At 45.6% G+C, this 57,671-nt stretch carries 52 protein-coding genes (2 of these 52 only partly in view); 49 read left to right on the forward strand and 3 right to left on the reverse strand.

Features of this window, described 5'->3' with window-relative positions; all coding sequences use genetic code 11:
- The 9 genes from NST47_RS14625 to NST47_RS14665 form a co-directional block, all read left to right on the forward strand.
- Window positions 1-506, forward strand: the end of a protein-coding gene (locus NST47_RS14625) for a hypothetical protein (RefSeq protein WP_341155795.1). 619 nt of this gene lie to the left of the window's left edge; 506 of the gene's 1,125 nt are visible here — the last part of the coding sequence; the start codon falls outside the window, past its left edge; it ends in the stop codon at window positions 504-506.
- Window positions 507-557: 51 nt separating this feature from the next.
- Complete coding sequence (locus NST47_RS14630) at window positions 558-1,073, forward strand: gamma carbonic anhydrase family protein (protein WP_341155796.1); 516 nt, start codon at window positions 558-560, stop codon at window positions 1,071-1,073.
- Window positions 1,074-1,119: 46 nt separating this feature from the next.
- Window positions 1,120-1,308, forward strand: a complete 189-nt coding sequence (locus tag NST47_RS14635; protein WP_076227555.1) for an IDEAL domain-containing protein — start codon at window positions 1,120-1,122, stop codon at window positions 1,306-1,308.
- A gap of 185 nt (window positions 1,309-1,493) precedes the next feature.
- Window positions 1,494-1,931, forward strand: a complete 438-nt coding sequence (locus tag NST47_RS14640) for a DUF2487 family protein (protein WP_341155797.1) — start codon at window positions 1,494-1,496, stop codon at window positions 1,929-1,931.
- Between the two features lie 243 nt (window positions 1,932-2,174).
- The gene (locus NST47_RS14645; protein ID WP_076227551.1) at window positions 2,175-2,723 is read left to right on the forward strand and encodes a QcrA and Rieske domain-containing protein; all 549 of its coding nucleotides are present in this window, start codon (window positions 2,175-2,177) and stop codon (window positions 2,721-2,723) included.
- Window positions 2,724-2,739: 16 nt separating this feature from the next.
- A complete protein-coding gene (gene qcrB, locus NST47_RS14650; RefSeq protein ID WP_076227549.1) occupies window positions 2,740-3,411 on the forward strand; it encodes a menaquinol-cytochrome c reductase cytochrome b subunit in 672 nt (223 codons plus the stop codon).
- 15 nt (window positions 3,412-3,426) lie between these two features.
- A complete protein-coding gene (locus tag NST47_RS14655; protein ID WP_240413854.1) occupies window positions 3,427-4,308 on the forward strand; it encodes a c-type cytochrome in 882 nt (293 codons plus the stop codon).
- A 93-nt stretch (window positions 4,309-4,401) separates the two neighbouring features.
- Window positions 4,402-5,058: a DUF1405 domain-containing protein gene (locus NST47_RS14660; RefSeq protein ID WP_341159673.1), complete on the forward strand. Its 657-nt coding sequence runs from the start codon at window positions 4,402-4,404 to the stop codon at window positions 5,056-5,058.
- A gap of 125 nt (window positions 5,059-5,183) precedes the next feature.
- Window positions 5,184-6,053 carry a sporulation protein YpjB gene (locus NST47_RS14665; RefSeq protein WP_341155798.1) on the forward strand — a complete coding sequence of 290 codons (870 nt, stop codon included), beginning with the start codon at window positions 5,184-5,186 and terminating at the stop codon, window positions 6,051-6,053.
- A gap of 1 nt (window position 6,054) precedes the next feature.
- Here NST47_RS14665 and NST47_RS14670 read toward each other — a convergent pair whose 3' ends face one another.
- A complete protein-coding gene (locus NST47_RS14670) occupies window positions 6,055-6,924 on the reverse strand; it encodes a YitT family protein (RefSeq protein WP_341155799.1) in 870 nt (289 codons plus the stop codon).
- A gap of 223 nt (window positions 6,925-7,147) precedes the next feature.
- Between NST47_RS14670 and NST47_RS14675 the strand changes: the two genes are divergently transcribed.
- The 14 genes from NST47_RS14675 to NST47_RS14740 all read left to right on the forward strand — a co-directional run bounded on the left by NST47_RS14675 (window position 7,148) and on the right by NST47_RS14740 (window position 20,213).
- Window positions 7,148-7,486, forward strand: a complete 339-nt coding sequence (locus tag NST47_RS14675; RefSeq protein ID WP_076227541.1) for a nucleotide pyrophosphohydrolase — start codon at window positions 7,148-7,150, stop codon at window positions 7,484-7,486.
- Window positions 7,487-7,531: 45 nt separating this feature from the next.
- Window positions 7,532-8,074, forward strand: a complete 543-nt coding sequence (locus tag NST47_RS14680) for a tetratricopeptide repeat protein (protein WP_341155800.1) — start codon at window positions 7,532-7,534, stop codon at window positions 8,072-8,074.
- Window positions 8,075-8,878 (forward strand): 4-hydroxy-tetrahydrodipicolinate reductase, encoded by an 804-nt coding sequence (gene dapB, locus NST47_RS14685; protein WP_341155801.1) that lies wholly within the window; start codon window positions 8,075-8,077, stop codon window positions 8,876-8,878. It abuts the gene before it with no gap.
- 22 nt (window positions 8,879-8,900) lie between these two features.
- Entirely contained in the window at window positions 8,901-9,317 is a 417-nt protein-coding gene (locus NST47_RS14690) for a methylglyoxal synthase (protein WP_076227535.1), read from the forward strand.
- On the forward strand, window positions 9,317-10,015 hold the full coding sequence (bshB1, locus tag NST47_RS14695) for a bacillithiol biosynthesis deacetylase BshB1 (RefSeq protein WP_341155802.1): 699 nt from the start codon (window positions 9,317-9,319) through the stop codon (window positions 10,013-10,015). Before NST47_RS14690 ends, bshB1 begins: the two co-directional genes overlap by 1 nt.
- A gap of 43 nt (window positions 10,016-10,058) precedes the next feature.
- Window positions 10,059-11,228 carry an N-acetyl-alpha-D-glucosaminyl L-malate synthase BshA gene (bshA, locus tag NST47_RS14700; protein WP_341155803.1) on the forward strand — a complete coding sequence of 390 codons (1,170 nt, stop codon included), beginning with the start codon at window positions 10,059-10,061 and terminating at the stop codon, window positions 11,226-11,228.
- 8 nt (window positions 11,229-11,236) lie between these two features.
- Window positions 11,237-12,535: a CCA tRNA nucleotidyltransferase gene (locus NST47_RS14705; RefSeq protein ID WP_341155804.1), complete on the forward strand. Its 1,299-nt coding sequence runs from the start codon at window positions 11,237-11,239 to the stop codon at window positions 12,533-12,535.
- 17 nt (window positions 12,536-12,552) lie between these two features.
- The gene (locus NST47_RS14710) at window positions 12,553-13,539 is read left to right on the forward strand and encodes a biotin--[acetyl-CoA-carboxylase] ligase (RefSeq protein ID WP_341155805.1); all 987 of its coding nucleotides are present in this window, start codon (window positions 12,553-12,555) and stop codon (window positions 13,537-13,539) included.
- A gap of 277 nt (window positions 13,540-13,816) precedes the next feature.
- The gene (gene panB / locus NST47_RS14715; RefSeq protein ID WP_341155806.1) at window positions 13,817-14,671 is read left to right on the forward strand and encodes a 3-methyl-2-oxobutanoate hydroxymethyltransferase; all 855 of its coding nucleotides are present in this window, start codon (window positions 13,817-13,819) and stop codon (window positions 14,669-14,671) included.
- 13 nt (window positions 14,672-14,684) lie between these two features.
- Window positions 14,685-15,554 (forward strand): pantoate--beta-alanine ligase, encoded by an 870-nt coding sequence (gene panC / locus NST47_RS14720; protein WP_341155807.1) that lies wholly within the window; start codon window positions 14,685-14,687, stop codon window positions 15,552-15,554.
- Between the two features lie 40 nt (window positions 15,555-15,594).
- Window positions 15,595-15,978, forward strand: coding sequence for an aspartate 1-decarboxylase (panD, locus tag NST47_RS14725; RefSeq protein ID WP_341155808.1), 384 nt, complete (start codon window positions 15,595-15,597; stop codon window positions 15,976-15,978).
- Window positions 15,979-16,043: 65 nt separating this feature from the next.
- Window positions 16,044-16,664, forward strand: a complete 621-nt coding sequence (locus NST47_RS14730) for a tetratricopeptide repeat protein (protein ID WP_076227520.1) — start codon at window positions 16,044-16,046, stop codon at window positions 16,662-16,664.
- A 73-nt stretch (window positions 16,665-16,737) separates the two neighbouring features.
- On the forward strand, window positions 16,738-19,590 hold the full coding sequence (gene dinG / locus NST47_RS14735; protein WP_341155809.1) for an ATP-dependent DNA helicase DinG: 2,853 nt from the start codon (window positions 16,738-16,740) through the stop codon (window positions 19,588-19,590).
- A complete protein-coding gene (locus NST47_RS14740) occupies window positions 19,587-20,213 on the forward strand; it encodes a redox-sensing transcriptional repressor Rex (RefSeq protein WP_076227515.1) in 627 nt (208 codons plus the stop codon). The genes dinG and NST47_RS14740 overlap by 4 nt, the downstream gene beginning before the upstream one ends.
- Before the next feature lie 117 nt (window positions 20,214-20,330).
- Here the strand turns inward: NST47_RS14740 and NST47_RS14745 are convergent, their stop codons facing one another.
- Window positions 20,331-21,329, reverse strand: a complete 999-nt coding sequence (locus NST47_RS14745; RefSeq protein WP_341155810.1) for an inorganic phosphate transporter — start codon at window positions 21,327-21,329, stop codon at window positions 20,331-20,333.
- 27 nt (window positions 21,330-21,356) lie between these two features.
- Window positions 21,357-21,977, reverse strand: a complete 621-nt coding sequence (locus NST47_RS14750) for a DUF47 domain-containing protein (RefSeq protein WP_341155811.1) — start codon at window positions 21,975-21,977, stop codon at window positions 21,357-21,359.
- Between the two features lie 380 nt (window positions 21,978-22,357).
- Here NST47_RS14750 and NST47_RS14755 point away from each other — a divergent pair, with 380 nt between their 5' ends.
- The 26 genes from NST47_RS14755 to murB all read left to right on the forward strand — a co-directional run.
- Window positions 22,358-23,665 carry an amidohydrolase gene (locus tag NST47_RS14755; RefSeq protein ID WP_341155812.1) on the forward strand — a complete coding sequence of 436 codons (1,308 nt, stop codon included), beginning with the start codon at window positions 22,358-22,360 and terminating at the stop codon, window positions 23,663-23,665.
- Window positions 23,662-24,153: a cell wall elongation regulator TseB-like domain-containing protein gene (locus NST47_RS14760; protein ID WP_341155813.1), complete on the forward strand. Its 492-nt coding sequence runs from the start codon at window positions 23,662-23,664 to the stop codon at window positions 24,151-24,153. Before NST47_RS14755 ends, NST47_RS14760 begins: the two co-directional genes overlap by 4 nt.
- Before the next feature lie 185 nt (window positions 24,154-24,338).
- Window positions 24,339-24,872 carry a hypothetical protein gene (locus tag NST47_RS14765; protein WP_076227502.1) on the forward strand — a complete coding sequence of 178 codons (534 nt, stop codon included), beginning with the start codon at window positions 24,339-24,341 and terminating at the stop codon, window positions 24,870-24,872.
- Window positions 24,865-26,370, forward strand: a complete 1,506-nt coding sequence (locus NST47_RS14770) for an AAA family ATPase (RefSeq protein WP_341155814.1) — start codon at window positions 24,865-24,867, stop codon at window positions 26,368-26,370. The genes NST47_RS14765 and NST47_RS14770 overlap by 8 nt, the downstream gene beginning before the upstream one ends.
- Before the next feature lie 186 nt (window positions 26,371-26,556).
- Window positions 26,557-28,248, forward strand: a complete 1,692-nt coding sequence (locus NST47_RS14775) for an N-acetylmuramoyl-L-alanine amidase family protein (protein ID WP_341155815.1) — start codon at window positions 26,557-26,559, stop codon at window positions 28,246-28,248.
- Between the two features lie 16 nt (window positions 28,249-28,264).
- Window positions 28,265-28,849, forward strand: coding sequence for a GerMN domain-containing protein (locus NST47_RS14780; RefSeq protein ID WP_341155816.1), 585 nt, complete (start codon window positions 28,265-28,267; stop codon window positions 28,847-28,849).
- 54 nt (window positions 28,850-28,903) lie between these two features.
- Window positions 28,904-31,669: an S-layer homology domain-containing protein gene (locus tag NST47_RS14785; protein ID WP_341155817.1), complete on the forward strand. Its 2,766-nt coding sequence runs from the start codon at window positions 28,904-28,906 to the stop codon at window positions 31,667-31,669.
- A gap of 297 nt (window positions 31,670-31,966) precedes the next feature.
- Window positions 31,967-32,629, forward strand: coding sequence for an endonuclease III (gene nth, locus NST47_RS14790; RefSeq protein WP_341155818.1), 663 nt, complete (start codon window positions 31,967-31,969; stop codon window positions 32,627-32,629).
- 42 nt (window positions 32,630-32,671) lie between these two features.
- Window positions 32,672-32,944, forward strand: a complete 273-nt coding sequence (locus NST47_RS14795) for an NAD/NADP transhydrogenase alpha subunit (protein WP_076228343.1) — start codon at window positions 32,672-32,674, stop codon at window positions 32,942-32,944.
- 63 nt (window positions 32,945-33,007) lie between these two features.
- Complete coding sequence (locus NST47_RS14800) at window positions 33,008-34,849, forward strand: dynamin family protein (protein ID WP_341155819.1); 1,842 nt, start codon at window positions 33,008-33,010, stop codon at window positions 34,847-34,849.
- Window positions 34,850-34,875: 26 nt separating this feature from the next.
- A complete protein-coding gene (locus NST47_RS14805; RefSeq protein WP_341155820.1) occupies window positions 34,876-36,699 on the forward strand; it encodes a dynamin family protein in 1,824 nt (607 codons plus the stop codon).
- Between the two features lie 346 nt (window positions 36,700-37,045).
- Window positions 37,046-38,896, forward strand: coding sequence for an ABC transporter ATP-binding protein (locus tag NST47_RS14810; protein WP_341159674.1), 1,851 nt, complete (start codon window positions 37,046-37,048; stop codon window positions 38,894-38,896).
- A gap of 32 nt (window positions 38,897-38,928) precedes the next feature.
- Window positions 38,929-40,737 (forward strand): ABC transporter ATP-binding protein, encoded by a 1,809-nt coding sequence (locus NST47_RS14815; RefSeq protein ID WP_341159675.1) that lies wholly within the window; start codon window positions 38,929-38,931, stop codon window positions 40,735-40,737.
- Window positions 40,738-40,970: 233 nt separating this feature from the next.
- Window positions 40,971-42,041: a DUF4349 domain-containing protein gene (locus NST47_RS14820; RefSeq protein WP_341155821.1), complete on the forward strand. Its 1,071-nt coding sequence runs from the start codon at window positions 40,971-40,973 to the stop codon at window positions 42,039-42,041.
- Between the two features lie 115 nt (window positions 42,042-42,156).
- Window positions 42,157-42,594, forward strand: a complete 438-nt coding sequence (gene mraZ / locus NST47_RS14825; RefSeq protein ID WP_240413825.1) for a division/cell wall cluster transcriptional repressor MraZ — start codon at window positions 42,157-42,159, stop codon at window positions 42,592-42,594.
- A 136-nt stretch (window positions 42,595-42,730) separates the two neighbouring features.
- On the forward strand, window positions 42,731-43,687 hold the full coding sequence (gene rsmH, locus NST47_RS14830; RefSeq protein WP_341155822.1) for a 16S rRNA (cytosine(1402)-N(4))-methyltransferase RsmH: 957 nt from the start codon (window positions 42,731-42,733) through the stop codon (window positions 43,685-43,687).
- A gap of 110 nt (window positions 43,688-43,797) precedes the next feature.
- Complete coding sequence (ftsL, locus tag NST47_RS14835; RefSeq protein ID WP_341155823.1) at window positions 43,798-44,235, forward strand: cell division protein FtsL; 438 nt, start codon at window positions 43,798-43,800, stop codon at window positions 44,233-44,235.
- Between the two features lie 34 nt (window positions 44,236-44,269).
- Window positions 44,270-46,633 (forward strand): penicillin-binding transpeptidase domain-containing protein, encoded by a 2,364-nt coding sequence (locus tag NST47_RS14840; protein ID WP_341155824.1) that lies wholly within the window; start codon window positions 44,270-44,272, stop codon window positions 46,631-46,633.
- A gap of 81 nt (window positions 46,634-46,714) precedes the next feature.
- Entirely contained in the window at window positions 46,715-48,655 is a 1,941-nt protein-coding gene (locus NST47_RS14845; protein ID WP_341155825.1) for a stage V sporulation protein D, read from the forward strand.
- Window positions 48,656-48,740: 85 nt separating this feature from the next.
- Window positions 48,741-50,234 (forward strand): UDP-N-acetylmuramoyl-L-alanyl-D-glutamate--2,6-diaminopimelate ligase, encoded by a 1,494-nt coding sequence (locus NST47_RS14850; RefSeq protein WP_341155826.1) that lies wholly within the window; start codon window positions 48,741-48,743, stop codon window positions 50,232-50,234.
- Window positions 50,227-51,639, forward strand: coding sequence for a UDP-N-acetylmuramoyl-tripeptide--D-alanyl-D-alanine ligase (locus tag NST47_RS14855; RefSeq protein ID WP_341155827.1), 1,413 nt, complete (start codon window positions 50,227-50,229; stop codon window positions 51,637-51,639). Before NST47_RS14850 ends, NST47_RS14855 begins: the two co-directional genes overlap by 8 nt.
- A 753-nt stretch (window positions 51,640-52,392) precedes the next feature.
- Complete coding sequence (gene mraY / locus NST47_RS14860; RefSeq protein ID WP_076228337.1) at window positions 52,393-53,355, forward strand: phospho-N-acetylmuramoyl-pentapeptide-transferase; 963 nt, start codon at window positions 52,393-52,395, stop codon at window positions 53,353-53,355.
- A gap of 3 nt (window positions 53,356-53,358) precedes the next feature.
- A complete protein-coding gene (gene murD, locus NST47_RS14865; RefSeq protein WP_341155828.1) occupies window positions 53,359-54,807 on the forward strand; it encodes a UDP-N-acetylmuramoyl-L-alanine--D-glutamate ligase in 1,449 nt (482 codons plus the stop codon).
- Between the two features lie 55 nt (window positions 54,808-54,862).
- A complete protein-coding gene (gene spoVE / locus NST47_RS14870) occupies window positions 54,863-55,960 on the forward strand; it encodes a stage V sporulation protein E (protein WP_341155829.1) in 1,098 nt (365 codons plus the stop codon).
- A 9-nt stretch (window positions 55,961-55,969) separates the two neighbouring features.
- On the forward strand, window positions 55,970-57,043 hold the full coding sequence (locus NST47_RS14875; protein ID WP_341155830.1) for an undecaprenyldiphospho-muramoylpentapeptide beta-N-acetylglucosaminyltransferase: 1,074 nt from the start codon (window positions 55,970-55,972) through the stop codon (window positions 57,041-57,043).
- Between the two features lie 201 nt (window positions 57,044-57,244).
- Window positions 57,245-57,671: the 5' end (the start) of a UDP-N-acetylmuramate dehydrogenase gene (gene murB / locus NST47_RS14880; protein WP_341155831.1), read on the forward strand. Its footprint extends 479 nt past the window's final position; the window shows 427 of its 906 coding nt (coding positions 1-427); the start codon lies at window positions 57,245-57,247; the stop codon falls past the right edge of the window.

Consider the following 57,671-nt stretch of genomic DNA (forward strand, 5'->3'; position numbering starts at 1 on the left):
CTGCCTGGCGATTTGGATATGGCCGCATGTTTAAAGAGTATCCAAACCGGTTTTCGTTTATTTACGACTATTGCTATTACAAGGAATGGATAACGGAGCACAATCAGATGCTGGCTTTGACTGCCAAAGGTCTCGATGAGGTCCAGAGTGATCACCATGAGGACTTACTGCAGGTGTATCGATTTTGGCTGAGGCTGTATAAAGGAGCTATTCCAAATGTACAGTCAATCATGCATTGGCTGGAGACGCTGGTCTCGACCTGGGTGACCGTAGATTCCTTGAAAATTGCGCTGCTCCCGTTGATCCGCCCTTTTTATTACGACTCGGCGGAATCTATTTTTGAACAGCGGATCTTGCAAATGCAGATGCATCTGGGCTTGATTCGGATTGGAGAGCATCATGAGCATGGCGCTGTCATTCAATTAACCAAGCTTGGGAGAAGTGTCATCCAAGGAATTTACAAAGCCAACGAGGATTTGCTTGCACTGCCATTTGACAAGCCATAGTGTGCTTGCTAAAATCACTCCCATATCGATAGATCAGAGGAGTGAACGCAAATGTTGCATAGTTATAACGGAATTTCCCCTCAGGTGCATCCAACTGCATTTCTGGCAGAAGGTGTTCAAATCATTGGAGATGTCATCATTGAGGCAGAAGCCACGATTTGGTTCAACACGGTTCTTCGCGGCGATTTGGCCCCGATCCGGATCGGACGCAAAAGCAACATTCAGGATGGCTGTATCGGACATGTGAATGTTGACCAGCCATTGCTGATCGGGGAAGAAGTCTCGGTCGGACATGCAGCAATCATCCATGGCTGCAGCATAGGTAAAGGCACATTAATTGGTATGGGGGCTATTGTACTTAACGGCGCGGTGATTGATGAATATGCTTTAGTAGGGGCGGGATCGTTGGTCACCGAGAATAAGCACATTCCATCCCGTACGCTATCGCTTGGCTCGCCCGCCAAGGTAGTACGCGAGCTTGCAGAGGCTGACCTGCTTCGTATGCAGCGTACGATGGAAAGCTACGTGATCAGAGGCAATGAATACCGTTTGCAGGTGAAACCTTAGTATTCTCGATACAAATCTGAAGCGACCCAGTTTGGAGGTAGGTTCTATGGGTAAAATGAATATTTCCAACGATAAGATGCTGGGCTTGTTTGCCGAGATGGTGCTGGACGAATCCATCCGCAAATATAAGGAGCAACATTTGTACAAAGAGATTGATTTAGCTTTGGCTAAAGGGGATGAAGAAACCTTCCTGACTCTCACCACAGAACTAAAATCGCTCTATGCGCTTGGATAATAACACTGCCCCTTAGGGCCTAATCGATGGCAACCGGTTAAAGACATGTGAATTTTATTCATATGTCTCTTTTTCTATGTTAAACTGGAACAATGTGCGTGATTACGAAGTCAGTATTCTGACAGAAAACCCAGCAAATGCTTACGATGATAGTTTTCCTGCGGAAAACTTTTAGGAGGAACCAAATGAAATTCAGTGATGTCAACGAGAAAACATGGGAAGATTTGCGTCCATACGTGGATACGTGCCTGCTGCCAGTTACGGGAATTAAAGGAGTAGAGCAGCCATGGGAGGCAACCTGCGCATTAGAGGATTTGAGGGATGCCCTGGATTTGTTCGAAATTCCCTACAAGGGCAGGGTCCTGACGTACCCGGCACTGCATTATATTAATGAAGATAGTGGGCTGGAGCAGGTGAACGCGGTCTGCGCACAGCTCAAAACAAATGGATTTGCTTTTGTCATTGTAGTGAGTGCCAAAGCAGAGCTTGCTGACGTATTGACAAAGTCCAATGCGGATCTCGTGTTCACGCTGACGCCCGATTTATTAACGGAATCACTCCCCGCGGAGAAGAAACGAATAGCGGAACAACTGATGCTTTTGTGGGCTGGCAAGAATCAATAATAATTTGTGTATGATCAGTGGCAATTTTGTTAATTCTATGTATGCAGTGTTCGATTTCAATTGTGTGACGAGATGTGACAAATTCGTTAAAAGTTATTGTAAGGACAAGCTTTAGGGGTCTGAAAATGCAGGCAAAATTCTTGACGCACCTTGACTCGTAAGCTATTATTAATAATGTCCTAGTATGTGTTGTAAAGTAATGTCGAACGACATGATATAGTTGCAAAAGGAGGTAGAACACGAGTGAGTGAGCACAATAATCAGGATGGGCATCACCAAGGTGGTTCGGCGGTCAAGCGTCGCGAGATGTCTCGCAGACAATTTCTTTCTTATACCCTTGGTGGAGCCGGAGCATTCATGGGCGCTGGAATGATCGTTCCTATGCTTCGTTTTGCTGTCGATCCTGTCCTTCAACCAAAGACGGAAGCCGCTTGGGTAAAGGTAGTAGAGGCTGCAAAGATTACAGAAACACCAGCATCTTTCAAATTCAAAGTCCATCAGGTCGACGGTTGGTGGGAAAGTGATCCGGAACTTGAAGCCTGGATTTCCAAAGACAAGGCTGGTAACATTTTCGCATTAAATCCAACCTGTAAGCACTTGGGTTGTACGGTTGACTGGAATTCCAATCCGGCCTATAAGGATCAGTACTACTGTCCTTGCCATGGCGCGCACTACACGGCAGACGGTAAGAACCTTGCTGTTGCCCCATTGCCGCTTGACCAGTATGCGCTAAAAACGGAAAACGGCTTTGTTTACGTAGGCCAGCTTGGTCCGAACAAAAGGGTACAATAAGGAGGCGTAGCATCAGATGTTTAAAAATATGTATAACTGGATTGATGAGCGTCTGGATATCACGCCGATGTGGAGAGATGTGGCCGACCATGAGGTACCGGAGCACGTAAATCCGGCGCATCACTTTTCTGCATTCGTCTATTGCTTCGGTGGATTGACGTTTTTTATCACAGTTATTCAAATCCTGTCCGGTATGTTCTTAACCATGTATTATGTTCCAGATATTATCAATGCGTATGCCAGCGTTGACTACCTCCAACACAAAGTCGCTTTTGGCGTTATTGTACGGGGTATGCATCACTGGGGGGCAAGTCTTGTTATCGTCATGATGTTTTTACATACTCTTCGCGTATTTTTTACAGGTTCCTATAAGGCACCTCGCGAAATGAACTGGGTAGTGGGCATGATGATATTCCTGGTTATGCTGGGCCTTGGTTTCACAGGTTACCTGCTGCCTTGGGATAACAAAGCTTACTTTGCTACACAGGTAGGTATCAAAATCGCCGCTTCCGCACCATATATCGGTGATTACGTCAAAACATTCCTGCAAGGTGGAGAAATTGTTGGTGCGCAAACATTAACCCGTTTCTTTGCACTTCACGTGTTCTTCTTGCCAGGTGCATTGCTTGCCCTATTGGCAGGACATTTCTTTATGATTCGTAAGCAAGGAATTTCCGGTCCGTTATAGAAGGAGGTGTGAAAAGTGGCACATGGTCACAATTCTGACGAGAAAATTGTTTATGTAGGTGATTCACGAGTACGCGCTAAGACTTCACGTTTGCCGCAACCCGACTTTTCCGCTTATCCGGGAAAATCGGAAGTGTTTATTCCAAACTTTCTTCTGAAGGAATGGATGGTTGCGGTCGTTGTTTTGGTAGGAATATTGGTATTGGTTATGACGGAGGCAGCACCACTTGGCTATCCGGCAGATCCAACCAATACCCAGTTTATTCCAATGCCCGACTGGTATTTCTTATTCATGTACCAATTGTTGAAGTACCCGTATACATCTGATCAATTCGTTGTGTTCGGTACAGTTATCGTTCCGGGCATACTGTTCGGCGGATTGATTGTTGCTCCTTTTCTGGACACTGGTAAAGAAAGACGCTTTTACAGACGTCCGATTGCTTCAACTTTAATGGTACTAACTTTGGTAGCATGTACGTATCTAACAGTCGTATCATGGACTCATTATGAGCACGAATTGAAGGAAAAAAATATTATTCCTGAGCACATCAAACGTGAAGAAGAAATGCACGCAGCCAAAAGTGCAGGTCTTCCTGCTCCAAGCACGAAGAAAACGGCAACAGCTGTTGCTATTGTAGCAGCAGATGATCCAGGAGCAGAGATCTACAAGAAGGCGACGTGTGTAACTTGTCACGGTGCTGAGCTCAAAGGAATTCCTGCTTCCGGTATCCCCGCACTTCGTGGTGTAGGAGACAAGCACAATCAGGAAGCAATTTTGGGAATTATTAAAAAAGGTGTTGGCAACATGGGTGCACAATATGATGATAATATCAAAAAAGGCCTCACGGAAGCAGACATCACTAAATTAGCGGAATGGCTAAGTAAACAAAAATCCTAATATTTCCAAGACCTGACCGTCAGCAGCATGGTCAGGTCTTTTTTCAAAATTTCTGATAGTATAATTCATGCAGGAGGGGCCCCATTGTTAAGTATGTCGATTCGAACCTATGTATCAAAAGCTTTTCTGTCCAGTAGATTTATGCTCTGGAGCTTATTTTGGGTAAACTTCCTGGGTACGATTTATGGTTACCAATGGTACTGGAATCAGCTCGTCTATACCGCACAAACGATGTCTTCTGTATACTTGCCATTTGTTCCGGATAGTCCAACGGCAAGTCTTTTTTTTACTGGTGTGATCACGTACCTGCTGATTGATTCTTATAAGAATCGCAGTGAGAGTCCGAAAAGAAGCTGGTTTCGCAGTCTGATTGAAGCACTTGCTCTTATTACTTCATTTAAATATGGGGTATGGGCGGTAAGTATGATCTGGGCAGGGGTGTATCAGGGAGATTCCGTGAATTGGCAGGATTGGATGCTAACCTTGTCCCATTTGGGAATGGCTGCAGAAGCTATTTTATATATGCGTTTATACACATATCGGGTTAATGCCATCATTGTCGCAGCACTCTGGACACTTTGGAACGATTATATGGATTATACGGTAGGCGTGTTTCCATGGCTGCCAGCTTCCTTGGACGATGATATTCCTATCGTAGCTGCATTTACAGTCCAGCTTAGCTTTGTGAGTATCATACTTGCCTGGGTTCTAATGAAAATTCGCAGATTGATGGAAAAAAGACAGGTCTAAATATGGACATCCCCCCATACCTTGAGGATATATGAAGCTTACGAGGTAAGCTTTGCTGAAGCAAAACTCAGTAGCGCTTACGAGGCAAGTTTTGCAGTAGCAAAACTCTAAGGGAGGGATGTTCAATGTGGTTTATGAAAAAAGGGAGAGCAGGCTCCCTGGCAATGATCCTATTGCTGGGTGTTCAATTGTTGACGGCCTGTTCCCAGACACAGCTGCCCACGGATCAGGCACTCACACCCAAACCTGCGAAGGATCAATTGCAAAAGCTAGAGGTGCTTAATCAAACTGCTGATGACATGTACAAGAGGGTCATGCAAGGAGATTTGGCTGGTGGACGAGCTGCTCTTCAGCTTCTGAGCGAACAGATTCCGCTAATCCGCTACGAGGGAATTACAACGTTAGAAGGATTAAATGCGCTGACAGAAACGATTACACAGGCAAAGCGGACCTTTAATGCGGTCAATTTGTCCCCCGCTGAAGGACAAGTATCTGTTGCGACGATTCGCCTGGCTACCGATGCTTTGACGCACGCTAATGAACCGATGTGGCTTCAATACTACAATCCGCTGATGAGCGATCTCAAGCAGATGGAGCAGGCTTCACAAGATCAGAAAAAGCCTGAGCTGGTTCAAGCGGCTAATGCTTTTCGTCAGCACATTGCCATCATTCATCCCAGTCTGCTCATTAGTCGAGACCCGACAGAGATAGAGAAGCTGGATTCCATGGTCTTGTTCGTAACCGATCAGGTTCGTTCTGAGCAGGAGCCCTACAAACAAGTACTGAACGTATTGCCTACCCTGCGTAATACGATTGATGTATTGTTTCTGAAAAAAGACGCAACGGCCTACTTGCCTATTATAGATGACCAAAATCCAATTATTTGGAAGCTGGTGCTGGGAGCCGTGATATTGGCTGTTTTGGCGTTTGCAGCCTGGAGACTGTCCAAGAAAGACAATGGACTTGTGGTTGTGAACAAAGCTGCTGATGATTGAGTTATTCGGGCTTAAAGCCTTCTCCAAGTACGTCATGTACCTCGTTGATAATAATAAAAGCACGAGGGTCGACGGTACGGATCAAGTCTTTGAGCCTTTTCATTTCTTGTCGATAGACGACACAGTAAACCATGTTTTTCGGTGTCTTGGAATAGCCACCATATGCAGGGATTAAAGTGGCTCCCCGATCTGTTTGCGATGTGATGATGCTGACCAGTTGGTCGGCATGGTCGGAAATAATCGTAAATGCATGAGCAGCATATGCACCTTCTATAACGATATCAATCACCTTGCTGGTAATAAATACAGCTACAAAAGTATACAAGATTTGTTCCTTGGGAATAAAAAAGAAGGCAGAACCAATCACAATGGCATCAAAAAGCAGAATGATCTGCCCGATACTCCAGCCTTTCCATTTTTGAACGATTCTCGCTATAATATCGGTTCCCCCGGTTGTTCCTCCATAACGAAAGACAATGCCCAAACCAACCCCAAGCGTGAGTCCGGCGTAGGCCGTGACGAGAAAGTAATCCTGCTCCGTTCGAAAAGGCACGATCCAACCACTAACAATTAGCCGCTCCATCACCCATAAAAAAAAAGTAAGCGATAATGTTCCGGTAATCGTATAAATCATGGATTCTCTTCCAAAAATTTTCCATGCCGCTATAAACAAAGGAATATTGATGACTAAAGTCGTTATGGATAATGGGACATGGAAAATATAGTTGATAAGCAAGGCAACTCCGGTTATTCCACCTTCCATTAAGCGATTGGGTATAATAAAATAGTGCAGGCCGAAGGCGTATACCGCTGTTCCGATCAGTATAGGCAGGATAGACTGCAGCCAGTTGATTCCGGCTTTTATTTGCATGGATGAACAGGACCTCCTCAATCACAATTGTCCAGCGACAGGATAATATACAGCGAATTCAGCGGTTGTTATTCTTTAGTATGTCTATTAATGACTCAAAAAAAATTTGTCATCCTATCCTGTTTGCGATAACATGGTAAGAAGGGCTTATAACGAGGTTCACTCACTCCTTTTTGTCCTGAACATAGTGTATATTTGGAATAAGGCTGGTGACGATTTCGCAATGACAGAACGGACGCTCGCAGAGCTGCAGCAGGAAGTAGATGCTTACATATCACAGTTTAAAGAGGGGTATTTTAGTCCGTTGTCCATGCTGGCGCGGATGTCTGAAGAGGTTGGCGAGCTCGCTCGCGAGGTCAATCACCAATTTGGCGAAAAGCCAAAAAAATCCTCAGAAGCTGACAATTCGATTGAGCTTGAGCTCGGTGATATTTTGTTTATTACCATATGTTTTGCGAATTCATTGGGGCTTGATCTTACCGAAGCGCATGATAAAATTATGCACAAGTTTCGGACCCGAGATGCAGACCGCTGGACAAAAATAAACACCGATACGGAATAATTATCATATGCTAAACCATCACCTTTGTAGAAGGGAATGGGCAGCATGGATGGAGAAGAGCAGATCAAGAAGGCCTATGAGTCAATTTTAATGCATGATTTTGAGCAGGCAGTGGAATGGTTTGGGCGGGCGATTGCGATGAATCCTCACAACGCTGCCTTTCATTATAAGTTATCGATTACCTATGCCCGGAGCAACAAGCTTAACAAAGCAATTGAACACGCGAGGCAGGCTGTCAAAATGGAAAGCCATGAAAATACTTATCAACTGCACCTTCAAAATCTTCAGGCCAAGGCATTTATGGTAAAAGCAGAACGCCATCTTACTGATAACGAAGGGCAGCTCTGGCTGGCTGTTTCACTGCTGAAGCGCGCTATAGAGCTGGATTCATTATGTTTGGAGGCTTATTTGCTGCTGGGACACGGGTACGCTATGCTTAAGGAATATGAACAAGCCATCAGTACCATTCACACCTTACTTGAGCTGGACCCTCAGCATGAAATGGGAAAGCGATTGTTACTGGAGTATCAGCAGCGATTAAAAGAAAAAAATAATGATTCGAATGAACGACGAAAGGATTGGATATAGATGACTCAAATTCGTGTAGCTGTAGCCGGAGCGAGCGGCCGTATGGGCCGTGAGGTTGTAAAAATGGTTTTGGAGGATCCGAGTTTGGAACTGGTAGCTGCAATCAGCCACTCCGCAGACTCGTCGATAGATGCAGGCCGAGCCGTTGGTCTTGAGCCGTGCGGTGTTAAGATCACGAACGACCTGGAGCTGGCACTTGTTGAAGGCAAGCCTGATGTATTAGTTGATTTCACAACACCTCATTCCGTGGTCGCTAATACGGCCTTGGCGATTAAATATAGAGTGCGTCCTGTTATTGGAACGACTGGCTTCACACCTGAGGATATTGAAGAGTTTGACAAGCAATGTAAAGCACAAGGAATTGGTGGTATTATAGCTCCTAATTTTTCAATCGGGGCTATACTGATGATGAAGTTTGCTGCACAGGCGGCTAAATATATGCCGAATCTGGAAATTATCGAGTATCATGGGGATCAGAAGCTGGATGCGCCTTCAGGCACTGCGGTTAAAACAGCCGAGATGATTTCACAAAGCCGCGAAGAATTGCGTCAAGGAAATCCCAATGAAAAAGAAACGATCGAAGGCTCACGCGGCGGATTATATGACGGTTTTCGCATACATAGTGTACGTCTTCCTGGAGTTTTTGCCCAACAGGAGGTTATTTTTGGAGCCTTTGGCCAAACCTTGAAAATCAGACACGATTCTTATGATCGTGCAGGTTATATGCCGGGAGTCAAGGTAGCAGTTAACAAAGTGATGGAATTCACGGGTATTGTATACGGTTTTGAGCATTTTATAGATTAAGTCGCAGAGGAGATTTATTGAAATGAACATCGCATTGATTGCACATGACCGTAAAAAGGACGAGATGGTGAACTTTATCATCGCTTATGAGACGGTTTTTGAGAATCATATTTTATACGCAACAGGAACAACGGGCACTCGAATTATGGATGTTACGAAGCTCTCCATTCACCGTTTTATGTCTGGACCACTTGGCGGTGATCAGCAAATCGGTGCTATGGTGGCAACGAATGAAATGGATCTGATTATTTTTTTGCGCGATCCGTTAATGGCTCAGCCGCATGAGCCTGATATTACTGCGCTGCTTCGTTTGTGCGACGTGCAAGGAATTCCATGCGCAACGAACATTGCGACCGCGGAAATTTTGGTCAAAGCGCTTGAGCGCGGGGATTTTGCATGGCGTGAATTAGTACACAAATATAAGCCAGGTGAACTCTAATGAGTTCATCCTTGGACATGCTCATCTTTGGTGCACACCCGGACGATGCGGAAATCGGAATGGGAGGAACCATTTGCAAGCATACAGCAGCAGGTTACCGCGTAGGTATCTGTGATTTGACATACGCGGAAATGTCCTCCAACGGTACTGTAGAAATTCGGCAGCAAGAGGCGAATCTGGCATCGGGTGCACTAGGACTGGCTGAGCGTAGTAATCTTGGACTTCCGGACCGAGGTTTATGGATCAATGCATCGAATGTTGCAGCAGTAACACAGGAAATACGCAAGCATAAGCCGCGTGTCGTATTTGCTCCTTATTGGGAAGATCGTCATCCCGATCATATTGCCTGCAGTAAGCTGGTTCAAGAGGCGGTATTTAATGCAAAGCTTCGACGTTATGAGCCGGAAACAGAGGCACATACAGTAGAAGCCTTATATTTTTACTTTATTAATGATGTCTACGAAGCTGATTTGCTTGTTGACATTTCCGGAATACATGAGCAGAAAATGAAGGCTTTGCAAGCATATCGCTCCCAGTTTGAAACAGTTGGGAGTCACAATGATTACGTCCACACGCCGCTCAATCAGGGCTATCTGGAAAGAATCGTCGCGAAGGATCATATGTTAGGCCAGAAGCGCATGGTCGCTTTTGCGGAAGGTTTCGTCACGAAGGTACCTTATCTTATTCAACAATTTTAATTCATACAGAAGCTTTCAATTTACACGTAAGGGAGGGAGTCCCATGAAGGAACGTCTAAAAATTGGTATTACCTGTTATCCGACGTTGGGCGGCTCGGGAGTTGTAGCAACAGAGCTCGGAAAACTGTTGGCTGAGAAAGGCCATGAGGTCCACTTTATCACACATAGCATGCCTTTTCGTCTAGGTAAATTTGATCGGAATATTTTTTATCATGAGGTAGAAGTTAACGATTATTATGTGTTTAAATATCCTCCATATGATTTATCACTAGCAAGTAAGCTGGCGCAGGTAGCCCAACTCGAAGGTCTCGATTTGCTGCATGTACATTATGCCATCCCCCATGCGGTATGTGCGTTATTGGCCAAACAGATGGTCGGCGATCATTTGAAGGTTGTGACTACCCTACACGGCACAGACATTACTGTACTGGCGCAGGATGAGTCGTTAAGTGATTTAATTCGGTATGCTATTAATCAGAGTGACGCTGTAACCGCAGTGTCGCAGGATTTGATTGAAGAAACGCGCAGACTGCTTTCCATAGATAAGCCGATTGATTTGGCCTACAATTTTGTTGATAAACGAGTGTACTACCCACGAGAAGTAACGGCGCTGCGTAAAGAATTTGCCCAGCCTGATGAAAAAATATTAATACATATTTCAAACTTTCGACCTGTGAAGCGGGTAACCGATGTTGTAGAAATATTCAACCAAGTATCCAAGGATGTGCCCAGTCGTCTGTTATTTGTCGGAGAAGGTCCCGAGTTATCAAAAGTATTGTGCAGGGTAAAAGAGCTGGGCTTGCTGGATCGGGTTACATTTTGCGGCAAGCAGGATGATGTGGCTCAATTGCTATCATTATCTGATGTGATGCTGCTCCCTTCGGAAAAGGAAAGCTTTGGTTTGGTAGCACTGGAGGCCATGGCTTGTGGGGTTCCTACTGTTGCGTCCAATACAGGGGGAATTCCAGAGCTGATCGTTCATGGAGAATCCGGATTTTTGGCGGACATCGGAGATATTGATCAAATGGCACATTACACAAAACAGCTGCTTACCGACGCAGCATTATATGAAAAGGTGACAGAAGCCTGCTTATATCGGGCGCGTTATACGTTCTGTAATGATCTTATAACCAGACAATATGAAGAAATGTATTATCGTGTACTTGGACTTCCAATTCCGGATGAGATTAAGCTGAGGCCGATAAACTGTTAGGTGAAGGAATGAAGGAAATGATGGAGCAAGGGGCTTATAGCGTGCTTACGAAGCTGCAGGAGCAGGGTTACGAGGCTTATTTGGTTGGCGGCTGTGTTCGCGATAAGCAGCTGCTTCGGCCCGTCAAGGATTATGATATTGCCACCTCTGCCAAGCCCGAGCAGGTGCTGGAGCTATTTGAACGCACGATCCCAACAGGGCTGCAGCATGGTACGGTAACGGTTGTCCTTGGAGCTCATCATTATGAGGTAACTACCTTTCGTAAAGAGGCGGCTTATGAGCAATTCCGTCGTCCTGCCGAAGTGCAGTTTATTGACAGTTTGCATGAGGATTTGCAGCGGCGTGATTTTACGATGAATGCGATGGCGCTGGATCAGCATGGGAATTTAATTGATCCGTTTGGTGGTTTAGCTGATATGGAGCACGGGCTGCTCCGGTGTGTGGGTAACGCTTCGGAACGGTTTACAGAGGATGCGTTGCGTATGCTTCGCTGTATCCGATTTTCCGCAGAATATGGCTTGGAGGTGGAGGCAGCAACATGGAAGGCTTTGTGTGAGCATTCCCTGCTTCTTAAGCATATCGCAATGGAGCGGGTACGCATGGAGCTGGAACGGATGATTGCAGGAGCAGATCCGCTGAAAGCTCTTAGGTTGCTGGTCTCAAGCGGCATTCTCCGTGAAACGAAGCAAGCCTTAAAGCTGGCTCAGTTGGATCCGGTGCATATGCCGGCTGCTATCCATTTGCTATTGGAATCGGATGCACGATGGACCTATTTATTTTTGTCAATCGGTTTGAATGCAGCTGAGATCGAAGCAGATATGAGAGTACTGACCTTTTCTGTGGATCAAATAAAACGGGTTTATAAGGCGGCAGCGGCATTCTATATGCTTAGGGATGGGCTTCTCCTGAATCAGCCTGAATATGTTCAAGAACCAACTCTTGAGAAAAGGCTTGAACATCTATGGAAGCTCGGCGCCTTGACCTACGGTAAAGCGGCATGGCTTACACTTTATGATATTCTGGCTGTCGAGCCTCGGTGGATGGTAAGTCATGGCATCACGGTTGAGGCAGGTTCTATCGTGCTTAGCCGCGGGAAGGAATGGCTTGATGCATTGATCGTAGACAGTCTCAAACAGCTTCAGGTCGGGGGTAAGGAGCTTCTTGCACATATGAATAAGCCACCAGGACCGTGGGTCACTGAGGTTCTTAATCATTTATTACAGGAAACGGCGCTTGGACGGTCGCCGAATGAAACCGGCTTGCTGATTGCTGAAGCCGAGCAATTCGTCAAATATCATAATCTGTAGGGAAGCGGTACATCTGTATGAATATTAATGAGCAATTGATACAATTATTTGTCAGTAATCCGGATGTATTTCTGTCCGGTGAAGAGCTGAGCAACAAGCTCGCATGCAGCCGTACCGCGGTATGGAAGCATATTGAGCGTTTACGTGCGGAAGGATATGTCTTTGAAGCCGTTCCGCGCAAGGGCTATCGATTCATAAGCAAGCCGGACAAGCTGGATATCGAGCATATTATGGAGCAGCTGCAGACCCGTGTATTAGGGCGCAAGATTCTGTATTATGATGAGGTTGAATCCACGAATACGTTGGCGCATGCGATGGTGCTTGAAGGTGCGGAAGAAGGTACGCTTGTCATTGCCGAGCATCAAACGACAGGTCGCGGCAGAATGGGACGCAAATGGCATTCTCCCAAAGGAAAAGGCTTATGGATGAGTTTGGTGCTGAAGCCGCAGATTACACTCCAGTTTGCCCCTCAGCTTACGCTGCTGGTAGCCGTCGCTTTATGCAGATCGATTCGTAAGCTAACCTCGCTTCAGGTTGGCATCAAGTGGCCAAACGATTTGTTAATTGAAGGCAAAAAAATTAGTGGAATCCTGTTAGAATCCAGTGCCGATGAAGAGAAGCTGCAGCACGTCATAGCAGGGATCGGAATTAGTGTAAATCTGGATTTGGACGATTTTCCTGAAGAATTAAGGTCGGTAGCAACATCCTTATCGATAGAAGCAGCCCAACAGATTGATCGTACTCAGCTGTTATGCCAATTTTTACTGGAGCTTGAGACTTTGTACGAGCTGTATCATGAGCATGGCTTTGCGCCTGTAAAGCTCTTGTGGGAAGCACTTAATGTATCACTTGGCTGTACGGTTCGTTCGCAAGGACCACAAGGCGTGATTGAGGCAACGGCAGAAGGCATTGATGATGCAGGAGCCCTCGTTGTCCGACTTGCCGATGGGTCTCTGACCAAATGGTATTCAAGTAATGTGGAATTTGGTTCACGGCAAAAATAATGTCTGTTCGTTGAATATAAAATTTGTTATAATAGAGCTAATATGAGGCGATATCAGTGATGAATTGCACTCACAAACCTGTTTTTGATTATTGTGAATGGAATCGTTTAACAACTGAAAAGCTTTATGGAATATGTCGGATTCTGCTCTGAGCCTAACGGACCGAGACAGAAGGATCATATGATGTTAGTTCATGTGACCTTTTTGCCTATCCTTGGCTGAAAGGTTTTTTTGTTTGTGATAGTGGTAACCTAAGCTACAGGAAGCAGGTGTTAACATGGAGAAACGTAAAGCGAACACGGTCACTAAATTTAAAAAGATGAAGCAAGATGGTAATCCGATATCTGTGATAACGGCTTACGATTATCCTTCTGCACGTTTGGCAGAGGAAGCAGGTGTTGATGCTATCCTGGTTGGTGATTCCTTAGGTAATGTCGTTCTGGGATATGAATCCACGATTCCAGTCACATTGAATGATATGATTTATCATTCGCGGTCCGTTGTGCGCGCGGCCACATCTACCTTTGTCGTGACGGATCTTCCATTCATGACGTATCATGGCAGTCTGGATACAACGCTTCGTAATGCAGCTCGTATTATGCAGGAAGGGTTAGCCAACTCGGTGAAGATGGAAGGCGGATTGGAGATCACAGAAGCCGTAGCAGCCTGTACAAGGGCAGGTATCCCGGTTATGGGGCACATCGGTTTAACGCCACAGTCGATTCATCAAATTGGCGGCTACAAGATTCAAGGGAAAAGCTCGGAGCAAGCCCGCAGGCTGTTGGATGAAGCTAAGGCTTTGGAGCAAGCAGGTGCTTATGCGATTGTACTTGAGCTTGTAACCGAGGAGCTAGCCGCGCATATCACGGAGCAGCTTTCCATTCCAACTATCGGTATTGGTGCTGGTCCACAATGTGATGGGCAGGTTCTCGTATTCCATGACGCTTTGGGCTATGGATCGGATATAACGCCCAAACGATTTGTCAAAGTTTATGCGGAAACAGGCGAAGCGATCCGCAGCGGGTTAAAGCAATATGTAGCTGAAGTGAAGAACCGCAGCTTCCCTGCACGCGAGCATACTTATCATATGGATGAAGAAGTTGCCGCTGTTCTGTATGGCAGCAGCAAATAGAGGAGGCACCAGGTTGAAGCACATACATCAAATACAAGTTTTGCGGGATACAATAAGTAACTTAAGAGCCGAGAAGCCCAACATACGTATCGGATTTGTACCAACGATGGGTTTTCTTCATGAAGGCCATGCAAGTCTGCTTCAAGCGGCACGCCAGCAATGTGATATTGTCATACTCAGTATATTTGTCAATCCGCTGCAATTTGGACCGAATGAGGATTTTGAACGTTATCCGCGGGATGAAGCACGTGATTTGGCATTGGCGAAAGCGGCAGGTACGGATATTGTATTTAGCCCTTCAACAGCTGAAATGTATCCGCGGCCTAGCAAGACGCAAATACTGGTATCTGGGGTAACTGAACGGCTGTGCGGCGCATCGCGTCCAGGGCATTTTGACGGTGTTGGCATCGTCGTGACGAAATTGTTCCAAATCATCCAGCCTGACGCAGCTTTTTTTGGCATGAAGGATGCCCAGCAGGTAGCAGTTATTAAACAGCTGGTTGCCGATTTAAATATGCCGGTAGAAATTGTACCTTGTGCGATCATTCGTGAGCAGGATGGATTAGCGATGAGCTCACGTAATGTTTATCTGCAGCCTGAGGAACGCGAGCAAGCTCTCGTGCTCTCACGTACGTTAAAGCAGGTCGAGCAGCAGGTTATCGAAATGAGTGGGAATTTGCCCGCATCAGAGCTGCAACAAGCGATACGTAAGCAAATTGAGGAAATGCCATTAGCGGATATCGATTATGTGGAAATATTGGCTTACCCTGACCTGGAGCCCATAGAACGTGTGAAAGATGCGAAGGAAGTTATTATCGCTTTGGCTGTCCGTTTTGGCAAAACAAGACTGATTGACAATGTAATTATCCAGTTGCAGGAATAGCTTACATCGATAAGCGGCAACAACCAGGAGGTTAACAACTATGTTCAGAACTATGCTGAAATCCAAAATACACCGCGCTACCGTTACGGAAGCTAACCTTAACTATGTCGGAAGTATTACCATCGACGAAGATTTAATTGATATGATCGATATTCTTCCTAATGAAAAGGTGCAGATTGTGAACAACAACAACGGTGCGCGCTTTGAAACCTATGTCATTCCGGGTCCACGCGGCTCTGGCGTGATCTGTTTGAATGGGGCCGCGGCACGTCTGGTACATCCCGGTGATACTGTCATTATTTTATCCTTTGTGATGATGTCTGACGAGGAAGCCAAAAAGCATACCCCGAGTATAGCCATTATGGGCGAAAATAATAAGGTTATCAGCGTTCTTAAGGAAGAAATTCATTCCACCGTGCTGTAACGAATGAAAAGAGGCTTTCGAGCGAAAAATGAGGGTATGCTCAAAGCTTAAGGTGGGATGCGCTTATGTTCAAACATCTTTTTACCTCGATGAATGAAATGCTCGATGAAGTTGCTGTGTATTATAAGGCGGCAGCAGGTGTGCACAAGCAGGAGCTTGAGGAAAAGCTGCATATGCTCAAAACGATGAGTGACACTTTTATTGAAGAGTGGCTGCTGTTTGAGGAGAAGCTTGCATGTTTTTACAGGGACCAGCAGCCAGCAGCGGCTTTAACCGACGGAATGAAGACGGAATTGGGTGACGTTCGCACAGCCGAGTTTGTAAGGGGGCAGGGCTATTACAAGCTGATGATGTTCAGCGAAGCAATCCGGGAATTTACGGTGTTGGTTCGTGAGCAGCCGGACTTCACCTTGGCGAGACTGTATTTAGCCATGAGCTTTTTGCAAAAAGGTGACATATCCGACAGCTACGGACATTTTATTTTCTTATCCCAATGCACACACAATCATCAAATCAAAGCTATTTCCTGCAGTGCGATGGGTTGTATTCAAATGCATGAGCAGAATGTAGACAAGGCCTCCGAGTACTTCAATTTGGCGTTTCAATCGGATCCATCCAGTGTAGAGCCTCTTCTCGAAATGGGATTATGCAGTGAAAAAAAAGGACAGCTTGATTTCTATTGGTAATTTTTCTATTCCCTTTTTGGATGAGTATTGGTATGCTTAAAAGAAACAAGAACGAAGGAGTATCTGAAGAGTAATGAAATTCGCGGTTTTGGATTTTGAAACGACCGGGAGCCAGACTACGGACCGCATTATTCAGGTTGGCCTCGTCATAATAGTAGATGATACCATCACGGACAGGTATACTTCTCTGGTAAATCCAGGGGTCAGTATACCTTCTTCTATAATATCTTTAACAGGCATAGATGATGAAATGGTTAAAGATGCGCCCGAGCTGGATACGGTCATGGCCCGTATGGTGCCACTTTTGCAGGATTGTGTACTGGTCGGTCATGCGATTGCATTTGATTTGTCATTTTTGCAACGAGCTTTGGATGAGCATGGATATTTTGCGTTTGATGGTAAAGTACTCGATACAATTGATGCGCTTCGTGTATTATTTCCATCCTTATCCAGCTTTCAGTTAAGTATGGTATGTAACAGCTTCGGTATTGAGCATGAGCGACCACACCAGGCAGATAGTGACGCAGAGGTTACTGCGCTATTATGGATACGCTGTCTGCAGCGGTTTCAGGAATTGTCTCTGCTTACATTGCAGCGCTTATCGATGGTATTTGATGAAGTTACGACCGACTTTGGCTGGTTTGTGCGCGAAATGATTATGTTCAAGGAAATGTTTGCGGGAGACGAAGAGCCAGCCGGCCAAAATTATCGACAGTTTACTCTTGCAGTCAAGGACTGGGGCGAAGAGGATTCAGTTCGGGAAGAGAAAGACTTATTAACGCTGCCAGATGATTTCGCCGTATTTTTTGCTCAGCTGAAACAAGCGCTCAAGGAGCGCTTTACAGCTTATGAGGATCGTGAAGCACAGGAGATTATGCTGGCCGAGGTTGAAGCTGCGTTCGAGCAGGAGCGGCATCTGATGATCGAGGCTGGTACTGGCACAGGTAAATCGCTTGGCTATTTAATACCCTCCTTGTTTTACGGGTTAAAGCATGACAAAAAAATGCTCGTTAGTACCCATACGATCAATTTGCAGGAGCAGATCAGGGAAAGAGACATTCCGCTGTTGATGGATTTATTTCCAGTCGGCTTTCGTGCTGCCGTATTCAAAGGAAGAAGCCATTATTTATGCTTGCGCAAATTTGAGACCAAGATGGGCCAGCAGGATTTTGAGCATGGCAAGGAAGATCGGCTGACGGCGGGACAAATGCTGGTGTGGCTGAGTGAAACCGAACATGGCGACGATGAAGAGCTGCATTTTAGCGGCAAAGGCACGCAGTTCTGGCATTCGGTTGCGAGCGACTCGGATTCTTGCCTGAATCGTGCCTGTCCGTGGTTTAAAAAATGCTTTTACCACCGGGCTCGCAACAATGCTAGCAATGCAGACCTGGTGATTACCAATCATTCGATGCTGTTTACAGATACGAAGGCAGAAAGTCGGCTGCTTCCAAGCTACAAGCATTTGGTCATTGATGAAGCGCATCATTTTGAAGAGGTGGCCAGCAAGCATCTGGGTATCGAGGTCGTATACGGTGCTTTTGTCGGTACTCTGTGGTGGCTGTACAAGGATAGTCGTAATGGACAACTTCCCATATTAAGCTCAAAGCTGAGCAGGGCAGACGGCGAAAAGGGTCTTGCGTGGAGTCAGATTCTGGATGCGATGCTTCCTGTTCTGCTGCAGATAAAAGAGGAATGGGATGAATTGACCGATTTGCTCTTTCAATTGGTATCAACCCGTTCTGACCCTTCCCAGCAAACTGAAGGCGGACAATTGGTTTACCGGCTTAAAAAGGATGACAAACCACCAAGCTGGGATAAGCTTCTTGTGCTGGAAGAGAACATGTATTTAAAGCTGACTGAAATTTTGAAAAAGCTGGATAAAGTGCTTAACGAAGTAAAAGATCAGCAGGAAGTGCTGGATGTACAGGGGTTGGTGACCGACATTAGCGGTTCGGTGAAGGAACTGTACAGGCTAAGGGACAATCTTCACTTTTTTATGGCTTTGACCGACGATAACTATGTATACTGGCTTGAAGCGGGAACTAGCAAAAGTAAGTCCATTCAGCTTATTAGTGTACCCGTAGATGTCAGTCCGATGCTTCAGGAGCATTTCTTCGAAGCCAAGGATAGTGTGATTATGACGTCTGCGACACTATCAGTTGGCAAATCCTTTGACTATACATGTGAACAGTTAGGCTTGAATACCAATGAACCTGAGGCCAAGCTGAAAACGGTCCAACTGCAATCGCCTTTCAATTATCGTCAGCAAGCGCTGGTTGCGATACCAAGAGATTTTCCCAGCATACGCAGCAACTCTGGTGATAAACATTTTCTGGACAATTTGTCTCAGTCCCTGGCGGAAGTAGCCCTGGAAACGAAGGGACGTATGCTGGTGTTATTTACATCCAACCGGATGCTGAAGCTAACCCACGCGGCTTTAAAAGAGAAGCTGAGTCCATTTGGCATAGGTGTATTAGGCCAGGGTGTAGATAGCAGCAACCGCAGTAAGCTGACGCGGCTGTTCCAGAATAGTCCTTCGAGTGTATTGCTCGGAACGAGCAGCTTCTGGGAAGGTGTCGATATTCCCGGTGATGCATTAACTTGTCTGGCGATTGTCCGGTTGCCTTTTCAACCACCGAACCATCCTTTGGTCGAAGCAAAGATGGAGAACCTGAAGAAACTGAATCTGAATCCTTTTATGAAATTATCGGTACCCCAAGCAGTCATTCGTTTCAAGCAAGGCTTTGGACGTCTCGTTCGTACAGCCAAGGATAAGGGTATTGTCATTATTTACGATACGCGTGTTATTGATTCGACCTACGGAAAATACTTTTTGTATTCGCTACCCGGACCCAAAATCGAACATATGCCTACGAATCAGCTAGTGGGTAGAATTAAGCAATGGATGGGAGAAAGCGAAGTATGAAAACGATCAAAATATCGGAAGCAGTTGTTCGAAGACTCCCTGTGTATTTACGCTATTTGAATGAACTCAGTAAAAAAAGTGTGCACACCGTTTCTTCACAGGATTTGGGTCAGAAGCTTGATCTGAACCCTGCTCAAATCCGTAAGGATCTGGCTTACTTTGGTGAATTTGGGAAAAAAGGAATCGGCTATGATGTCGATTATCTGATAGAAAAAATTCGTCAAATTCTGAAGCTGGATAAGGTCATTCCAGTCGCATTGGTTGGAGCGGGTAACTTGGGCAGGGCGCTGTGCAATTATAACGCCTACCTGAGGGATAATATGAAAATTGTTGCTATATTTGATGCCCATGAATCGAAGATTGGCGAATCCATTAACAATCTTAAGGTTAAGCCTATGGGAGAGCTGAAGGAAACCATCAGAAGTCTGCAGGTGAGGATCGGAATCATCACCGTTCCTGCCTTTGAAGCACAAAATGTTGCTAATCAATTTGTGGATGGCGGTGTAGAAGCCATTCTGAATTTTGCTCCGATCATTATTAAGGTGCCGAATGAGATTCGAGTTCATCATGCTGATTTCACTACGGAGCTGCAAAGCCTTGCTTATTATCTGGATGAAGAGTAAGGGTCATAGACAAGAGTTTTTTAACTCCTGGTATGAAAATGATAATCCACAAAAAGACCATTCAAAAGCTTTAAGCTTTTGAATGGTCTTTTTGTGATGTTGAAGCAGTTAGAAGATCTATACAAATAAAGCAATGACTTTGTAGATAAGAAATGAAAGTATCATCGAGATCGGAATGGTAATAATCCAGGTCATAACCATTTTACTAACAGTGGACCATTTAACATCATGAAATCTCATGACCGTACCCGTTCCTATGATGGAGGAAGAGATAACATGTGTGGTCGATAATGGCATGCCAATGGCAGTTGAGGTTTGAATGATGATCGAAGAATTCAAATCGGATGCGAAGCCATTGATCGGTTCAATCTTCAGCAGTCGGCTGCCCATCGTTTTGATGATTCTATAGCCACCAATGGAAGTGCCTAGGCCCATCGCGGTTGCAGCAGAAATTTTGACCCATAAGGGTACATCCAGTTCTGTCTGGTAGCCAAGAGTAACAAGTCCAAATACCATAATTCCCATTGCTTTTTGTGCGTCGTTGCCACCATGGGACAATGAGAGAAGTCCAGCAGAAAAGATTTGAAAAAAACGGAACATCCGATTCATCTTGGATCGAGATTGGTTGCCATTTACAATGATAAGCTTTCGAATGATCCACATGATCAGAAAACCTGTGGCGAAGGCGATGATTGGCGAAAGGACCAGGATAATGACAATTTCTTTGAAGCCACTCCAGTTTAAAGCTGCAAAGCCCGCACCGGATATAACGCTGCCAGCCAAAGCTCCGATTAAGGTGTGCGATGAGGAGGAAGGAATCCCATAATACCAAGTAATGAGGTTCCATATAATAGCTGTTAGCAGCGCAGCGATCAAAATTTCGACGCCATGCGGAATAGTTGCCGGATTAGCTACCTTGCCACCTACCGTTTTGGCAACCTCGGAGGAATATATCGCACCTATAAAATTTAAAACGGATGCAAAAATGATTGCGAATTTGGGTGTCAGGGCCCTGGTAGAGATTGATGTAGCAATCGCATTGGCTGTATCGTGAAACCCGTTGATAAAATCAAAGATGAGCGCCAAAGCAACAATGATTATTAATGTAGTTAACATAATTTCCTCCTAGCGATTTCACACAGCTTACGAATAACGCATAATGACGCTATCCAGAATGTTGGCTACATCCTCACAGGCATCGGTTGTTTCTTCGAGACGCTCATAGATTTCTTTTAATTTGAAATCATGGTAGGGATCTTTGGGGTTCATAAAGATTTCTCGAATGCCTTCACGCATCAAACGGTCCGCATCATTTTCAAGTGAATTGATCTGTACGGTGTGTTCGCTGATCTGTAAATATTTTTTCTTGGACAGTAATTTGAACGAATCGAGAATATGCTGGCAGCTGGCAACGATGACGGCTGAAAATTCCTTCATATAGTGATCACTTATACTAATATTTAAATAGTCAAAACGCGCTATGGAGGCTTCAATACCATCTATAACATCATCAAGCTTGGACGCGAGTTCCATAATATCTTCGCGATCAATGGGGGTAATGAACACTTTATTAAGACCTTTGTAAATTTGATGTGTAATTTGATCACCTTTATGCTCCAATTCCTTTAATTGGGGACAGTAGGAAGCAGGCGGTTGATCTCCCATAACCGCAGTACGAAACATTTGGGCAGCCTCAAGCGTGTTTTCTGAAGATTTCACAAGCAGTTGTAAGAAATCCGCATCATTTTTTTTGGCGAAAAGCATGGAATAGCCTCCTTAAAGTTTTGTGAAGCAAAACTAACTTCGTAAGCATGTACTTAAAGTTTTGTGAATAAAAAATAAATTTGCGAACATAAAATGAGGGACGCGAAGCGGACTGACTTCTATATTAACAATAAATTAATAATATACGAAGTATTTAGATTCATTATGTAGAATTTTGGCGATTAAAATTCACGCAAAATTAAAAATACCATATAGCAGTAACGGAATGCAATGATAGTTTATCCAATTCAGAATATGTTCATGAAAGTTCATTTATGTAAACGGTTATCTGGCTGCGAGGGTCTTCAATACTTGATTTTAAAACTTTGAAGTTGTACAGTAAAAGTTGAAGCTAAATGCGAGGAAGGATTCGGGTGACAATGACAAAAACAATCATAACGAATGGTGTATTTCTAACATTAAATGAACAAAAACCAATTATTCAAGGCTATATGACCATTGAAAATAATTTGATTACCTACATAGGAGAAGGGCTTCCACAGCCTCTTGAGCTGTATGACGAGCGTATTGACGGGTCCAAGAAGCTGTTTATGCCGGGTTTAGTTAACACTCATAACCATGCTGCGATGTCATTGCTGCGCGGCTATGGTGACGATCTCGCATTACAGGTGTGGCTGCAGGAGAAAATGTGGCCGATGGAAGGACAATTTACAGCTCACGATGTACGTTCAGGTACACTGCTCTCCATTCTGGAAATGCTTAAAGGCGGAACGACTACATTTGTCGATATGTATGATCATATGAATGAAGTCGCGAAAGCTGTCGAGGAAAGCGGAATGCGTGCTGTCCTGACTCGTGGTGTGATTGGATTGTGCCCTCCTGACGTTCAAACAGCTAAGCTGGTAGAAGCAAGACAATTTGCACTGGATTGGCATGGCAAAGCTGGCGGTCGTATCACAACGATGATGTCTCCGCACGCTCCTTATACATGCCCTCCAGATTACATTGAACGAATCGTAGCAGTAGCTCATGAGCTTCAATTGCCGATCCATACTCACATGTCGGAAACAGCGCGTGAGGTTCAGGAAAACGTCGAACAATACGGAGCAAGGCCTGTAGCTCATTTGGCCAAGCTTGGACTTTTCTCCAGACCGGCCGTTGTTGCTCATGCAGTTCATCTGACAGATGAAGAGATAGATGTATTGGCCCAATATGATGTTAGGGTATCCCACAATCCAGGAAGCAATCTAAAACTGGCAAGCGGTGTGGCGCGTGTACCCGAAATGCTCCGTAAGGGAATTAAGGTATCATTAGGAACTGATGGTCCTGCTAGCAATAACAACCTGGATATGTTTGAAGAAATGCGTCTTGCGGCTCTGATTCATAAAGGTGTGAGCGGAGACCCTGTAGCAGTTCCTGCTGAAGCGGCTATCCGGATGGGCACGCTGGATGGAGCTAAATCCATTTGGCTTGAAGACGTTGGTGCCCTTCAGCCTGGAATGAAAGCTGATTTCATCGCTCTGGACATAGATCAACCACACTTTTTTCCGAAAACCAACTTTGTATCTCATGTCATTTATTCGGCTTCCGCCAAAGATGTCAGCGATGTGTGGATTGATGGGCAGAGAATTGTGAAAGATGGCGTATGCTTAACCCTTGATGAAGAAAAAATACTCTATGACGCTCAAAGCTGCTTTGAACGATTAACTGGAGCTTCGGTGCAATGAAAATTAAAATAACAGCAGCAGCGGTGTTCGTTGCAGCCTTGTTGTTATTTCTCGGCGTACATTTCTACAACACGATTCAGGAAAAAGAATGGCAGATTCAACGCAATGCAGTGCAGACTGCTTACCAGAAAACGATTTTGGCACAAGTTACCAATGTGGAGAGATTTGTTGGTGAACAACCTTATACGATCATCCATGGAGAAGATAAAATAGGCCAAAAGCTGGTGGTTTGGGTAGGCGAGGATCAAATTTTCACACAAATGGCTGCTGATGGAATCGATACTGAAAAAGTAAAGGCGCTAACTTTAAGCCGCCAGCCAACTGCCAACATCAAGCGTATGGTGCCTGGCGTGTGGAACGGCAACCTCGTGTGGGAAGTATTTTACAAAATCGCTGCTGAAGAAACCAATCCTGATCGCTATTATTACGATTACTATTTGTTCAAAGATGGTACCTGGCTCGATACGTACCGTTTAAGTATTCAATAACTGCTTATGCCGCACAATTATAGGGGGGAACTTCTATCATATAAAGTGCGGCTTTTTTGTTACAATTATAGCAATGTATTCGAATTTCCAACTAGTTTAGCTCTCACTTCGTATATAAAATGTGATATACTAATAGTGTACAGGTTGACTGAGAATCTTGATTGGAAAGGGGACTGACTGCTTTTATGAAGCTGCGCTTATTGCCTTTATTAGTTAGTGTTACAATTTCAGCTACATTACTATTCGGCGGATGGTTTGCTTACCAGAGCTTTGCGATGGAAAATCCTTTGTCGGCAATTGTAAGCAGCACTCCTGGTGTAGAGCATGTACAAACTCGTATTTCAAGTGAAGCTGCCTTAATAGAATTAAAGCTTGCATCCGGGACAAGTCTTCGCGAGGTGTATAACCGTATTCAGAATGAAGGCTCCGGCTTGATCGGCAAAAAAGAATTAAAGCTGAAAGTAACGAATGAATCGACACCACGAATGGATCAATGGTGGTCTTCCGCTTTGTTCGATGTTGCTCAGGCTATGGAAACCAAGCAATACACACAAATCCCCAAAACATTACAGGCTCGTGCCCTTGATTCTGAAGGGTTAAAGGTTGCTACGGAGATGGACGACAAGTATGTGTATATATCTTTGACAGATGGTGATAAAAGCAAATATTTAATGCTTCCGCGTACGTCTGCCAAAATGGGAGTGTGGACAAATGGATAAAATATATAAAGAAATCATTATTGGTTTTGTACCCGTATTGTTATTGTTCCTCGTTTTTATAGGAATAAACGCAATTCCAATTATTTTTATGATTATTATTATGGGAGCTCTATTTTATATGAATCGGATGCGGGGTGCCAGCATGGGAATAGGTGCTTCCGAACGCAAATCGCGTAATGTGACACCCAGCTATATGACTTTTGACGATATTGGAGGTCAACAACGCGCCAAGACAGAACTTCAGGAAGCTCTTGATTTCCTGATCAGGCATGATGAGATTGCCAAGCTCGGTATTCGCCCGTTGAAAGGGATATTGCTGACAGGCCCTCCAGGAACCGGGAAAACGTTATTGGCCAAAGCTGCCGCACATTACACGAACTCGATATTTATGGCTGCATCCGGCAGTGAGTTTGTTGAAATGTATGTAGGTGTGGGTGCAAGTAGAGTTCGTGATTTATTTAAAGAAGCACGGGCTCGTGCCATTAAAGAAAATAAAGAAAGCGCCATTGTATTTATCGATGAAATTGATGTTATCGGAGGCAAGCGGGATGGTGGGCAGCATCGTGAATATGATCAAACACTAAACCAGCTCCTGACCGAAATGGATGGTATTCATACGACGACTACGCCGCGGGTGTTGATTATGGCAGCAACCAACCGTAAGGAAATGCTCGATAGCGCCTTGCTGCGTCCAGGTCGTTTTGACCGTCATATTGAAGTGGATTTGCCAGATAAAAAGGGTAGACTGCATATCCTGAATATACATGCCAAAAACAAACCTCTAGCAGAGACAGTCAATTTGGAGCAGATCGCGGAAGAAACGTTTCATTTCTCAGGTGCTCAGCTTGAAGGTGTGATGAATGAGGCTGCTATCTATGCTATGCGTCAGGAAGCTATCACGATTGACCAAAGTCATCTTTCCCAGGCAGTGGATAAGGTGATGCTCGGTGAGAAAACCGATAGAGAGTCGACAAAGGAAGAGCGGGACCGGGTTGCTCTCCATGAATTAGGGCATGCGATCGCTGCTGAGGCGGTTCGTCCAGGCTCGGTATCCCAGGTAGCACTTAGTCCACGTGGGAAGGCGCTTGGATATGTTCGCCATAATCCGCAGCAAGACCAATATTTGTATACAAAAGAAAATCTGGAGCAGCAAATTATTATTGCTCTGGGTGGTGCAGTTGCAGAGGAGATGTTTTATGGTGGGCGTAGCACCGGTTCACGGAATGACTTTGAGCAGGCTCTGCACCTGGTTAGAACCATGATGGATTCAGGTTTGACAAAGCTTGGTATCATTGATCGTGAAATGGTGACAAAAGAAGAATTAATGAAAGAAAACTCGGCGATTCTGGACGAGCTTAATGCAAGAACAAGAGAATTACTGGAGCACCATAGAGTCGTATTTCAACAGTCCTTGCACATTCTTGTGAAGGAAGAAACGCTTTCAGGAGATCAATTTCGTCAGCTGTTGGAGCAGGCCAAGGTTCATATCGCGAACTAAACAAAATCCTTACATAAGCCCAAAGTATACAGGCGCTGCCTGCAGCTTTGGGCTTATTTTGTCAGTTCACGAAACTTTTTTAAATTTTCATAGTCTAATTAAGTGTCGTAATTGCCGTAAGTAGCGGTGGAATTCCAATTTCCTTATAGAACATAAATACATACATAAAATGAGTTGAGGTGTAGAATGAGAATTATTACTGCGTTGTTTTCCATGCTGCTATTGTCTCTCCTTCTTGTACCGATGATGAGCTTTGCTGCGGAGTCGCAGCCGCTCCAATTGTTCCTTGATGGCAAACAGCTGACAACTGAGGTACCACCACTTATTAACAAGGATAACAAAGTTATGGTACCCGTAAGAATCATTGCTGAGTCTCTGGGCTCCAAGGTACAATGGGAAGAGAAAATCCGTAAAGTGACTGTTAATAAGTCCAATATCAGTATTCAAATGTTTATTGATAAAAAGGAAGTTTATGTAAATAACAAAGCTGTTCAGTTGGATACAGCACCTTCGATCGTTAATGGCAATGCCATGCTGCCTGTACGGTTTATTAGCGAGCAGATGGGAATTAAAGTAACTTGGGACGATCTGACGCGTTCTGTTTTTCTGTTCAATCAAGAAAGCGATAACAAAGGCACGATCACAGCTCCGACGCCAGTTGACAATATCTCCAAGGATAAGCCGGACAATAAAGCGACGGACAAGCCTTCTATCAAACCGGATGATAAAATAATTGACAAGCCTTCGAGCAAGCCGGACGATAAGATACCTGATAAGTCTTTGGACAAGCCGGATGGTAAAACGACCGACAAGCCTTTGGACAAGCCAGGTACTGATGGAAGTAAAGTGGTAGATACGTCCAAGGATAAACCATCCGCACAATCGCCTGAGCCTGATTCATCTAATACTGGCACAAAAACGGGAATTATTGCCAATCCTAATCAACCACCATCTTATTCTTCGACAAGCGTAGATGCTGGCGCGAAAAAGCCTGATGCTGTCACCGTAATCCAATCCATCTCGATGGAGGGTGACCAGTTTGTTGTGAAAACAAGTGGAGGCAAGGCCATTCCTGATGTCACAACTACAGCGAATCCAAACCGAGTTCAAATTGATATACCTAATGGGCAGCTGGCTGCCGGGCTCAAGCTGAATTCCAATGGTGAAGGGACAATTACGGAGAAAAATGCGGCTGTCTCTCAAATTCGCTATTTGCTATTTTCCAAAGAATCATCTATCGTTAGAATAATCATAGATTTAAACAAAAAGATAGATTTCAAGGTTTCTGCCAGCAGTTCGAGTACCCAACTGGTGTGGTCTTTATCTCCAGCCAAAGAACGATATACGGTAGTTATTGATCCTGGTCATGGTGGTAAGGATGCTGGAACTGTCTCCTTTACAGGCAGACATGAGAAGGAATTTGTGCTGGGAGTTGGAACAAAAGTATATAACTTACTGTCCAAAGAGCCGAAAATTGAGGCTATACTCACTCGTAAAAATGATACATTTGTTGAGCTGCCTGGCCGTGTGGCTATAGCCAATGATGCCAAGGCTGATCTGTTTGTTTCTATTCATGGAAATTCAATATTAGGCAAAGAAGAAGTGAATGGACTAGAAACCTATTATTACACGGAACAAAGTCTGCCTTTCGCCATACAAATGCATCAAAAGCTGTTGAAAGCTAGTGGATTTGAAGACCGTAAGGTGAAGCAAGAAGATTTTCACGTTATAAAAAATACGACTATGCCTTCGCTTCTGCTGGAGCTTGGTTTTTTGTCTAATAAAATCCAAGAGAATACGATGTTTCAGGAAACTTTTCAAAATCAGGTGGCAGCAGCGATTGTGGCGGGTATTAAAGAGCAATTGAGACTGGATTAGGGAGTGGGTAACGACAATGCAACACCGATTACTCAGGAATACAATCATTGGTATTGGCATGCTGGGGCTGCTGTCAGCGTGCGGGCAAACGAAATCGCCAACAGAGCAACCTTTGGCAAGTCCAGCTATGAGCAAACCACAGGCTACAAGCAGTAGTCCAATATCGGCACCATCCCAAGCTACACCACAGGCAACCCCTGCTCCGGACAACAATAAACAATTGAAAATTAAAGCTTATTATGGTGATGAGTCTGGAGAAAAGCTTGTTGAACAGGAAACGAATATATCCTATCAACAGGATGATGAGAAATATATGGCGGCGCTTAAAGCATTGAGCATGAGCCCTGATAGTAATAATATTGCGCTCTTTAAGGGCTTTACGTTTCATTCGGCAGCGGCCAAAAGTGGACTGCTTACGATCAATGTTACAATGGCTCCCGAGGCCAGACTTGGCTCAGGTGGTGAGGCTCTGCTGCTTCAAGCTTTGAAAAAAACTATTTTTCAATTCACGGAAATTAATAGTATTGAATTTCTGGTAGATGGCAAATCGATAGAAAGCTTAATGGGGCATATGGATCTACCGCATCCTATTAAGCGTTAAGTATAAACATAATGAATGAAATATTATCCACATACGCCGGGAGGAACAACTTGCATGAACAACAAGCACAATTATTTGTCTATTAAAAAAATGACTGCTGGTTTGATGGCATTATCGGTAATCATGAGCAGTCCAGCTTATGCTGCCGATCCTGTAATTACACCACCTTCAACCACAACTACAACCAGCTCCTCGAATTCGGCATCAACAATTACCCAGTTTTCAGATGTAAGTCCACAGCACTGGGCTATTAAGCATATTACCAAGTTAGCCGCGCTTGGAATCATTCAAGGCTATGAAAAGGCTGACTTTCGTCCCGATAATTCGGTTTCCCAACAGGATGCAATTGTTATGGCGTTACGTTTAATGGGGCTTGAAAATGAAGTGTTAAAAATTAAAACTGACACTGTGCTTGGAGGAATTGTGGTTGGCGACTATGCCAAACCTTATATCGCCTATGCGCTGGATAAGGGACTTATTAATTTCAAGGAAGAAACAGAAAGCCTTGGCACTAACAAAACACCTTGGGGCTCAAGACCCGCTACCCGGGAATGGGTGGCCAAAATTGTTATCAGATCCATTGGCAAAGAAACATTAGCTCAGCAGCAAGCCGCGAATTCGTCCACGTTTACGGATGCTAAGGACTTTTCTTCATGGGCGGTTGGTTATGTGAATGCAGCGGTCTCATTAAATATTGTGAATGGCATGGATGACAATAAATTCCAGCCTGCTGGCAGTGTCACGCGGGCACAAATGGCAACTTTTTTAAGCCGTGCGGATAAAGAATTAACACAACGCTCTGATAAGGTTGTTATTGGATATGTAATGGGCTTGAAGGATAATAAATTAACGATTCAAAATGATAAAGGGCAGTCCAGTGAGTATACGCTGAATGTAGGTACAGTTATTTATAATGCCAAGGATGACAGTCGTATCCCATCAACAACACTCAAGGAAACGAATCAGGTCTATATCATTCAATCACTTGGAGTCGCTTCTTATGTGGAATTAACGAATGACGAGGAAAAGATGGAGTCCTTTGAAGGTACTCTGGATACTTTATTTTTAAATCAAATGACCGTTGCCATTAATCAAGCTGGCACCAAAGTTCTCAAGGAGCTTGCCCCTACCGTAACCGTCACGGACAAAGAAGGGCGTGGATTAAGCCTGGGTACGATCCAGGTTGGCAGTCTCATTGAATTAAAACGTAGTATGCTATTGCCGAATGCCAAGATCAGTCAAATTATTGTGAAGCAGGTACCATTAAGTAAATCAGCTGAAGGAACTATAGTCAGTATCCAAAAGGAGCAGAACTCGATTACGTTCCTCGAACAAACTTCGGGACAAAATGAAACCTATCCGATTTCGTCGAAAACTTCAGTAACGCTTCCTGATGGTACTACGGTATCCGATTTTAGCAAGCTGCGGATCGGTGATATTGTAGGCTTTGAGGTTAAGACCAATGAAGTAACAGCAGTAACCATTCGTAAGCAGGCTGACATTACTACGAATGTGACAGGTACATTAACCAGCCTTAGTGAGGACAAAAAGATTTTAACGGTGAATAAGCCGGGGAGTTCGTTGGGCGCTTATTTTATTGCCGATAATGCACTTGTGACGATTGATGGTTTGCCTAATGCAGGTTTCTTTGATCTTGAAGTCGGTGACGAGCTGAAGCTTGATCTGTTAAATGAGAAAATCGTGAAAGTAACGGTGACCAGTCGTTCGATTAATTTAATTACATTGGCCACTATCGTTAATTATGATGCTGATCTAAAGGCATTGACTGTAGTTAATGACAGCGGAACTTACAATGCTTATAAATTAACAGACAATACAGCACTTAAACTTTGGGGTTCTGAACTGCCACTATCCAACTTTGCTTCACAGTTTACGAAGGGGAAGAAGGTAGACCTGAAGATATCCAAAGATAAAGTGCTTACGATCGAGCTAACCATACAGGTAGAAGGTATTATCACACAACTTAACACGACAGCAAGTGAAGTGACATTAAGAACTAGTGGAGGCCAAAATACAACCTTCAAAGTACAAAATGGTATTGGTGTTGATATGTATGGCAAGACAAATGCTCTGCTTACAGACCTGAAAGTGGGAGATACTATCCAGGGGCGATTTAATGGCAACCAGGATGTAATCAGTCAAATACTGTATAAAAAAACGGCAGTCTATAAAGTAATCACAGCAAATGCAGACAGCAGACAGATTAGTGTTAAGGATGAGAATGGTGTCTTGAATGTATTCACCGTTGACAATAATGATAAAATCACGAATTCTACGAATTCAACGCATAACTTTACCGATATTCAGCAGGATGAGTTTGTCAAGGTTTCGCTCACGGGGAATGTACTTGAAAAAGCCGAGATACTGAACACGCTGCGTGGTAAAGTTACAGCATTGGATACGGCTACTGGAACCTTGACGGTTCAAGAGCTTGCTACCGGAACGACACAGATTGTTCCCGTGGGACTTCAATTCGTGATCAAACAGAACGGTGTAGCACTGGCTGCGCTCAATGCAATAAAACCTAATGATCGGGTTGAAATTATTAAAGATGCAGGAGATAAGGTGCAAATTGCGGTGGCTACCTCTTCCAAGCGGACCGTGGCCTCTTACGACAATGTGCTGAATCAACTACTGCTTAAGCCTAATGCGGCCGGGGATAAATCGACCTACAATTTCTTTGCAAAAGCATACTTGCATAAAGGCACTGCATCTGTAGCCGCCAATGCTTTTGTCGAAAATGAAGAAGTGACGCTGTATGTACTGGACGACAAAATTATTGAAATCGAAAAGCAATAAAGCATGATCAGCTAAATAACCTCGATAAGCAGGGCATCCTCCTTTCTTAAAGAGTATTGAGAGTTCCATAAGCACTTTAGCGCTTATGGAACTTTCTGCTCACAAGCAAAGCTGCCGTATATATTGGTCCTATCTTCAAACGATGCTTCGACAAATAGTTATTTTTACAGAGGATTTTATTAAAAAAATAAAAATTCGATAAATGTTCGGTTTTTCTTCCATCTAAATATTGATTACTTTCCCGAGATTCGGTACACTACAATGTATATCATCAAACAAAGGACTGTTGGCCACTCCATGAACAAGAAGCAAGCCCGCAGCATACTTGATATTATGGCCAGTATGTTTCCGGATGCACATTGCGAATTGAATCACACAAATGCTTTTGAGCTTACGATAGCTGTACTGCTCTCGGCACAATGTACGGACGAGACCGTGAACAAGGTGACAGCTTCCTTGTTTCAAAAGTACAAACGTCCAGAGGATTATGTGGCGGTCCCATTGGATGAATTGGAGCAGGATATTCGTCGCATTGGACTTTTTCGTAATAAGGCAAAACATATCCAGGCACTATGCAGAATGGTTCTGGAGAAATATGATGGTTTAATCCCGGAAAAGCATGAGCAGCTGGTTGAGCTGCCAGGTGTAGGTCGAAAAACGGCAAATGTAGTCGTATCGAATGCATTTGGCGTACCCGCTATCGCGGTTGATACCCATGTGGAGCGAGTATCGAAGCGCTTGGGAATGGCAAGTGAAAATGATTCTGTACTTGAAGTAGAAAAAAAGCTGATGAAGCTGGTTCCCAAAGAAGAATGGACGGATACGCACCATAGACTTATATTTTTTGGACGCTATCATTGCAAGGCTCAAAATCCTCAATGCAGCATCTGTCCTCTGCTGGATGTATGCCGTGAAGGAAAAAAACGTATGAAAACAGTCAGTAATAGGAAATCTATATAAGTGAATCATGAGACCAAGCAACCAAATAAGGATGGGATTAATATGAAATGTATCTCTGTGTATACGAATGATTTTGAAGTATTTTCTGATATTTATGAGAAAATCATTAATCTGAAGCTTGCTGACAATGAAGAAAAGCAAGTAGATGGTATCACTGTTATGGAGTCAGGCGAAGTACCTGATAATTACTTGGAACGGATGAAAACAAAGCTAGAGGTTGTTGTTATGAAGGTTCGTGACAGGGATATTACAATTTTGCAGCATGGTAATTTGTTCGAAATTTTTATTCCGACTACTGAAAGTGTGGTACACTGAAAACCGAAGCCATTCGGTTTTTTTTGTTGTTTAGATGAACATTTTGTAATGGGGAGATCGAGAATGAACAGCGGAGTTTTACTTGAGGAAAACATGGAGAGTGCGATTCGTGCCTTGCTGACGAAGGTGCAGCAGACCGATGATAAGGAAAATGGGAAGAAGATTGAACAGCTTCTGCAAAAGATGGAGAGCGGGAGTTTGTATATAGCGTTTTGCGGGCATTTTTCTGCAGGCAAGTCAAGCTTGATTAATAAGCTGTGCGGTCATCAGCTCCTGCCATCAAGCCCCATTCCGACCAGTGCGAATATCGTAAGGATCAGCAGTGGGGAATCTGGGGCGATTGTTGTCCATCGGGTCCATGAGGGGGATTTGCCGCCAAAAGTCCAGAAGGTGCCGCTTGCCGAGCTTGCCGCCTACTGCCGCGATGGAGAAGCGATAGAAACGATTGAGCTGCGGTACCCACTGCCATTCTTAGGTGATCATGCATGCTTGCTGGATACGCCGGGAATTGATTCTACAGACGATGCTCATCATTTAGCGACCGAATCGGCACTGCATCTGGCAGATGTGGTGTTCTATGTAATGGATTATAACCATGTGCAGTCTGAAATTAATTTTGCCTTTACCAAAAAAATGAAGGAATGGGGCAAACCGCTCTATTTGTTGATCAATCAAGTGGATAAGCATCGGGATCAGGAGTTATCGTTTGCTGACTATCGGACAGGTGTAGCAGAGGCATTTGCTAACTGGCATATTCAGCCTGACGGTATTTTGTATACTTCGGTTAAGGCGCCTGACCACCCGTATAGTGAATGGGCCAAGCTCGATTGGCTGCTTGAACGACTTATTGAGCAGCACGCTGCATTATCGGCGCTCAGTCTGGAGAAATCCGCACAGCACCTGGCCAGCATGCATGCTGCCAAAATAGCGGAACGAAACGATACACTTAAAGAGCAGCTGCGCGCTCAATTAGCTGCTGATGAAGAGTTGGAATCTGCACAGCTGCAATGGCTGGATATAAGTGAAAGCATTGCGCTTGCAGAAGCCAAGCCTGAGGAGCTGCGGACTGCATTACGTAAAGATACGACCGTTTTATTGGACAATGCCAACATAACACCGGCTGTCACTCGAGATCTGGCTCAAGAGTACCTGAACAGCCGTAAGCCCGGTTTTAAGGTAGGATTGTTTGCAGGGGCAGCGAAAACAGCGAAGGAAGTGGAACGTCGTTTATCGGCGCTTCATCATGATTTTGCTGGTCAATTAGCTACTCAGGTGGAACGTCATTTGCAGCAGGCGCTTCAAAAGGGAATGGAGCAAGCGATGGAGATGACAAGGACCCTCGTAAGTGCGGACCTTATCAGGGAGACGATAGAACGTCTTCATATTGAGGTGGAGCCGGAATGGATTGCTTCGCAGGTCAATACGGCATCAGGCTTCAGCGGTGAGTATACATTGAATTATATGAAGCAGCTTGCTGCGGAAATGAAGCTGCTTTATCGTAAGCGGGCATTTGAGCTGATTGATGAGCTTATGGCTATGCTGGCAGCGGCACAGGGACCGCAGCTGCTAGCTATGCGTGAGCAGCTCGATGCGCTGAACGGCCGCTTGGGCAGCCTGCGCGAGCTCGAGAGGCTGGCCGCGGCCGAGGCGGCCTACGCAGCAGCGCTCGCGGCGCCGCTTGCGGCAGTACGCACGCCTGCGCCGCGCTGCCGGACCCGGCCGCCGCAGGCGAGGCCGCGCCCGGCGCAGCAGCAGCTCCGCAGGCTGCAGCTAACGCCGCAGGCGGTGCGCGCGCAGCGCTCGCGGCTGTTGCCGCCGCCAGCGGCCGCGCCACGCGCGAGGGCGCAGCGCCGCTCGCGCAGGGCGGGCATCGCGCTCGCCTGCAGAGCGCGGCGCAGCGGCTAACCGCCGGCGCGCAAGAGCTCGCGGGCTTGGCGCCGCTGCAAAGCATCAGCCGCTCCTTGCAGGAGAAGGCGGAGCGGCTGCAGCGCAACCGCTTCACGATTGCGCTGTTCGGCGCTTTCAGCGCCGGTAAATCCTCGTTCGCCAACGCACTGATCGGCGAACGTGTGCTGCCGGTGTCGCCGAATCCGACGACGGCGGCAATCAACAAGATCATGCCACCCGAACCGGAGAACGGCTGGCCGCATGGTACAGCCAAGATACGGATGAAAAGCCGTGACAGCCTTGCGGATGATATTCGTTTCTCGCTGGAAATGCTCGGCATTCATACGGCAAGCCTGCCCGAGAGCCTGTCGGCCATTCGCGGCTTGTCCGCGGATCGCGTTTCAGCCAAAGGCAAGCCGCACTATACATTTCTTAAGGCTGTGGAGAAGGGCTGGGGGGCTGTCGAGTCCGATCTGGGCAGTGAGCTGCGCGTAGATGCCGATCAGTTTGGTCTGTATGCGGCTGACGAAAGCAAATCGTGCTTTGTTGAGCTGATAGAGCTGTATTACTCCAATCCATTAACGGATCAAGGTATCGTTCTGGTAGACACACCTGGAGCCGATTCGATCAATGCCAGACATACGGGTGTAGCCTTTAATTATATTAAAAATGCCGATGCCATCCTATTTGTTACTTATTATAACCATGCATTTTCTCATGCGGACCGGGAGTTTTTATTGCAATTGGGCCGGGTTAAGGACAGCTTTGAGCTGGATAAAATGTTTTTTATCGTCAACGCTGCCGATCTGGCATCTTCGGGAGAAGAGCTGGAGGGTGTCGTTACACATGTATCCAACAATTTGCAGCAGCACGGTATTCGTCACCCGCGGATCTATCCGATGTCCAGCTACTATGCGCTGGAAGGCAAGCTGGCTCAGGAGCAAGAAACCGTGCAGGCTTCCGGGATTTCTGCCTTTGAACAGGATTTTGTCCGTTTCTCATTGGGTGAGCTGACGGATATTGCGATTCGTTCCGGCCAGGCCGATCTGAAGCGTGCTGCGGATGTGCTTCAGCAATGGATTACAAGCGCGCAGAGTGACGAGCAGGCACGCCTGGCTCGTGCAACTGCGATTCGTAAAGCATTAGGTGAAGCGGATGCTGTACTGAGAAATCACGGAACGGAGGCCGAGGAGCGAGAGCTGCTCAAGGAGATTGAAGAACTTCTTTACTATGTTAAGCAGCGGGCTACGTACCGCTTTGGAGAGCTGTTTAATCTCGCCTTTAATCCCGCTGTCTTTCGTGAGGAAGGACGGAGTGCCTTGGTTATTGCTGGTTCCGCATGGAATGATTTGCAGCAGATGATTGCATTCGATCTTTCTCAGGAGGTATTAGCTATTACCTTAAGGATTGAAAATGCCATTCATAACCGCGCCGCAAAAAGAAGACAGCAGTGGCTGCAAGGTCTTGGCCAAGAGCTGGCCGCATTTCAGCCTTCGGACTATGAGGCAAGCGCGTTCGAGACACCGCAGGGTGCCGAAGCGTTCCGAGCCGATTCCATACAGCACAAATGGGTTGCTGGCTTTTACAAAAATGCGAAGCATTTCTTTGAGGGTGACGGTAAGCAGAATTTGCGCAAAGAGCTGGAGGCAGCACTGAATGTACCGCTAACGGCTTACATGACAGGGCAGACGACCTGGCTGTATGCCGCTTATAGTGGACAATTGAAAAGCTGGTATGAGGCATTAGCGGAACATATCCGTCAAGAGCTGCAGGAATATGCACAGGGCCAATTGCATGCTTTGGAAATGCCTGTTGATGTCGCTGCGCTGCAAAAAACGCATACCCAGCTGACTGCTTTTTTTGAATAATACGTTAAAATAAGGGTTCGGCAAATCGCGGCTGTTCGCAGAAGAGCAGCTGCTTTTTGCTTATTTCGTGAAAGGGTTTACATATGGCGAAATTAGGTATTATTTGGGCGAGATAAGTGGATTGTTTCCCTATTTTGTGGGGATTCGAGGGTTTTTCTCCGTATAAGGACTATTATGAGAAAAGGGGTTGTTGCCGCTCCCTATGGATGGTGTTAAGATGCTTAAAAAAGCAAACGCTTTCGATTGCAGGCTTGTCGAATCGAAGGCCATTTTTACAAAGGTGGTCGTTCTCGGACCGCTTTGTTTAGAATGCCGTTTTGCAGCAGCACATCCTGAGGAGGGTAACATGGAAGTTTTCAAGCAGTTGAAGGAGTATTATTGGTCAGAAAAAAGATTTTTGGTTGCGTCGATCCTGTCACTGATGACAGCCACGGCGCTCGGACTGGTTTATCCGAATTTACTGCGGTATCTGATTGACGATGTGATTGCGAAACAGCAATTTTCAGCGGTGCCATACCTTTCTTTGGTTGTGGTCGGTGTCATTACCTGTAAAGCGCTTTTTCAATTTATGCATGGTGTGTTTAGCTCGAAGCTGGGTAACCATACCGCCTTTAATCTCCGAAACGCCTTGTACAAGAAACTGCAGTACTTATCATTTCAATACTATGACAAAGCAAGAACAGGGGACCTGATGTCGCGGCTAACGGCAGATTTGCAGGCGGTGCGCGATTTTATCGGATTTGGTTTTGTGCAAATATTAAATGTGGTGATGATGCTTACCTTTGGCTCCATTATGATGATGACGATCAATTGGAAGCTGACACTGATTACGATGATTTCAATGCCCTTTCTCGTATTTACAGCTATTCGTTTTGAAGGGAAAATTCATCCGGCTTTCCGTTCGGTACGTAAATCGATGAGTAACATGACCACTTCTGTACAAGAAAACATTACTGGTGTACGTACGGTCAAATCGTTTGCCAGAGAGCCTTATGAAATCGAAAAGTTTTCTGAACGTAACGAAGATTACAAGCTGAATAACGTGACGACCTCAGGCATTTGGGCAAAATATTTTCCATTAATGGAATTGTTTGCGAATTTAAGTGTAGTTATCCTGTTGGGTGTCGGCGGTTGGATGGTTATTAACAGCAGTCTCACTTTGGGAGAACTTGTCGCTTTCTTCAGCTTGATGTGGTATATCATCGGTCCGATGTGGCAAATTGGCTTTCATATTAATAACTTCACCCAATCGAAGGCAGCTGGAGAACGGTTGTTGGAAATTTTGCATCAATATGTGCATGTAAAAAACAAGGATAACGCTGTGACACTGCAGGCTGATCAGGTTAAGGGGCATGTAAAATTTGATCAAGTATCCTTTGCTTATACCGATCAACAGCCTGCTTTGCGGAATTTTAACGTTGATGCGCCAGCAGGCTCGGTTATAGGCTTGCTCGGCGGAACAGGATCAGGGAAATCGACTGTCATACAACTGCTGCTAAGAGCTTATAACGTCAAAGAGGGCTCCATTACGCTTGATGGCCGTGATATTCGGGATCTTACATTGGAAAGCCTGCGTGAGCATATGGCGATTGTATTTCAGGAAACGTTTCTGTTCTCCTCTTCGATTCTGAACAATATTGCCTATGGGGTCAGAAATGTGTCCATGGAACAGATTATTCAGGCATCACGCTTGGCCAAAGCACATGATTTTATTATGGAAATGCCGCTCGGCTACGATACGATTGTTGGCGAACGGGGGATGGGACTTTCCGGGGGTCAAAAGCAGCGAATTGCGATTGCACGTGCCCTGCTCAAAAATCCCAAAATCCTGATTTTGGATGATGCCACAAGTGCTGTGGATATGGAAACAGAACATGAAATTCAGCAGGGCTTTCAAGAGCTGATGAAAGGCCGAACGACTTTTATTATTGCCCACCGTATTTCGTCATTAAGGCATGCCGATGAAATTATTGTGCTGGACAAAGGGCACATCGTGCAGAGAGGTACGCACAAGCAGCTTATGCAGCAGGAAGGACGTTATCTGGAAACATATAAAATCCAATTCGCTGATCAGCCGCAGGAGGTAGAGCCGGAAGGCGGCATGAAGCTGGAGCCTACAATTTATATCCATGAGGAAGCACAAGGGATTCGCCAGGCAGCCGCAACGGGCCAACATAATGGGGGGTATACGCAGTGAGTCAAGAGGGCAAATCAACAACCGCAAGCGGGATGGATGAGCAAACAGGCCAACGCTTCGTCTATCAGGATGATGAAGTATTGGATAAAGAATTTGATTGGGGACAGGTCAAACGGCTGGGCAAATATCTGAAGCCTTACTCGAAACAAATTCTTCCTGTTATTATCACGATGATGATTGTCGGAGCACTGACGAAGCTGTTTAATCCGCTGCTGATTGCTTATGCTATCGATAATGCGCTGCGTGAGGGAGGCGATCCCAGGCTGCTGTTTCAGTGTGTGGGCGGAATGCTGCTCCTCTACATTATTCAGTGGGCAGCCAACACGTACCGGATTCGATTTACGAATCAGATTGGACAAAAAGTGATTTATGATTTGCGGCACGATTTGTTCAGTCATATCCAGAAGCTTTCCTTCAAGTTTTTTGATAAACGTCCGGCTGGCTCGATCCTGGTACGTATAACGAACTACGTGAACTCCTTGCAGGATTTATTTACGAATGGTGTCGTCAACCTTTTGATGGATTGTGTACAATTGGTCGGTATTATTTTCATATTGCTGTATTTCAATATCAAGCTGGGTGCGGCGATTATTGTAACGGTTCCGATCATGTTTTTCATTTCCACCAAGCTTCGGGTACATATCCGGCGTTCCTGGCAGGTTGTACAATCCAAGCAGTCCCGGATCAATGCCCATTTGAATGAATGTATTCAAGGGATTAAGGTGACTCAGGCATTTGCGCAGGAAAAAGAAAACATGTCCTTTTTTGATCATATGAATTTAAGCAATCACAAGTCGTGGAATCGAGCATCGACGCTCAATCAGTCGTTTAATCCTATTATCGAAGTAACGGGCGCGATTGGATATTGTATTTTGTTCTGGTTCGGGGCGCATTTGATTCAATCCCAGGAAATTACAGTCGGCTTGCTTGTTGCTTTTGCCACGTATATTGGATTCTTCTGGGAGCCTATTAACCGTCTAGGGCAAATGTATTCACAAATGCTGATTGCTATGGCCTCATCTGAGCGGATTTTCGAATTTATCGACGAAGAGCCCAATGTACCTGAAGCATTAAATGCCAAGGAGCTGCCAAACGTTCTCGGGGATATTGAATTGAAGCAGGTTGAGTTTGAGTATGAACCAGGCCGCAAAGCGCTGAAGGGAATCGATCTCAGTGTAAAAGCAGGTCAATCCATTGCATTGGTAGGTCATACGGGATCTGGCAAAAGCACGATCATCAATCTATTGTGCCGATTCTATGATAGCACGGGTGGCAGTATTACGATTGATGGACACGATATTCGTGATGTGACGGTCTCGAGCTTGCGCTCGCAAGTGGGGATTGTGCTTCAGGACACCTTTATTTTTTCGGGCACGATTCGTGATAATATCCGTTTTGGCAAGCTGAATGCGACTGACGAAGAGGTGGAATTTGCCGCGAAGGCTGTTCGTGCGCATGATTTTATCGTTGATATGCCGCAGGGTTATGATACCGAGGTTCAGGAGCGCGGCAATATGCTATCCATGGGTCAAAGACAGCTAATCTCCTTTGCAAGAGCGCTGCTTGCCGATCCACGTATTCTGATTCTGGATGAAGCTACTGCCAGTATTGACACCGAAACCGAGCTGAAAATTCAGGAGGCACTTAAAACGCTGCTTGCTGGCAGAACCTCCTTTATTATCGCTCACCGTCTTTCGACAATTCGTAACGCCGACAACATAATTGTACTGGACCATGGTGTGTTGATGGAGCAAGGAAATCATGATGATTTAATGAAGCAGCAGGGGATCTATTATGGTTTAATTCAAGCACAGTATCGTTTTCTGAAGGAAGTAGGCTAAGATATCCGATCCTTGTGCGAGCAGCTTGGAAGCAGTTTTCAGGTTGGATGGTTCATACATTTGAAAGGGGGGCCTGCGGGCCTCTTTTTAATTGAAACTTGATGTATTTTTTTGAATATCCAACAGAGTGCAACAAACCCACATTCTCCCACGTTTAGAAGATAACTGAGCTCGCGGTACTTATTGCGGAGTGATGTTGCTTTGATTCCAAAACAAATATGGGGGGAATCTAAATGGAACAAAATCAAGACAAGAGCTTGAAGAGGATGAGGGCCAAACGCTGGATCCTGGCTGCACTTCTGGTCGTTCTGCTGAGCGGCTGCTCGGCTGCCAGAGAGAAAGGTGAATCGACTGCTTCCGCACCGGGAGCAGCTTCGAGCGCTTTGTCGGAACAAAAATCGGATATGCTGGCAGCACAACCTGCAGGTGATGCGGCGGCACCAGCCGTGATGGACATGAAATCGGCAGCAACGGATAAAGCGAGTACAGCCAAACCAGCCGACAGCTTTAACGGAAATGCCTTGGGTGACAGCGCAGTCGAACGGAAAATTATTTACAAAGCAAATATAACGATGCAGGTTGATAAGTATGAGGAAGCACAGGCAAAAATCGAGTCCGCAGTGAGCCAGGCAGGTGGTTACATTTTACAATTCAATGAGAATGAAAATAATTATGAAAAAAGCGGAATGTTCATCATCAAGGTACCTGCGAGCGGCTTTCAATCCTTAATGAAGCAATTGGAAACGATTAATCCGTCTGCAAAGAAAAATATGCAGGGTCAGGATGTTTCCGAGGAATTTGTCGATCTGACCTCCAGATTGAAGGCCAAGCAGGTGGTAGAGAGCCGATTGATCACATTTATGGAAAAGGCATCAAAAACCGACGAGCTATTGGCATTTTCCAATGAGCTGGGCAAAGTCCAGGAGGAAATTGAACGCATTAAAGGCCGGATGAGATACCTGGAGCAAAATGTATCGTACTCAACGATTGAAGTCAGACTGGCCCAGAAGCTGGGATCAGCCGCCGTTATTCAGGCTAATGATCGTGGACCGTTGTTCCAACGAATGGCTTCCGCACTCAATGAAAGTGCTATCATTCTGACGGTTGTTTTTGAATGGCTCATTGTTGCCGCGGCCGCGGTGCTGCCTGTTGCCCTTCTTCTCTTTTTGATTCTCCTCCCGATTGTCCTTGTGAGGCGCTCCAGAAAGAAAAAAATGAAGGAGATTCGTAAAAAGCTTACAGAAGAAAATGGCGAAGCAGAGCCTAATGTATCACAGGATAGCACTGTAGAGGATAAGGAATAAATAAAAAATTTTAATTGCAATCCTGCCCATAAGCAGGATTTTTCTTTTTTCTAGAGAATTAAACTATACAAAGTGGTGGGAAGTGGGGTAAAGTGGTGAAAAGGGGTGAAGGTTTATGTTCATGGGCGAATTTCAGCACAGCATCGATGAAAAGGGTCGTATCATTGTGCCAGCTAAATTTCGCGAATCCCTTGGAACAACCTTCATTGTCACTCGAGGCTTGGATCAATGCTTATTTGTATACCCTATGGAAGAATGGGTGGTGCTTGAGCAAAAGCTGAAAGCTTTGTCACTCATGAAGTCGGATGCCCGTGCCTTTAGTCGGTTCTTTTTCTCCGGTGCCGGAGAATGCGAACTGGATAAGCAAGGCAGAATTAATTTGCCAAATAACCTTGTTGAATATGCCAAATTGGATAAAGATTGCGTCGTTATCGGTGTTTCCAATCGTGTTGAGATTTGGAGCAAGCCAATATGGGTAAACTATTTCCAGCAATCGAGCGAGTCCTTCAACGAAATAGCCGAAAAGCTTGTTGATTTTAACTTCGATCTCTAGCCATTGAAAACAAACCATGTTTACGAAGTTTTGTTATGCAAAGCTCAGTAACGCTTACGAAGAAAGTTTTGCCAAGCAAAACTCAGTAACGCTTACGAAGTAAGTTTTGCTGCGCAAAACTCTGAGGAGGGTAACGATGTTTCATCATATTACTGTATTGAAGCAAGAAGCTGTAGAAGGATTGGATATTAAACCAGATGGTATTTATGTGGATTGCACACTTGGCGGTGCTGGACATAGCTACGAAATTGCTTCCCGTTTGAGCAGCGAAGGGTTATTGATCGCTTTTGATCAGGATGATGCAGCCTTGGATAATGCCAAAGAAAGACTTGCGCCCTTAATGGATAGGGTCAAGCTGGTGCGAAGTAATTTCCGTTTTTTGGAGGAACAGCTGAAGCTCGAGCCTCGGGTTATGAAAAGCGGTCAACCACAGGTTGACGGGATTTTGTTTGATCTGGGCGTTTCATCGCCCCAACTGGATGAAGCAGAACGAGGCTTCAGCTACAATCATGATGCCGAGCTGGATATGAGAATGGATCGTACTGCGAAATTGACGGCAAGAGAGATTGTTAATGACTGGCCAGAGCAAGAAATCATCCGTATTTTGTTTGAATACGGAGAAGAAAAATTTGCAAGGCGTATTGCCGGAAAGATTGTTGCGGCACGCTCTAAAGGTCCTATTGATTCGACGGGGCAGCTTGTCGAGCTAATAAAGGAAGGTATCCCTGCAGCAGCAAGACGTAATGGACCTCATCCAGCCAAACGCAGCTTTCAGGCCTTGCGTATAGCTGTCAACGATGAACTGGGTGTGTTTGAAGAAGCGTTGGAGCAATCGATTCGCTGCTTGGCGCCTGAAGGTAGAGTGGCAGTCATCACCTTCCATTCGCTGGAAGATCGAATTTGCAAGCAAACCTTTGCCAAATATGTTGAGCGTTGTACATGTCCAGGTGATTTTCCGATATGTGTGTGCGGTACCAAAGGAATTGTGAAGCTTGTTAACCGTAAGCCTATAGAAGCCAGTGTTGAAGAGCTGGATGGAAATTCCAGATCACGCTCAGCCAAGCTTAGAATCGCTGAAAAACTACATAGCTAGAGTTTAACATGAAAAAGCTACTGTACGTCACGAATGAATCTTCATCAATTAGACCTCGTTAGAGGTTTTCTTAAATAAAAAACTTACTTAGTGAAGGAGGAAATATCTCAATGCCTGCATACATACACGGAAGCTCGGCAACTCAACCACGTCCCGCCCAGAAGGAAAGGGTTACAGTTAAGGAAACCAAGAGGGTCGTTTACCGTAACAGATCGCTTCCGGTTCAGGAGAAGCTGCTCTATTTATTCACGGTACTTGTCTGCGTAGCGGTGGCCAGCCTGATTATTTGGCGCTATGCGCAAATCTATGAAATGAACACAAAGATTTTGAAATTCGAGACCGATATTCAAATGCTGCAGGCGGAGAACAGTGTGTTAAAGCATAAAGTAGAAGCCTTATCGAGTCCAGATCGTCTAAGAACCGAAGCTACTAAAGTGGGCTTGGTTCCGCCTGAAGACAAACAGATCAGCAAAGTATCCCTTAAAGAACCAAAAGCTCCATCTAATGCGACGGCAGTGAATCAAAAAACGACGGATATCGCCCCTTAATCATCTTTGATAGAAATGGGAGAGAGGAGTCGAAATGACAAAAAAAGTAAAGCTTAGATCATTACTCATTGGAGGGTTGTTCACCCTCTTTTTTGTTGCAATAGTAGGCAGACTTTATTGGGTTCAGGTCGTGCAGGGTGCTGGTTTACTGACATCAGCCCAAGAGAGATGGGCCAAGGAGGATGTGCTTCGCCCTGTCAGAGGAGCGATTGTGGATCGCAATGACAAGGTGCTTGCCGAAGATTCTCCTGCCTATACGATTGCTTTGAATCCGATTATTATTCAAAAATATCAATTGGAGCAGAGTGTAGTTAAAGGCTTGGCAGGATTGTTAAAAACATCGGATGATCCGGCAGCCATAACGGCTTTAGAGGAAAAAATCCGGACGCTGCTCAATAAAAAAAGGATGGATGACAAGACACAACAGATGACACTGATGACGCAAGTAGAAATTCGCAATGAGGGCTGGAAAATTGATACGGAGGTTGCCGAGCAAGTTAAAGCCTTCGTCGAGACGCTCAAAAATCAGACAAATGTTAAAAACGTCGGAATCTATCTGCAAAAGGAACAAAAACGATTTTATCCAGGTGGCAAGCTTGCTTCTCATGTGCTTGGTTATACGGATAAAGAGGGTAAAGCTTTAACTGGACTGGAGTCTCGCTTTGACAGCTTTCTTAAAGGTATTCCCGGAAACAGGAGCTATGAAAAGGATCGAACCGGAGTCGAACTTCCGGATGCCAAGGTTAATTACCAGCCTGCTGTGGATGGCAGCAACGTTAGACTCACTATCGACAAAAATATCCAGTTCTATATTGAAAGCGCGCTCGAGAAAGTGAATGCCAAATATAACCCTAAAAGCTTGACTGCAATAGCAGTCGATCCGAATACGATGGAAGTTTTGGGGATGGCAAGTACCCCTGATTTTAATCCTAACAAGTACTGGGATAACAAAAACCAGAGTGATTTTATTAATAATACGGTTGCCTCCCAATACGAGCCAGGCTCGACCTTCAAGATTGTCACGTTGGCTGCAGCCGTAGAGGAAAATTTGTTCTTTCCCGAAGATAAGTATCAGTCGGGGGCTATTCAAGTGCCAGGGCGGATCCTACATGACCATAATATTGTTGGATGGGGGCAAATTTCATATCTGGATGGTTTAAAGCGCTCAAGTAATGTCGCTTTTGTTAAGCTTGGCTATGAGAAGCTGGGTAAGGAAAAGCTTGAGAAATATATCAAGGATTTTGGCTTTGGAGTCAAAACAGGGATTGATCTTCCAGGGGAGATTCCCGGTATCGTAGCGATGAAATACCCTTCTGATTATGCAACGGCTACTTATGGTCAAGGACGTCTGACGACAACTGCGATACAGCAAACATCGGCATACGCAGCGATTGCCAATGGCGGTAAACTGATGGTACCGCATGTAGTTAAAGACATCGTGAACCCGAAGACCAAGGAAGTGATTCAGACCTTCGAGCCAACAGTGATTCGGCAGGTTGTATCCGAGCGAACTGCCAAGCAGGTAAGTGAATATTTGGAGCAGGTGGTTAGCGATCAGGCTATCGGAACAGGACGTAATGCTTTTATCGAGGGATATCGTGTCGCAGGAAAAACGGGAACAGCCAACAAGGTTGAGCCTGGCGGTAAAGGTTATGCAGAAGGCAAGTGGGTTGTATCCTTTATAGGGTATGCACCTGTGGAGAATCCGAAAATTCTTGTTACAATTATTGCAGATGAACCGGAACTCGGGGGCGATTACCATCGGGGCAGTGAGGTAGCACCTCCGGCTTTTAAAGAAATTGTGTCGCAAACCCTGCGTTATATGGGCGTGCCTTCCGATACTCAGCAAATGAAAGCAGCGGAGAAGGTTGAAGATATGTTGATGCCCGATCTATCTGGCCAAACCGTTGAGAAATCTAAAAATGTGATGAACAAATTCGGTGTAATCGTCGAAAGCATTGGAAAAGGCAATAAAGTTATCGCACAATCACCACCGGTTGGGACCGATATCAGCTCTGCTCAACGAATTTATGTGGTACTGCAAGAAGGCGGTGATCTGCCTATACCAGACTTGACAGGCAAATCATTACGGGATGCTCTGGAAGTATGCACATTCATTAAAGTGAAGTGTCAATCCGTAGGCGAGGGCTATGTTTCTTCTCAATCGTTAGCTGGAGACAGTGATGCCAAGCAGCTTGTTTTGCAGCTTAAGCCATACAGCGAACTGCTGCAGGGCCCGTCTTCTGATGCGGAAGCTCCTGCTGCACCAACTGCTCCTACGCCAGTAAAGACGGATAAAAAGGTAACATCAGTCAAACCCAATAATCCCGTCAAAACGGCAGAATCAACCAAGGTTAATGAAGGTACTGCCAAAAAAAACGACCCTCCAGCGAGGTAGGCTTGTTCTAACCACTGTTTGTCCTGAATAATCTGGATATGAAGCAGTCCCAGATTTATTTCAGGAGGGGAACGGACAGTCATGAAAGCAACTCAAACTACGGTTCGTCGTCGACTATTTGTGGCACTTATTATTGGCACTTTTTTGTTCATCGCTTTGATCATAAGGCTTGGTTTTGTTCAAATATGGTTAGGGCCGGAGTTATCCGGAAAAGCTGAGGATTCGTGGCGCCGCAATATTCCTTTTGCAGCCAAACGGGGTGAGATTCTGGACCGAAACGGGGTACAGCTTGCCTATAATATCAGTTCGCCAACGGTAATGGCCATTCCGGCACAAATCAAAGATGCCAAGTCTGTAGCAGCCCAGCTTGCCTCTGCGCTTCAGCTGAACGAGGAGGCGCTGCTTAAACAGATTACACAAAGGCAATTAATTGTACGTATCCAGCCGGGAGGCCGGAAGATTACTCAGGAAAAGGCTCAGGAAATTCGTTCTCTGAATCTTCCGGGTATCGTTGTTGCAGAGGACAATAAGCGGTACTATCCTTTTGGACAACTTGCCGCACATATTCTTGGGTTTACCGGCATTGATAATCAAGGTCTAACGGGCATAGAATTAAAATATGATAAACCTTTGACCGGATTGGGTGGAAGCATATCATTTTTGGCTGATGCAGCAGGCAGGCAAATGCCGAATTCAACAGACGCTTATGTGAAACCACGTGATGGGATGAATCTGCAGCTGACTGTGGATAGCCATATTCAATCCGTACTGGAGCGCGAGCTTGATCAGGCCATGGTGAAATATCAGGCGGAGCATGCAATTGCTATCGTGATGGATCCGAATAACGGAGAAATCCTGGCGATGGGAGGAAGACCCGGTTACGATCCAGGCAGCTTTCGTGAGTTTCCCAAAGAGAGCTATGACCGTAATCTGCCGATCTGGATGACTTATGAGCCTGGCTCGACTTTCAAAATTATTACATTGGCAGCTGCTTTAGAAGAGAAAAAGGTTAATTTGAATGAATCCTTTTATGATCCTGGCTACATTGAGGTTGCCGGTGCAAGATTGCGATGCTGGAAACGGGGCGGTCACGGAAGTGAGACCTTCTTGCAAGTCGTAGAAAACTCATGCAATCCGGGTTTTGTTGTAATGGGCCAGAGGTTAGGTAAGGAAAAGCTGTTCGATTATATTTCGAAGTTCGGCTTCGGTACCAAAACCGGGATTGATCTCGGTGGCGAAGAGAATGGTATTATGTTCAAAATGTCGCGTGTCGGCCCGGTCGAATTAGCTACGACAGCATTTGGTCAAGGGGTATCAGTAACTCCAATTCAACAGATTACAGCGGTCTCGGCAGCGATCAATGGGGGGAAGCTTTTCAAGCCATTTGTTGCAAGAGGCTGGTATCAGCCAGGCAGCAGTCAAATGATTGATCAGGTACAACCGGAGCTGGTCAGGCAGGTTATATCGGAAGCAACCTCCAAGCAGGTTAGAGAAACACTGGAAAGTGTGGTTGCAAACGGAACCGGACGCAATGCATTTATTGAAGGCTATCGGGTTGGCGGAAAAACCGGAACAGCGCAAAAGGTTGTTAATGGCCGTTATTCCGCAACGGATCATATCGTTTCTTTTATAGGATTTGCACCCGCCGATGATCCCAAAATTGTTGTTTATGCTGCCGTGGATAATCCGCAAGGACTTCAGTTCGGTGGCTTGATAGCAGCTCCTCTTGTCAAAAGTATCATGGAGGACACTCTTCGTTATATGCAGGTGCCTGAGCGAAAGGACCAAATGGAGAAGAAATACGTATACGGCGATACCCGTTTGGTTGAGGTTCCCAATGTGATTGGAATGAGCATTACGGATATATATGAAAATCTGAATTCGAACTTCCTGCTCGCCAAATCAGGGGTTGGCTCCTATGTGGTCAATCAAGTTCCGAAGGCAGGTGCCAAGCTGGAGCAAGGCTCTACGATCCGCATTTATTTATCGGATACCGCTCCTCCACCTCAAGAAAGTAATTAAATAACGACATTTTAAAAAAGAGGCTTTTCAGCAGCACTTTTTTTGTCCATAATAGATACCATGTGTAAAAAATGGAGGGAAGCTCATGCAGCTGAACGAACTGGCTTCGCAGCTTGCGGTTAGCCGTATTGACGGTGATGAAGAAACGGTATTCAGCGGCTTACAGATGGATTCCCGGCGGGTACAGCCGGGTGATTTATTTTTCTGCATTCGAGGTTTAGTTGATGATGGACATCTTTTTGCAGCTAAGGCCGCTCAGCAAGGAGCGGTTGCTTTGGTTGTTGAGCATGATGTCGATGTCGATATCCCCAAGCTGATTGTTAAGGATTCACGTTACGCCATGGCCTTAATCGCCAATCATTATTATGGATATCCAAGCCGCAATATGAAAGTCATCGGTATAACAGGCACCAATGGCAAAACCACGACTACTTACCTGTTGGAAAAAATCTTGAGCAGTCAAGGACATTCGACTGGACTCATGAGCAACATTGAAGTGAAAATAGGTGACAGGACGATACCGAATAATGGAACGAATACACAGGAGTCCTTGAATCTGCAGCGTATTATGGCTGAGATGCAGGCAGTGGATACGGAGTTCTGCATCATGGAGGTAACATCCCAGGGTCTTGATTTGGGAAGGGTGAAGGGCACCAGCTTTCGAACTGCGATATTCACAAACTTAACCCAGGATCATCTGGACTATCACGGATCTATGGAAAGCTACAAGGCCTCGAAAGGGTTGTTATTCTCGGGACTTGGCAATGCGTTTTCGGCAGCTCCGGAAGAGCAGCGTTATGCAGTGCTTAACGCTGATGACTCGGCAAGTGAGGATTTCGTCAAGCTGACTGCTGCACAAATCATAACCTACGGGATCAAGCAGAACGCGGATGTACGGGCAGAGGCCATTGAAATCACTTCCAAAGGGACTCGGTTCCGCTGTACGACATTTCTTGGAACCGTTGATTTGCATACTCCACTTGTTGGTGAATTCAATGTGTATAATTGTTTGGCTGCTATAACAGCTGCACTGCTGGAAGGTATTTCTCTGGAAGCTATCAAGCAGAGTCTGGAATCGATTGCTGTTGTTGAAGGGCGAATGGAAGTTGTGGATGAAGGGCAGGACTTTCTGGTTCTTGTTGATTACGCCCATACACCGGATGGTTTGGAAAATGCACTATCTACCATCTCCCAATTTGTAGAAGGTCAGATTCATTGCGTCTTCGGCTGTGGCGGTGATCGTGATCGCCTTAAACGACCTGTTATGGGCAAGGTTGCTGCCCGGTACAGCGATTATCTATATGTGACCTCTGATAATCCGCGTAAGGAAGATCCGCAAAGTATTTTGCTGGATATTGTACCAGGGCTTCTGGAAGTTGATTTTCCAGGCGAACGTTATCAGCTTATTGCTGACCGCAGAGCTGCTATTGATCTGGCGATTGCCAACGCTGTTCGAGGAGATGTTGTATTGATAGCGGGCAAGGGGCATGAAACCTATCAGGATATTAACGGGGTCAAGCATGATTTTGATGACCGTCTGGTTGCCAAAGAAGCGTTAAGGGGAAAAAGCGATGATTAAACGAACTTACTCCCAGATCGCAGCGATGTGTGAAGGTATTGCTCGCAGCGACATAAGTATATCTGATATGCAGATTAGCGGGGTTTCCAAAGATACCCGTACTATTCAGTTGGGTAATCTCTATGTGCCTTTAATAGGTGAGTCTTTCGATGGACATCGGTTTGTTGAAGAGGCTATGAGTCAAGGGGCGGTTGCATCGTTATGGCAAAATGATCACGAGCAACCTCCAGCTGGCGTTCCATTGATTTTTGTTGACGATACATTGGCAGCTTTGCAAACACTGGCTAAATCCTATCTCTCGCAGTTGAACGTGCGGGTTGTGGGGATTACTGGAAGCAATGGAAAGACAACGACAAAGGATATGACGGCATCCGTTTTGGCGACTACGTATAAGGTGCACAAAACGATTGGTAATTATAACAATCATATCGGGTTACCCTTTACTCTTCTTCAGTTAGAGGAGGATACCGAAATCGTTGTACTCGAAATGGGGATGAGTAATCGTGGTGAAATCCAGTTCTTGTCTGAGCTTGCCGAACCGGAAATTGCTATTATTACAAATATCGGCGAAGCTCATCTGCTGCAGCTGGGTACTCGAGAAGAAATCGCGAGAGCGAAGACGGAAATCGTAGCAGGTTTGCAGACAGGGGGCACGTTGATATATAACGGTGATGATCCGCTGATCGAAGCGGTTTTACCAGAATGGGTGCAGCATCGTGGCGCGGAGCAAGGACTTGATTTCAACATGGTTACCTTCGGAACTCGGCCAGAAAATGATTTTATACCTGAGCGGGTCCTCATGGATGCGACTGGAACTCACTTTCAGATTAGCGGATCAGACATCGACTTTTACATTCCTGTGCTTGGCTCGCATAATGTGGTTAATGCACTTGCTGCGCTAGCGGTCGGCATGTACTTTGATATCCCGCATGCTGTGATTGCCGAAGGCTTGCGAGCAAGCGAAATGACGGGAATGCGTATCGAGCTTACGAAAACTCCGTTGGGACTGACAGTTTTGAATGATGCTTATAATGCAAGTCCGTCTTCGATGAAGGCGGCTCTTCATTTACTGCAAGAGCTTCAGGGCTACACACATAAAATCGTTGTCTTGGGCGACATGCTGGAGCTCGGTGAACGAGAGGTTGAATTTCATCGGGAAATAGGTCAAATGCTTGACCCCAACAAAATCGATCGAGTCTTTACGTATGGGACATTGACCAAGCATGCAGCAGAGCAAGCTGCCCGTGTCTACGGACCCGAAGGTGTAACGCATTTTGACGATAAAAGCGAGCTCGCTCAGGCGATCGCAAACTACGCTGCACCGAACGATGTCGTGCTTGTAAAAGGGTCTCGGGGAATGAAGCTGGAACAAATCGTTGATTATTTAACCCTCCCAAAGGCTTAACCCTCCCAAACCCTCCCTTGTAGGGAGGGCCCCAAAGGGCTTGGCCCTCTGGACTCCCCGGATGGTATGCGAGCTGTTGTGTTCTCGGGGCGCTTTCGTCCCTACGGGACACGCTTGGGTTGGGTGATTGGGTACGATGGCGCATAAACGTTGGATTGCTCGGGGCGCTTTTCGTCCCTACGGGACACGCTTGGGTTGGAGAGTAGGGTTCGATCACACATTAAAAGGGGTTAAAACTACTTCACGTTCATTAGATAGGTGTAGAGACTTTCGTTTCTACGGAATACGCTTTACATTGGTTAATAAACATAGTAATCTTCTTAAGGCGCATATGAACAATGATTCTCACAGCTAAGAGCTTTCTGAACAAGGTTAACTCCAATAGTTAAGCGTGTCCCGAAGGAACGAAGGTGGATCAAACACAGCAATGTTGCCTGCCTATATCGTATCTCCAACTCCCAAGTCAAGCGTGTTCCATAGGAGCAAAGCGGCCCGAGAACAGAGCAGTCTGCATACGGCAAGGGAGTCCAGAGGGCAGCGCCCTTTGGAGCCCTCCCATTGGGAGGGTTTGGGAGGGTAATCCCCCTTTGCGGCAGCAAAAAATGAGAGTCCAGAGAGCGATAGCTCTATGCAATGAAGCAGTGAGTCCAAAGAGCGACAGCTCTATGTTATCTAGTTTATATGAAAAAAAGGTGTCCAGAGGGCAAAGCCCTATGGAGCCCTCCATTCGGAGGGTGGGAAGGAGTAATGGTTGTGGATTTTAACGTGGTCATGATTACATTGGGGGCATCTTTTTTACTTGCCGTCATTTTGGGACCATTATGCATACCTTTATTAAAGAGGCTGAAATTCGGTCAGCAAATTCGGACGGATGGTCCTCAGGGACATCTGAAAAAAGCCGGAACACCGACAATGGGCGGCATTATTATTTTGCTGGCGCTCTCGTTAGCGGTATTGCGTTTTGCTGACACTAGCACGGAGATGGTCATCCTGCTGGTCGCCACGTTAGGGTATGGATTGGTTGGATTTATGGATGATTATATAAAAATTATTTTGAAACGTTCGTTGGGACTCACTGCCAGACAAAAGCTGCTTGGACAATTGATTGTATCTGTAATTGTCTGTATCCTGCTTTACAAGCTGGGGTTCAGCACGGATGTTCGAATTCCATTTCTTCATTATACAATCTCAATGGGCTGGCTCTACTTCCCATTCGTGGCCGTGATGATGCTTGGAACATCCAATGCGGTCAATTTCACCGACGGTCTTGATGGGCTGCTTGCAGGAACCAGTGCAGTGGCATTTGGTGCTTATGCCATTATAGCCATGAACAGTACACTGCCGGACGTGGCGATTTTTTGCGCTGCAATGGTTGGAGCAGTATTGGGCTTCCTTGTATTTAATACACATCCTGCCAAAGTGTTCATGGGGGATTCCGGGTCATTGGGTATCGGAGGTGGGTTAGCGCTTGTGGCAGTGCTGACAAAATCGGAAATTTTATTGATAGTGGTCGGCGGCGTATTTGTAGTTGAGGTGCTGTCCGTTATTATTCAAGTCGTTTCCTTTAAAACAAGAGGAAAACGCGTATTCAAAATGAGTCCGATCCATCACCATTTTGAATTGGTTGGCTGGTCAGAGTGGCGGGTAGTCGTTACATTTTGGACAGTTGGCATTGTATTGGCAGCAATTGGACTTTATATAAATGAGGTGTTATAGCAAATGAAACATCCGCAGGCATATCGTAATCAGCAGGTAGTAATTCTTGGCTTGGCGCTTAGCGGCGTTGCTGTTGCCAAGCTGTTTCATGAGCTTGGCGCTATTGTGACTGTCAATGATAAAAAAGAGCGTGACCAGTGCCCTGAGGCCGATGAATTAACGGCTCTGGGTATTTCTGTTATTTGCGGAGGTCATCCGGAGTCTTTAATCCATAAAGATGTGAGTTTGATTGTCAAAAATCCGGGCATTCCTTATAAAATAGAACCAATAAAAAAGGCGGAACAGCTTGGTATTGAGATTGTTACAGAGGTCGAGGTTGCTTACCAGATATGTACGGCACCTATGATCTGTATAACAGGCTCTAATGGTAAAACGACGACTACGACTTGGCTCGGTCTTATGCTGGAGAAGGCCGGCTTGAAGCCGATTGTAGCAGGCAATATTGGGCGTGCCTTGACTGAAGCAGCACTTGAGGCCGAGCCGGACAATCATATGGTCGTAGAGCTAAGCAGCTTTCAACTGAAGGGTACACGGGATTTTCATCCGAAGATCGCTTGTTTATTAAATGTATACGAAACGCACCTTGACTATCATGGCTCGATGGAAGATTATATCGCATCCAAAGCCAAGCTTTTTGCTAATCAGACTGCAGAGGATACAGCCATATTGAATTGGGATAATCCGGTTTGCCGCCGATTGGCTTCTGAGGTAAAAGCATCGGTGCTGCTCTTTTCTATGGCAGAGCAGCTGGAATATGGTGTCTATGTACAGGCACATGCTGCGGTTGAGCAAGAAGGATCTAATCTGCACACTGAATCGAAGGGGTCTGAGGACAAGCATATTGTTTATCGAGATCGTAATGGAATCGTTCATCCGATCATCGCGGTGAAGGACATCGGCATTCCGGCTAGTTTTGACGTTGAAAATGCTCTTGCTGCCACATGTGCAGCATTGACACTCGATGTCCCGTTTGCTGTCATTGCAGAAGAGCTTAGAAACTTCCGTGGCGTAGAGCATCGTCTGGAGCATGTGGCGACGCACAACGAGGTGCTTTACTATAACAATTCGAAGGCAACGAATGCTACAGCTACGATCCGGACCATTGAGTCCTTTGAACAGGACGTCATTCTAATAGCGGGTGGGTTGGATCGAGGCTCTGATTACATGGAGCTGCTTCAAATTTTCAAGGAACGGGTAAAGGGATTAGTCGCTATCGGAGAGACGAAGTATAAAATTGTGGAAATTGCCAAGCTGGCAGGCATGAGTCGGATCAAAATAGTCGATACTGGCAAGCAAGCGAAGGATGCTATTGCGGAAGCCGTACGCGAGGCAGCAGCCATGGCGAAGCCGGGAGATGTTGTGCTGCTATCACCTGCATGCGCCAGTTGGGATATGTTTACTTCCTACGAAGAGCGAGGAAGCATGTTTAAGCAGTCTGTGCATACCCTGTAAAGTAGGGTGGTATACAAGCCTACCCTACCATTTTACTGGGTAAGAGGTGGCACTTATGGTGAAATCGCGGTCTGCTCCGGATATGCTAATGCTGATGTGCACGTTAATTCTATTGACAATTGGCGTGGTAATGGTTTACAGTGCCAGCGCTGTGCTGGCATTTCATGAATTCGGAGACTGGTACTATTATTTAAAAAGGCAGCTCTTGTTCGCTGTTCTCGGTGTTGTGGCGATGCTGTTCACGATGAACGTTGACTATGGCCTGTGGAAAAAGCATGCCCGTTTGATTCTGATCATTTGCTTTGTGATGCTGGCTGCGGTATTAATACCCGGTGTAGGCGTTGTTCGGGGAGGCGCGCGAAGCTGGCTGGGGATTGGCTCCTTTGGTATTCAGCCTTCTGAGTTTATGAAAATGGGTATGATTTTATTCTTGTCCAAGCTGTTGACCGATCGGCAAAATAAGATTGCCTTGTTCACAGAAGGGCTCTTGCCCCCACTTGGTTTGGTCGGTTTGGCGTTTGGGCTTATTATGCTGCAGCCGGATCTTGGAACCGGAGTCGTGCTGATGGGTGCAGCGCTGCTCATTATTTATGCGTCAGGTGCCCGATTGCTGCATTTGTCTTACCTGGGCATGGCTGGGCTTGTTGGCTTCGTTGGACTTATCATTGCAGCTCCTTACCGCCTGCAGCGGATTACGGCATTTCTGGATCCGTGGGCAGATCCGCTTGGGGCAGGCTATCAGGCGATTCAATCGTTATATGCCATAGGGCCTGGAGGTTTTGTGGGATTGGGACTTGGTATGAGTAGGCAAAAATATAGTTACCTACCGGAGCCGCAAACCGATTTTATTTTCTCAATTATTGCCGAGGAGCTTGGTTTCATAGGTGGCGGTTGTGTACTGATCTTGTTTTTGCTGCTTCTGTGGCGTGGAATGCGTACTGCGATTACGGCTCCAGACATGTTTGGAAGCTTGCTTGCAACGGGCATCGTCGGAATGATTGCTGTCCAGGTGATCATCAATATTGGCGTTGTGATCGGGATGTTCCCGGTAACTGGTATTACCTTGCCGTTGATCAGCGCCGGAGGCTCATCCTTGACACTGATGCTGACCTCCATTGGTATCTTACTTAATATTTCCCGCTATGCGAGGTGAGTGAAAGCTATGAAGAAAATTGTATTCACCGGAGGCGGTTCAGCTGGCCATGTAACGCCCAATTTGGCTATTATCGCCAAGCTGAAGCTGCAAGGCTGGGATATTCAATATATTGGCTCGCAGCAGGGAATTGAGCGGGAAATTATCGATCAAGAGGGAATCCCTTTTCATCCGATTGCTTCCGGCAAGCTGCGCAGATATTTTGATTTCAAAAATATGAAGGACCCGTTTAACGTTATTCGGGGGATTGGTCAAGCTTATAGGCTTTTACGAAAGTTGAAACCAGACGTTGTTTTCTCCAAAGGTGGTTTCGTTTCCGTTCCTGTCATATTGGCCAGTAAGCTGAACCGGATTCCTATTATTATTCATGAATCAGATATGACACCCGGTCTTGCCAACAAAATTTCGTTGCCTTTTGCTGATCAGGTATGTGTGACGTTTCCAGAGTCTCTCAAGCATATTAAAGGGAACAAAGCGATTTGTACGGGCTTACCAATTCGTGAGCATATTTTACTTGGCAATGCAATGAAGGGCTTGCAGCTGTGCGACTTTCATCAGCAAAAACCGATTCTTCTTGTCATGGGAGGAAGTCTGGGAGCTCAGAGAATCAATAGTGTTGTTCGAACTGCACTGGATGTGCTGCTTCAGAGCTACCAAATCGTTCATCTGTGCGGTAAAGGCCACGTGGATGAGGCTTTTCTGGGTAGAAGAGGCTACAAGCAATTTGAATACCTGAATGAGGATCTGCCAGATGTGCTCGCCATGACGAATCTAGTCGTATCCCGGGCAGGAGCTACCTCCATATTTGAATTTTTGGCATTGGAAAAACCGATGCTGCTCATCCCGTTGACCAAACAAGCAAGCCGGGGAGATCAAATTTTAAATGCAGGCTCGTTTCAAGCTATGGGGTATGGAGAGATTTTGTTTGAAGAGCAATTAACTACCGATACATTAATCCAGAGCATTGAGCTTCTCCATTTAAATCAAGAGAAATATGTAGAAAAAGCTAAAGAAGCGAAGCATATTAACGGGACCGACGCTATTATTAAACTCATCAAGAAGGCCGCCAATGCTGCAGATTGACAAAACGATCTGGGCATTTGTCACACTCTATCCGATCTTACATAAACTACACTATAACCGTGACAGACACTCGGTGAAGCGGCAAACAGCTAGCGCAAGCCTATATAGTAGGGTTCAAAGGTGCTTACTGAATTGTTCTTTGAGAATACGGCAGCTAGCCGTTACCTGCGAAGCCCGGAGTTCTGTGAAGGAGGTTTTCCCATGCAACAGGTCATTTCGTTATTGCAAAGCGGTGCGTTCGGTAAATGTTTTTTGAACGAGCCTCTTGCCCCTCATACCACTTGGAAAATCGGAGGGCCAGCTGATATTCTGCTAATCCCCCGCAGCCGTGAGCAGCTTATTGATGCCGTGAAGCTGATGCATGCCCATCAGATTCCCTGGACCATTCTCGGGCGCGGCTCCAATATGCTCATTGCCGACAAAGGGATTCGCGGCGTTGTTATTAAGCTGGGTCCCGCTCTGGAGACATTGCGGTTTGAGGGTGAGACGGTTTATGCCGGAGCGGCTTATTCATTTATCAAGCTGTCCGTCATGGCCGGCAAGGAAGGTTTGACCGGGTTGGAGTTCGCTGGAGGTATTCCAGGGACAGTGGGAGGCGCCATTTATATGAACGCCGGAGCTCACGGAT

It is taken from the genome of Paenibacillus sp. FSL H8-0034, assembly GCF_038000305.1.
In the GTDB taxonomy this organism is placed as follows: Bacteria; Bacillota; Bacilli; order Paenibacillales; family NBRC-103111; genus Paenibacillus_S.

What these genes read in the sequence shown, in the direction of transcription:
- NST47_RS14630 (WP_341155796.1), top strand. Translation starts at nt 558, where the DNA reads ATGTTGCATAGTTATAACGGAATTTCCCCTCAGGTGCATCCAACTGCA.
- NST47_RS14635 (WP_076227555.1), top strand. Translation starts at nt 1,120, where the DNA reads ATGGGTAAAATGAATATTTCCAACGATAAGATGCTGGGCTTGTTTGCC.
- NST47_RS14640 (WP_341155797.1), top strand. Translation starts at nt 1,494, where the DNA reads ATGAAATTCAGTGATGTCAACGAGAAAACATGGGAAGATTTGCGTCCA.
- qcrB (WP_076227549.1), top strand. Translation starts at nt 2,740, where the DNA reads ATGTTTAAAAATATGTATAACTGGATTGATGAGCGTCTGGATATCACG.
- NST47_RS14660 (WP_341159673.1), top strand. Translation starts at nt 4,402, where the DNA reads ATGTCGATTCGAACCTATGTATCAAAAGCTTTTCTGTCCAGTAGATTT.
- NST47_RS14665 (WP_341155798.1), top strand. Translation starts at nt 5,184, where the DNA reads ATGTGGTTTATGAAAAAAGGGAGAGCAGGCTCCCTGGCAATGATCCTA.
- NST47_RS14670 (WP_341155799.1), bottom strand. Translation starts at nt 6,924, where the DNA reads ATGCAAATAAAAGCCGGAATCAACTGGCTGCAGTCTATCCTGCCTATA.
- NST47_RS14675 (WP_076227541.1), top strand. Translation starts at nt 7,148, where the DNA reads ATGACAGAACGGACGCTCGCAGAGCTGCAGCAGGAAGTAGATGCTTAC.
- NST47_RS14680 (WP_341155800.1), top strand. Translation starts at nt 7,532, where the DNA reads ATGGATGGAGAAGAGCAGATCAAGAAGGCCTATGAGTCAATTTTAATG.
- dapB (WP_341155801.1), top strand. Translation starts at nt 8,075, where the DNA reads ATGACTCAAATTCGTGTAGCTGTAGCCGGAGCGAGCGGCCGTATGGGC.
- NST47_RS14690 (WP_076227535.1), top strand. Translation starts at nt 8,901, where the DNA reads ATGAACATCGCATTGATTGCACATGACCGTAAAAAGGACGAGATGGTG.
- bshB1 (WP_341155802.1), top strand. Translation starts at nt 9,317, where the DNA reads ATGAGTTCATCCTTGGACATGCTCATCTTTGGTGCACACCCGGACGAT.
- bshA (WP_341155803.1), top strand. Translation starts at nt 10,059, where the DNA reads ATGAAGGAACGTCTAAAAATTGGTATTACCTGTTATCCGACGTTGGGC.
- NST47_RS14705 (WP_341155804.1), top strand. Translation starts at nt 11,237, where the DNA reads ATGAAGGAAATGATGGAGCAAGGGGCTTATAGCGTGCTTACGAAGCTG.
- NST47_RS14710 (WP_341155805.1), top strand. Translation starts at nt 12,553, where the DNA reads ATGAATATTAATGAGCAATTGATACAATTATTTGTCAGTAATCCGGAT.
- panB (WP_341155806.1), top strand. Translation starts at nt 13,817, where the DNA reads ATGGAGAAACGTAAAGCGAACACGGTCACTAAATTTAAAAAGATGAAG.
- panD (WP_341155808.1), top strand. Translation starts at nt 15,595, where the DNA reads ATGTTCAGAACTATGCTGAAATCCAAAATACACCGCGCTACCGTTACG.
- NST47_RS14730 (WP_076227520.1), top strand. Translation starts at nt 16,044, where the DNA reads ATGTTCAAACATCTTTTTACCTCGATGAATGAAATGCTCGATGAAGTT.
- dinG (WP_341155809.1), top strand. Translation starts at nt 16,738, where the DNA reads ATGAAATTCGCGGTTTTGGATTTTGAAACGACCGGGAGCCAGACTACG.
- NST47_RS14740 (WP_076227515.1), top strand. Translation starts at nt 19,587, where the DNA reads ATGAAAACGATCAAAATATCGGAAGCAGTTGTTCGAAGACTCCCTGTG.
- NST47_RS14745 (WP_341155810.1), bottom strand. Translation starts at nt 21,329, where the DNA reads ATGTTAACTACATTAATAATCATTGTTGCTTTGGCGCTCATCTTTGAT.
- NST47_RS14750 (WP_341155811.1), bottom strand. Translation starts at nt 21,977, where the DNA reads ATGCTTTTCGCCAAAAAAAATGATGCGGATTTCTTACAACTGCTTGTG.
- NST47_RS14755 (WP_341155812.1), top strand. Translation starts at nt 22,358, where the DNA reads ATGACAAAAACAATCATAACGAATGGTGTATTTCTAACATTAAATGAA.
- NST47_RS14760 (WP_341155813.1), top strand. Translation starts at nt 23,662, where the DNA reads ATGAAAATTAAAATAACAGCAGCAGCGGTGTTCGTTGCAGCCTTGTTG.
- NST47_RS14765 (WP_076227502.1), top strand. Translation starts at nt 24,339, where the DNA reads ATGAAGCTGCGCTTATTGCCTTTATTAGTTAGTGTTACAATTTCAGCT.
- NST47_RS14770 (WP_341155814.1), top strand. Translation starts at nt 24,865, where the DNA reads ATGGATAAAATATATAAAGAAATCATTATTGGTTTTGTACCCGTATTG.
- NST47_RS14775 (WP_341155815.1), top strand. Translation starts at nt 26,557, where the DNA reads ATGAGAATTATTACTGCGTTGTTTTCCATGCTGCTATTGTCTCTCCTT.
- NST47_RS14780 (WP_341155816.1), top strand. Translation starts at nt 28,265, where the DNA reads ATGCAACACCGATTACTCAGGAATACAATCATTGGTATTGGCATGCTG.
- NST47_RS14785 (WP_341155817.1), top strand. Translation starts at nt 28,904, where the DNA reads ATGAACAACAAGCACAATTATTTGTCTATTAAAAAAATGACTGCTGGT.
- nth (WP_341155818.1), top strand. Translation starts at nt 31,967, where the DNA reads ATGAACAAGAAGCAAGCCCGCAGCATACTTGATATTATGGCCAGTATG.
- NST47_RS14795 (WP_076228343.1), top strand. Translation starts at nt 32,672, where the DNA reads ATGAAATGTATCTCTGTGTATACGAATGATTTTGAAGTATTTTCTGAT.
- NST47_RS14800 (WP_341155819.1), top strand. Translation starts at nt 33,008, where the DNA reads ATGAACAGCGGAGTTTTACTTGAGGAAAACATGGAGAGTGCGATTCGT.
- NST47_RS14810 (WP_341159674.1), top strand. Translation starts at nt 37,046, where the DNA reads ATGGAAGTTTTCAAGCAGTTGAAGGAGTATTATTGGTCAGAAAAAAGA.
- NST47_RS14815 (WP_341159675.1), top strand. Translation starts at nt 38,929, where the DNA reads ATGGATGAGCAAACAGGCCAACGCTTCGTCTATCAGGATGATGAAGTA.
- NST47_RS14820 (WP_341155821.1), top strand. Translation starts at nt 40,971, where the DNA reads ATGGAACAAAATCAAGACAAGAGCTTGAAGAGGATGAGGGCCAAACGC.
- mraZ (WP_240413825.1), top strand. Translation starts at nt 42,157, where the DNA reads ATGTTCATGGGCGAATTTCAGCACAGCATCGATGAAAAGGGTCGTATC.
- rsmH (WP_341155822.1), top strand. Translation starts at nt 42,731, where the DNA reads ATGTTTCATCATATTACTGTATTGAAGCAAGAAGCTGTAGAAGGATTG.
- ftsL (WP_341155823.1), top strand. Translation starts at nt 43,798, where the DNA reads ATGCCTGCATACATACACGGAAGCTCGGCAACTCAACCACGTCCCGCC.
- NST47_RS14840 (WP_341155824.1), top strand. Translation starts at nt 44,270, where the DNA reads ATGACAAAAAAAGTAAAGCTTAGATCATTACTCATTGGAGGGTTGTTC.
- NST47_RS14845 (WP_341155825.1), top strand. Translation starts at nt 46,715, where the DNA reads ATGAAAGCAACTCAAACTACGGTTCGTCGTCGACTATTTGTGGCACTT.
- NST47_RS14850 (WP_341155826.1), top strand. Translation starts at nt 48,741, where the DNA reads ATGCAGCTGAACGAACTGGCTTCGCAGCTTGCGGTTAGCCGTATTGAC.
- NST47_RS14855 (WP_341155827.1), top strand. Translation starts at nt 50,227, where the DNA reads ATGATTAAACGAACTTACTCCCAGATCGCAGCGATGTGTGAAGGTATT.
- murD (WP_341155828.1), top strand. Translation starts at nt 53,359, where the DNA reads ATGAAACATCCGCAGGCATATCGTAATCAGCAGGTAGTAATTCTTGGC.
- spoVE (WP_341155829.1), top strand. Translation starts at nt 54,863, where the DNA reads ATGGTGAAATCGCGGTCTGCTCCGGATATGCTAATGCTGATGTGCACG.
- NST47_RS14875 (WP_341155830.1), top strand. Translation starts at nt 55,970, where the DNA reads ATGAAGAAAATTGTATTCACCGGAGGCGGTTCAGCTGGCCATGTAACG.